General features: G+C 54.1%; 53 protein-coding genes (2 of these 53 cut by a window edge). 33 read left to right on the forward strand and 20 right to left on the reverse strand.

The features are described 5' to 3' along the window. Positions 1-514 carry the 3' end of a PucR family transcriptional regulator gene (locus AC01ZF_RS04305; RefSeq protein ID WP_424674479.1) on the forward strand. It extends 1043 nt beyond the left edge of the window, so 514 of the gene's 1557 nt are visible here — the last part of the coding sequence; the start codon falls outside the window, past its left edge; it ends in the stop codon at positions 512-514. A 65-nt stretch (positions 515-579) separates the two neighbouring features. Here the strand turns inward: AC01ZF_RS04305 and AC01ZF_RS04310 are convergent, their stop codons facing one another. Beyond that, on the reverse strand, positions 580-1989 hold the full coding sequence (locus AC01ZF_RS04310) for an LCP family protein (RefSeq protein WP_428111256.1): 1410 nt from the start codon (positions 1987-1989) through the stop codon (positions 580-582). A 190-nt stretch (positions 1990-2179) separates the two neighbouring features. Here AC01ZF_RS04310 and gnd point away from each other — a divergent pair, with 190 nt between their 5' ends. The 4 genes from gnd to AC01ZF_RS04330 all read left to right on the forward strand — a co-directional run bounded on the left by gnd (position 2180) and on the right by AC01ZF_RS04330 (position 6345). Next, positions 2180-3082 carry a phosphogluconate dehydrogenase (NAD(+)-dependent, decarboxylating) gene (gene gnd / locus AC01ZF_RS04315; RefSeq protein WP_428111254.1) on the forward strand — a complete coding sequence of 301 codons (903 nt, stop codon included), beginning with the start codon at positions 2180-2182 and terminating at the stop codon, positions 3080-3082. Between the two features lie 24 nt (positions 3083-3106). Then, positions 3107-4627 carry a glucose-6-phosphate dehydrogenase gene (gene zwf, locus AC01ZF_RS04320; protein ID WP_424674476.1) on the forward strand — a complete coding sequence of 507 codons (1521 nt, stop codon included), beginning with the start codon at positions 3107-3109 and terminating at the stop codon, positions 4625-4627. A gap of 155 nt (positions 4628-4782) precedes the next feature. Further along, complete coding sequence (locus AC01ZF_RS04325; protein ID WP_424674475.1) at positions 4783-5916, forward strand: glucose-6-phosphate dehydrogenase assembly protein OpcA; 1134 nt, start codon at positions 4783-4785, stop codon at positions 5914-5916. A gap of 60 nt (positions 5917-5976) precedes the next feature. Beyond that, positions 5977-6345, forward strand: coding sequence for a hypothetical protein (locus AC01ZF_RS04330; protein WP_424674474.1), 369 nt, complete (start codon positions 5977-5979; stop codon positions 6343-6345). A gap of 121 nt (positions 6346-6466) precedes the next feature. Here the strand turns inward: AC01ZF_RS04330 and secA are convergent, their stop codons facing one another. From secA to AC01ZF_RS04345, 3 genes are all read right to left on the reverse strand, one after another. Beyond that, positions 6467-9445, reverse strand: a complete 2979-nt coding sequence (secA, locus tag AC01ZF_RS04335; RefSeq protein WP_424674473.1) for a preprotein translocase subunit SecA — start codon at positions 9443-9445, stop codon at positions 6467-6469. A gap of 89 nt (positions 9446-9534) precedes the next feature. Then, a complete protein-coding gene (locus AC01ZF_RS04340; RefSeq protein ID WP_424674472.1) occupies positions 9535-11757 on the reverse strand; it encodes an HD domain-containing phosphohydrolase in 2223 nt (740 codons plus the stop codon). Beyond that, on the reverse strand, positions 11723-12787 hold the full coding sequence (locus AC01ZF_RS04345) for a sensor histidine kinase (RefSeq protein ID WP_424674471.1): 1065 nt from the start codon (positions 12785-12787) through the stop codon (positions 11723-11725). Before AC01ZF_RS04345 ends, AC01ZF_RS04340 begins: the two co-directional genes overlap by 35 nt. 168 nt (positions 12788-12955) lie before the next feature. Here AC01ZF_RS04345 and AC01ZF_RS04350 point away from each other — a divergent pair, with 168 nt between their 5' ends. Next, positions 12956-13570, forward strand: a complete 615-nt coding sequence (locus AC01ZF_RS04350) for a sialidase family protein (protein WP_424674470.1) — start codon at positions 12956-12958, stop codon at positions 13568-13570. Here the strand turns inward: AC01ZF_RS04350 and AC01ZF_RS04355 are convergent, their stop codons facing one another. Both AC01ZF_RS04355 and AC01ZF_RS04360 read right to left on the reverse strand, forming a co-directional pair. Beyond that, entirely contained in the window at positions 13571-15199 is a 1629-nt protein-coding gene (locus AC01ZF_RS04355) for an McrB family protein (protein WP_428111250.1), read from the reverse strand. Beyond that, on the reverse strand, positions 15199-15864 hold the full coding sequence (locus tag AC01ZF_RS04360; protein WP_424674468.1) for a hypothetical protein: 666 nt from the start codon (positions 15862-15864) through the stop codon (positions 15199-15201). Before AC01ZF_RS04360 ends, AC01ZF_RS04355 begins: the two co-directional genes overlap by 1 nt. A 320-nt stretch (positions 15865-16184) precedes the next feature. Between AC01ZF_RS04360 and dnaX the strand changes: the two genes are divergently transcribed. The 4 genes from dnaX (at position 16185) to AC01ZF_RS04380 (ending at position 19749) form a co-directional block, all read left to right on the forward strand. Continuing rightward, a complete protein-coding gene (dnaX, locus tag AC01ZF_RS04365; RefSeq protein WP_428111248.1) occupies positions 16185-18026 on the forward strand; it encodes a DNA polymerase III subunit gamma/tau in 1842 nt (613 codons plus the stop codon). Positions 18027-18201: 175 nt separating this feature from the next. Continuing rightward, positions 18202-18504 (forward strand): YbaB/EbfC family nucleoid-associated protein, encoded by a 303-nt coding sequence (locus AC01ZF_RS04370; RefSeq protein ID WP_015941905.1) that lies wholly within the window; start codon positions 18202-18204, stop codon positions 18502-18504. Between the two features lie 18 nt (positions 18505-18522). Next, positions 18523-19140, forward strand: a complete 618-nt coding sequence (recR, locus tag AC01ZF_RS04375) for a recombination mediator RecR (RefSeq protein WP_424674466.1) — start codon at positions 18523-18525, stop codon at positions 19138-19140. Positions 19141-19377: 237 nt separating this feature from the next. Continuing rightward, entirely contained in the window at positions 19378-19749 is a 372-nt protein-coding gene (locus tag AC01ZF_RS04380; RefSeq protein ID WP_424674465.1) for a hypothetical protein, read from the forward strand. Here the strand turns inward: AC01ZF_RS04380 and AC01ZF_RS04385 are convergent. The 4 genes from AC01ZF_RS04385 to AC01ZF_RS04400 form a co-directional block, all read right to left on the reverse strand. Then, entirely contained in the window at positions 19744-20172 is a 429-nt protein-coding gene (locus AC01ZF_RS04385; RefSeq protein ID WP_424674464.1) for a DUF3037 domain-containing protein, read from the reverse strand. The two genes, AC01ZF_RS04380 and AC01ZF_RS04385, sit on opposite strands and share 6 nt — an antisense overlap. Beyond that, the gene (locus AC01ZF_RS04390; RefSeq protein ID WP_424674463.1) at positions 20153-20929 is read right to left on the reverse strand and encodes a HipA family kinase; all 777 of its coding nucleotides are present in this window, start codon (positions 20927-20929) and stop codon (positions 20153-20155) included. The genes AC01ZF_RS04385 and AC01ZF_RS04390 overlap by 20 nt, the downstream gene beginning before the upstream one ends. After that, a complete protein-coding gene (locus AC01ZF_RS04395) occupies positions 20929-22680 on the reverse strand; it encodes an alpha-amylase family glycosyl hydrolase (RefSeq protein ID WP_476575141.1) in 1752 nt (583 codons plus the stop codon). The genes AC01ZF_RS04390 and AC01ZF_RS04395 overlap by 1 nt, the downstream gene beginning before the upstream one ends. 127 nt (positions 22681-22807) lie before the next feature. Continuing rightward, a complete protein-coding gene (locus AC01ZF_RS04400) occupies positions 22808-23482 on the reverse strand; it encodes a uracil-DNA glycosylase (RefSeq protein WP_424674461.1) in 675 nt (224 codons plus the stop codon). Between the two features lie 102 nt (positions 23483-23584). Here AC01ZF_RS04400 and AC01ZF_RS04405 point away from each other — a divergent pair, with 102 nt between their 5' ends. The 8 genes from AC01ZF_RS04405 (at position 23585) to AC01ZF_RS04440 (ending at position 32807) form a co-directional block, all read left to right on the forward strand. Further along, complete coding sequence (locus AC01ZF_RS04405) at positions 23585-24469, forward strand: alpha/beta fold hydrolase (protein ID WP_424674460.1); 885 nt, start codon at positions 23585-23587, stop codon at positions 24467-24469. Between the two features lie 157 nt (positions 24470-24626). Continuing rightward, entirely contained in the window at positions 24627-25682 is a 1056-nt protein-coding gene (locus tag AC01ZF_RS04410) for an SAF domain-containing protein (RefSeq protein ID WP_476575142.1), read from the forward strand. 105 nt (positions 25683-25787) lie between these two features. Continuing rightward, the gene (locus AC01ZF_RS04415; protein ID WP_424674458.1) at positions 25788-27038 is read left to right on the forward strand and encodes a CpaE/TadZ family protein; all 1251 of its coding nucleotides are present in this window, start codon (positions 25788-25790) and stop codon (positions 27036-27038) included. 50 nt (positions 27039-27088) lie between these two features. Next, entirely contained in the window at positions 27089-28480 is a 1392-nt protein-coding gene (locus AC01ZF_RS04420; protein ID WP_424674457.1) for a TadA family conjugal transfer-associated ATPase, read from the forward strand. Between the two features lie 43 nt (positions 28481-28523). Next, positions 28524-29522 carry a type II secretion system F family protein gene (locus tag AC01ZF_RS04425; RefSeq protein WP_424674456.1) on the forward strand — a complete coding sequence of 333 codons (999 nt, stop codon included), beginning with the start codon at positions 28524-28526 and terminating at the stop codon, positions 29520-29522. 9 nt (positions 29523-29531) lie between these two features. Next, complete coding sequence (locus AC01ZF_RS04430) at positions 29532-30467, forward strand: type II secretion system F family protein (RefSeq protein WP_424674455.1); 936 nt, start codon at positions 29532-29534, stop codon at positions 30465-30467. 2 nt (positions 30468-30469) lie between these two features. Beyond that, positions 30470-30826 carry a DUF192 domain-containing protein gene (locus AC01ZF_RS04435; RefSeq protein WP_424674454.1) on the forward strand — a complete coding sequence of 119 codons (357 nt, stop codon included), beginning with the start codon at positions 30470-30472 and terminating at the stop codon, positions 30824-30826. 16 nt (positions 30827-30842) lie between these two features. Next, complete coding sequence (locus AC01ZF_RS04440; RefSeq protein ID WP_424674453.1) at positions 30843-32807, forward strand: glycosyltransferase family 39 protein; 1965 nt, start codon at positions 30843-30845, stop codon at positions 32805-32807. 15 nt (positions 32808-32822) lie between these two features. On the opposite strand, the gene AC01ZF_RS04445 is transcribed toward AC01ZF_RS04440, so the two are convergent. The 4 genes from AC01ZF_RS04445 to AC01ZF_RS04460 all read right to left on the reverse strand — a co-directional run bounded on the left by AC01ZF_RS04445 (position 32823) and on the right by AC01ZF_RS04460 (position 35527). Then, positions 32823-33005, reverse strand: a complete 183-nt coding sequence (locus tag AC01ZF_RS04445; RefSeq protein ID WP_476575143.1) for a hypothetical protein — start codon at positions 33003-33005, stop codon at positions 32823-32825. Continuing rightward, a complete protein-coding gene (locus AC01ZF_RS04450) occupies positions 33005-33583 on the reverse strand; it encodes a stage II sporulation protein M (protein WP_476575144.1) in 579 nt (192 codons plus the stop codon). Before AC01ZF_RS04450 ends, AC01ZF_RS04445 begins: the two co-directional genes overlap by 1 nt. 184 nt (positions 33584-33767) lie before the next feature. Then, on the reverse strand, positions 33768-34574 hold the full coding sequence (locus tag AC01ZF_RS04455; RefSeq protein ID WP_428131936.1) for an isopentenyl phosphate kinase: 807 nt from the start codon (positions 34572-34574) through the stop codon (positions 33768-33770). A 5-nt stretch (positions 34575-34579) separates the two neighbouring features. Beyond that, complete coding sequence (locus tag AC01ZF_RS04460; RefSeq protein WP_476575145.1) at positions 34580-35527, reverse strand: decaprenyl-phosphate phosphoribosyltransferase; 948 nt, start codon at positions 35525-35527, stop codon at positions 34580-34582. A 162-nt stretch (positions 35528-35689) separates the two neighbouring features. Here AC01ZF_RS04460 and rdgB point away from each other — a divergent pair, with 162 nt between their 5' ends. From rdgB to AC01ZF_RS04480, 4 genes are all read left to right on the forward strand, one after another. Then, the gene (gene rdgB, locus AC01ZF_RS04465; protein WP_476575146.1) at positions 35690-36295 is read left to right on the forward strand and encodes an RdgB/HAM1 family non-canonical purine NTP pyrophosphatase; all 606 of its coding nucleotides are present in this window, start codon (positions 35690-35692) and stop codon (positions 36293-36295) included. Between the two features lie 69 nt (positions 36296-36364). After that, entirely contained in the window at positions 36365-37285 is a 921-nt protein-coding gene (locus AC01ZF_RS04470) for a branched-chain amino acid transaminase (protein ID WP_424674447.1), read from the forward strand. Positions 37286-37533: 248 nt separating this feature from the next. Then, positions 37534-38175: an ABC transporter ATP-binding protein gene (locus AC01ZF_RS04475; RefSeq protein ID WP_476575147.1), complete on the forward strand. Its 642-nt coding sequence runs from the start codon at positions 37534-37536 to the stop codon at positions 38173-38175. 131 nt (positions 38176-38306) lie between these two features. Further along, a complete protein-coding gene (locus AC01ZF_RS04480) occupies positions 38307-38504 on the forward strand; it encodes a hypothetical protein (protein WP_424674445.1) in 198 nt (65 codons plus the stop codon). An 80-nt stretch (positions 38505-38584) separates the two neighbouring features. On the opposite strand, the gene pknB is transcribed toward AC01ZF_RS04480, so the two are convergent. After that, positions 38585-40387, reverse strand: coding sequence for a Stk1 family PASTA domain-containing Ser/Thr kinase (pknB, locus tag AC01ZF_RS04485; protein WP_424674444.1), 1803 nt, complete (start codon positions 40385-40387; stop codon positions 38585-38587). A gap of 32 nt (positions 40388-40419) precedes the next feature. Next, positions 40420-40926, reverse strand: a complete 507-nt coding sequence (locus AC01ZF_RS04490) for a ribonuclease H-like domain-containing protein (protein WP_424674443.1) — start codon at positions 40924-40926, stop codon at positions 40420-40422. 189 nt (positions 40927-41115) lie between these two features. Between AC01ZF_RS04490 and AC01ZF_RS04495 the strand changes: the two genes are divergently transcribed. Continuing rightward, positions 41116-42075, forward strand: a complete 960-nt coding sequence (locus tag AC01ZF_RS04495; RefSeq protein ID WP_424674442.1) for a nucleoside hydrolase — start codon at positions 41116-41118, stop codon at positions 42073-42075. Positions 42076-42087: 12 nt separating this feature from the next. On the opposite strand, the gene murJ is transcribed toward AC01ZF_RS04495, so the two are convergent. The 3 genes from murJ to AC01ZF_RS04510 form a co-directional block, all read right to left on the reverse strand. Beyond that, positions 42088-43641: a murein biosynthesis integral membrane protein MurJ gene (gene murJ, locus AC01ZF_RS04500; protein WP_476575148.1), complete on the reverse strand. Its 1554-nt coding sequence runs from the start codon at positions 43639-43641 to the stop codon at positions 42088-42090. 5 nt (positions 43642-43646) lie between these two features. Then, complete coding sequence (locus AC01ZF_RS04505; RefSeq protein ID WP_428111229.1) at positions 43647-44759, reverse strand: LCP family protein; 1113 nt, start codon at positions 44757-44759, stop codon at positions 43647-43649. Positions 44760-44999: 240 nt separating this feature from the next. Next, positions 45000-45803, reverse strand: coding sequence for a biotin--[acetyl-CoA-carboxylase] ligase (locus AC01ZF_RS04510; RefSeq protein ID WP_424674439.1), 804 nt, complete (start codon positions 45801-45803; stop codon positions 45000-45002). Between the two features lie 149 nt (positions 45804-45952). On the opposite strand from AC01ZF_RS04510, the gene AC01ZF_RS04515 reads away from it, so the two are divergent. The 5 genes from AC01ZF_RS04515 (at position 45953) to AC01ZF_RS04535 (ending at position 51303) form a co-directional block, all read left to right on the forward strand. After that, positions 45953-46087, forward strand: a complete 135-nt coding sequence (locus AC01ZF_RS04515) for a hypothetical protein (RefSeq protein WP_015941933.1) — start codon at positions 45953-45955, stop codon at positions 46085-46087. Positions 46088-46231: 144 nt separating this feature from the next. Next, positions 46232-48574 carry a hypothetical protein gene (locus tag AC01ZF_RS04520; protein WP_424674438.1) on the forward strand — a complete coding sequence of 781 codons (2343 nt, stop codon included), beginning with the start codon at positions 46232-46234 and terminating at the stop codon, positions 48572-48574. Beyond that, the gene (locus tag AC01ZF_RS04525; protein WP_424674437.1) at positions 48571-49530 is read left to right on the forward strand and encodes an ABC transporter ATP-binding protein; all 960 of its coding nucleotides are present in this window, start codon (positions 48571-48573) and stop codon (positions 49528-49530) included. Before AC01ZF_RS04520 ends, AC01ZF_RS04525 begins: the two co-directional genes overlap by 4 nt. A gap of 10 nt (positions 49531-49540) precedes the next feature. Beyond that, entirely contained in the window at positions 49541-50602 is a 1062-nt protein-coding gene (locus AC01ZF_RS04530; RefSeq protein WP_424674436.1) for an ABC transporter permease, read from the forward strand. 551 nt (positions 50603-51153) lie between these two features. After that, complete coding sequence (locus AC01ZF_RS04535) at positions 51154-51303, forward strand: hypothetical protein (protein WP_424674435.1); 150 nt, start codon at positions 51154-51156, stop codon at positions 51301-51303. A gap of 222 nt (positions 51304-51525) precedes the next feature. Here the strand turns inward: AC01ZF_RS04535 and lexA are convergent, their stop codons facing one another. Continuing rightward, positions 51526-52176 carry a transcriptional repressor LexA gene (lexA, locus tag AC01ZF_RS04540; protein ID WP_424674434.1) on the reverse strand — a complete coding sequence of 217 codons (651 nt, stop codon included), beginning with the start codon at positions 52174-52176 and terminating at the stop codon, positions 51526-51528. A 182-nt stretch (positions 52177-52358) separates the two neighbouring features. Here lexA and AC01ZF_RS04545 point away from each other — a divergent pair, with 182 nt between their 5' ends. From AC01ZF_RS04545 to AC01ZF_RS04565, 5 genes are all read left to right on the forward strand, one after another. Further along, positions 52359-53774 carry a FecR family protein gene (locus tag AC01ZF_RS04545; protein ID WP_476575149.1) on the forward strand — a complete coding sequence of 472 codons (1416 nt, stop codon included), beginning with the start codon at positions 52359-52361 and terminating at the stop codon, positions 53772-53774. A gap of 8 nt (positions 53775-53782) precedes the next feature. Further along, positions 53783-54208 (forward strand): holo-ACP synthase, encoded by a 426-nt coding sequence (acpS, locus tag AC01ZF_RS04550; protein ID WP_424674432.1) that lies wholly within the window; start codon positions 53783-53785, stop codon positions 54206-54208. Positions 54209-54338: 130 nt separating this feature from the next. Then, positions 54339-55979, forward strand: a complete 1641-nt coding sequence (locus AC01ZF_RS04555; protein ID WP_476575150.1) for an NAD(P)H-hydrate dehydratase — start codon at positions 54339-54341, stop codon at positions 55977-55979. 24 nt (positions 55980-56003) lie between these two features. Then, complete coding sequence (locus AC01ZF_RS04560) at positions 56004-57308, forward strand: pyrimidine-nucleoside phosphorylase (RefSeq protein ID WP_476575151.1); 1305 nt, start codon at positions 56004-56006, stop codon at positions 57306-57308. A gap of 64 nt (positions 57309-57372) precedes the next feature. Then, a protein-coding gene (locus AC01ZF_RS04565; RefSeq protein WP_424674429.1) for an FmdB family zinc ribbon protein crosses the window boundary here: on the forward strand, positions 57373-57671 show its 5' portion. 85 nt of this gene lie beyond the right edge of the window; the window shows 299 of its 384 coding nt (coding positions 1-299); its start codon is at positions 57373-57375; the stop codon falls past the right edge of the window.

Consider the following 57671-nt stretch of genomic DNA (forward strand, 5'->3'; position numbering starts at 1 on the left):
TATCGCCCGAACGCGCGAGTTGGCCGAGCAGTTACGCGAACGACTGTTGCCAGATCACCCCAATCTGGTGATAGCGATGGGTACGCCGGTAGCGCATTTGTCTGAATGGCGACGTTCGCTCGAAGAGGCTGAGCAAGCGTTGAGTCTTGGACGCCAGCTTTTTGGCAATGATCGCGTGTTGGCTTTTGCCGATCTTGGTGTGTATCGCTTGTTAATCCGTTTGCGTGAGACGCCTGAACTGTGGTCGTTTTATCGTGAGACGTTGGCTAGCCTTGCGGAGTACGATGCACGCCAGCACGCCGATCTGATCAAGACTCTCGAAGCCTATTTTAACCATCTCGGTAATCTGCGGGCAACTTCTGAGGCGTTATACATTCACCGGAATACACTTCTTTATCGTCTTGAACGGATCAAAGAAATTAGCGGGATGGATCTCGATAATGCTGAAGAGTATTTTGCCTTATGGTTGGCGATCCGTGTCCATCGTATCCTGGCGACCCTAGACGATGGATAATGGACGCACAGGTCGTATCATTTGCGACGGTGCCTGTGTGTCTGCGGAATCGTCAGCCACAATCATTACGGGGCGCGGTCTTTCCCTACGATCACCACAATCTCAGCCTCGCTCACGATCCCCGGCGGTGCATCATTCACCAGATCGGCGTTAAGTACTTGGGCAAGGCGACGGGCGGTAAAGGGGGCATCACCGACCTGATAGACGATAGTTCGTGGGTAGTCTCCTGGTGGCGCATCGGCCGGCATGAGGACGGTAAACCCGTGCGCCTGTAGCTCGTCACTCGTCCACCGTGCTAGCCCCTTCACACCGACACCGTTGAAAACTTGGACTCGTGCCTGTTCGCTCGCTTCTCCCGGTGGGGTTAACCACCGGTCGACGAGTGTAGCTATGTCATTGGAATCCCAAATCAGGTTAGTGCCGTTCGTAGTGACACCCACCTTGCTCGGTTCAATCCGATAACGCCCGATCAGGGCCGGATCGAGGGTCATGGCGATATGCCCTAGCGCCAGTAGCGTATCAATATTCGACAACGGCAAGGTTGTGATGATGGCCGGTGTTGTGCCGTTGCCGGTCACAGCTTGCAGGACTCGTGGCAAGAGGAGGACACGCTCGACCCAGTTGCGTTGGCGAATCTCTTGCATAATTGCCTGCACAACCTGTTGCTGACGTTCGGTGCGACCAAAATCGCTATCGGCGTGGCGGGTACGAGCGTACATCAGCGCACGAGCACCGTCCATTCGTTGTAGGCCGGGTTCAAATTCAACCCGCATCATGCCGTAATCGGGTGTGGGGTAGGCATCGTCAACGATCCGTCGGGGGACATCAATGGTTATCCCGCCAAGCGCATCGATCAGGGCGGCGAAGCCATCGAAGTCGATCTGAACAATGTAATCAACCCGCATGCCGCGCTGATCGAGGTTGAGGAAGGAACTAACCGTCTCGGCGGCGAGGGCCATACCCCCCTGCTCCGGTGTAACTCCCTCACCGTACAGGTCGACGGCATGCCGATAACCGTAGGCATACGCAGCATTGATCTTGCTCGGTCCTCGCTCAGGGAGATCGATTTGGGTATCGCGTGGGATCGAAAGCAAATTGATCCAACCTTTCCTCCCGTCTAATCGTACTAACATCAACGTGTCACTACGTACCCCGTCTTCAGGACGGTCACGACGGATGTCTACCCCGACTACCAGAATGTTTGCTCCCAATAGCGGTGAGGCCGATGCCGACCCGCGTGGATCGGCGACGACAATCTGCCGAGCCAATTGGTGGATCTGCCAGTATCCGATGCCTACTACGGCCACCATCAGTATCGCCAGACCGAGAATAATTCGACCAAATAACCGGTACCAGCTTGGGGGAAGTGTGCTCGGTGGTGATGAACGACGGTGTTGTTTGGGATCAGGTGTACGCCGCATAACTACCGTTGTATCGGTGTAAGGTGAGTGGCCTGAAGGTGGTTGATTCGGCATAGATATACTCCATAGCCAGGTGAATGTTGGAACGCTAGCACGTGTCAATAGACAGATCGTCTGCGTAATGGGTGAGGAGTAGCGAGCAACGATGCTCGTTCATCCGAAACTTCCATTCTCAGACCGGAGTATAATGCCTGTGTCTGAATTGTCAATCGTCTAATAATTTGGAGTTGTCAAGGAGTAGATCATGGAAGTTGGACTGATCGGTCTTGGTCGCATGGGCGCCAATATGGCGATTCGGCTACGCCGTGGCGGTCATAGGGTGATTGTCTATAACCGTACAGTGGCGAAAGCCCATGAGTTGGCGACCGAGCACGATCTGATCGCTGCCGATAGTTTGGCCGATCTGGTTGCGATGCTGACCCCACCGCGCGTCGTTTGGCTCATGTTGCCGGCAGGTGCAGCCACCGACGAACATCTTGCAGCACTTATCCCGCTATTGACGCCGGGTGATATTGTCATTGATGGCGCAAACAATAACTACAAAGCGAGTATTGCGCATGCGGAGCAATTGACGGCGCATGGGTTGCGATTTCTCGATGCCGGCGTGAGTGGTGGCATCTGGGGGTTGCACGTCGGCTATTGTTTGATGATCGGCGGTGACGAAGAGACGTTCCGCTTCGTTGAGCCACTATTGCAGACGCTGGCCCCACCGGATGGTTATCTGTTGTGTGGGCCGCACGGTGCCGGTCATTTCGTCAAAATGATTCACAACGGTATCGAATACGGCATGATGCAGGCCTATGCCGAGGGGTTTGAGATTCTGCGTCAATCGCGTTACAATTTCGATCTCGCCAAGATTAGCCATCTCTGGAATCAGGGCAGTGTCGTGCGATCATGGCTGCTCGAGTTGGCCGAGCGGGCCTTTACTGCCGATGCCGATCTGAGCGGTATCCGCGGTTATGTTGAAGATAGTGGTGAGGGACGGTGGACGGTTCAAGAGAGTATTGATCTCGATGTCCCGGCTCCGATCATTACCCTGTCGCTGCAAATGCGCTTCCGGTCGCGTCAGGAAGATAGCTTTAGTGCGAAGGTGCTCGCAGCGTTACGCCAGCAATTCGGTGGTCATGCGGTGAAGAAAGTGGAATAGGGCTTGAACACAGGGTTTACCATCGTGACAACGTTAGCACAACAGAATCCACTGCGCACCGGATTGCGCATCGCTCGTACTCCCGAGCCATGTACTATGGTCATTTTCGGTGCCAGTGGTGATCTTACCAGTCGCAAACTCGTGCCGGCTCTCTACAACTTGGCCCGTGAACGTCGCTTGCCCGGCGGCTTTTCGGTTGTCGGTTTTGCCCGTCGAGACTGGACTGATGAATATTTTCGCGATTTGTTGCGTCAAGCAGTGAATGCCAATTCACGTTCAGGTGAGGTTGATCCAGAGTTATGGGCAAGCTTTGCCCAGGGTATCCAGTATCATCGCGGTACCTTTGACGACCCCACTGCGTATGATCGTCTGGCCGAACGTTTAGCAGCAATTGACGCTGAACGCGGGACGGCTGGGAATCGAGTCTTTTATCTTGCAACGCCGCCCGAAGCGTATCCAACTATCATAGCCCAGTTAGGCGCACATGGTCTTGCCCATTCCCATGGATGGACACGCATTATCATCGAAAAGCCGTTTGGTCACGATTTAGCGAGCGCACAGGCCCTCAATGCCGAGGTATTATCGGTCTTTCAGGAGGATCAGGTGTATCGGATCGATCATTATCTCGGCAAGGAGACGGTCCAAAACATCTTGATTTTTCGCTTTGCGAACGGTATCTTCGAGCCGATCTGGAATCGGAGTCATATCGATCATGTGCAGATTACCGTCGCCGAGACGATTGGGGTGGAGGATCGTGGCGGGTATTACGATACATCCGGCGCGTTGCGCGATATGATCCAAAACCACTTGATGCAACTGCTCTGTCTGGTGGCGATGGAACCGCCGGCAATTTACGATGCCGATGCCGTGCGCGATGAGAAGGTGAAAGTGCTACGCGCGGTACGCCCGTTGTCGGTGAATGATACGGTGCGCGGCCAATATGGGCCGGGGAGTGCGAACGGTATTCCGGTACGTGGGTATCGTGAAGAAAAGGGGGTATCGCCAACGTCCCAAACCGAGACCTACGTCGCACTCAAGCTGTTTATCGATAATTGGCGTTGGGCAGGTGTCCCGTTCTATCTTCGCAGTGGCAAACGTCTCCCGCGACGCGTCAGCGAGATCGCTATTCAGTTTAAAGCTGCACCGACGATGATCTTCGCCGATACTCCCCTGAACGATCTCGATCCCAATGTTTTGGCAATACGCATCCAGCCCGATGAGGGAATATCGCTGAAGTTTAGCTCGAAGACTCCCGGTCAGCCACAGATCCGTCCGGTCACGATGGATTTTCGCTATGGGGTCTCGTTCGGTGTTACCTCACCGGATGCCTACGAACGGTTGTTACTCGATTGTATGCTCGGTGACAGTACACTCTTCACCCGTCGCGACGAAGTCGAGGCCAGTTGGTCATTGTTAACTCCGATCTTACAAGCATGGGCCGAAGGGCCACCGCCACCGTTTCCCAATTACGAAGCCGGTAGTTGGGGGCCGGCCGCAGCCGATGATTTTATTGCCCGTGATGGTCGATCATGGCGACGATTATAAAGGTGTGTTGTTTTTCAATTCACCAACCTGATAGCCGATGCGTGCAGTGGGATGTGTTCCCCGGCGATGGTGCTTTTGCGGGCGAGGCACCGGTCTGACAATCGCAGGGCAACATCTATGCTGATATTCATCGCCCATGTCAAGACGGAGTAGGTATGAGCGAAGCAACGGTTGATATTCACGCCATCGAGCGTGAGCTACATCAGATGTGGCAAGAGCAGGCGAATCATCCCAATGCGGGTGGACAGGCAGTGATTCGAGCGCTTACGCTCAACCTGATCGTGCGTGCATATAATGACGAATGGGCTGAGCAAGCGCTGGCTGTAGCGCCGGTGCTTACGGCTCAGCATCCTAATCGCATGGTGATCGTCATCGATCGGCCCGGGGACAAGATCGAGTTGCAGGCAAGTGTGCAAGCACTTTGTACGCTCGCCAATGCGGGTCGGACACAAGTGTGTGGCGAACAGGTAACGATTAGCGCACAAGGTGCCCCCGCCGGTCAGTTAGCCAGTCTTGTTCTTCCCTTACTCTTACCCGATCTCCCGGTTGTGTTATGGGCACCAGGCCCACAACCGTTTACCCAGCCGTTGGTCCAACGCCTCTACCGCTTATGTGACCGTGTTATCGTCGACTCGACAACGTTTGCTGATCCGGTGCGTGAACTCGGCGCACTAGCGGCTTTTGAGCAGACGACCAACGGGTCGCCGGCGATAAGTGATCTCGGCTGGACTCGACTGACCCCGTGGCGTGAGTTAACTGCCCAGTTTTTCGATACGCGACCCTTTTTGCCGCATTTGCATCGGATTGACGAAATTGTGATCGAATATGCTGCCAACACCACCATTAATCCGGTGGGCGCACTGCTCTTTGTGGGCTGGCTGGCCAGTTGCCTGAAATGGATACCACTCGAAGATGCGGTTGGGATGGAAGGTGAGGTCATTCGGCTCTATCTACGCCGTCCAGCAGTTGGCGTCGGGCCGTCAGCGATCCGGTTGGTCAATGTTGAAATTCGTCCGGTGCCGCACGGTGGCGAAGGTTTCGTGCGTTTGTCAATGCGAGCTGTCGACAACCAGCAAGCCTCTTTCGTTGTCGAGTTGATTGACGATGAAGGTCACGCCTGCACACGAGCCACGATTGTCGGGACAGCCCCGATCGAACGTACAGTATCCATCGAACGACCAACGCTCGCCGATCTGCTCGCTACCGAGCTGCGCCTGCTCAGTCGTGACCGAACGTTTGCGGCAGCGCTCCACCTTGCCGGCGGGTTGGCCCAGCGTTTTACCTTGTAGTGAGCCAATATCCGCTATAATCGGGCGATGGGTAGTTGTGGTCAATAGGGATGGATGTAGATGTTTCCATTTGCCGAACTCTTTTTAAGTCCGCTAGGCGTAGGCATCATCATTCTGATGCTCCTCATCGAGTGGCAGGCAATGGTGCAAATCAAATGGCAGCCATTGTTCCGTTCATTAGGTGATGTTGTGGTTGCTAGCGCGGTCTCATCCGTCGTCATCGTGTTGTTAAGCCGCTTGCTATTAACTCTAGAAAATCCGTTGTTTGTCATCGTAGCTGCATTTGCGGTAGCCGTTATTGTCGAGGGATTTGTATTGATGTTGATCCGCAAGCGCAAAGCTGCTGCTAGTTATATGGCGGCTTTAATTGCCAATGCAGTCTCGTTTATTTTCTTGCTGATCTTTTATCTGTCGTTTTTGGCGATATAACAGCGATTTCGCTAAGAACGTGGTTTTTGAGGTACGGTAGGTTCACGTTTGCGACGGTACACCTACCGGATAACGGAGATGCGGCAGTCATACTGCCGCATTCCTGAGAGAGCTATACTTCTTATCGTTTCTTCCCTCGCGGGACAGCCTGAGGTTGTCGTCCACGAGGTGTCTTGGTGCTTGCATCCGGCAACGTCCCATTATCAATCGCTGCCCTGATCTTCGCCGCCTCTTCAGCGATAGCCGGCTTCACCGGTTGCGGCTCTTCCTTCGGTGTCGTCGTCGGTGTCTTATTCATAAAGGCGGCTAGCTCATGCTCCCGACCTAAATGGCAATGCTTGAACTTCTTGCCACTCCCGCACGGACACGGATCATTCCGCCCGATCTGCTGTACAGTGCGTCGTTGCGGCTTGCGCGTTTGTTCAACCTCACTGCTCCCACCGGCAATTTGTGCGGTTGCCAAACGACGTGCCTGCTCTTCAGCAATTTGGCGCAGATACGCTTCATACTGGAACGAAGCCGGAATAATGTTGTAGACAATGTCGTGCGCTATGTTCGCCTTCAATTCGTCGAACATGCGGAACGATTCGCGCTTGAATTCGACCAGTGGGTCTTTTTGCGCATACGCTTGCAACAAGATATTTTGGCGCAACTCATCCATCGCCGTCAGATAATCGACCCACTGGCGATCGATGGCTCCCAACATCACCCGTCGCTCGACGGTGCGCATCACCTCCGGCCCGATAGCCTTCTCCCGTTCGGCATACGTGGTCTCAAGGTGGTCGAGTAAGAACTGTTCGATCTCCTCCTTCGTTTTGCCTTTCAACGTCTCAGCCGTGACGGTTGCCGGCAGGGTGGGGTCAATCCGGCGGTACACGCGCAACAGCTCGGTCAGTCCGAACTCATCAACCCCATCGCTGAGATGTTCATCGATCTGGCGCTGAATCTCTTCGGCCATCAGATCAAGTACCCGTTCCCGCATATCGGCTTCGTCAAGGATCGCCTTGCGGTCGGCGTAGATGATCTGACGCTGCTTGTTCATCACATCGTCAAACTCGACGGTGTGCTTACGGATATCGAAGTTGTAGCCCTCGACGCGCGTCTGCGCACTCTCAATCGTGCGGTCGAGCAAGCCGGCTTGCAGGGGTATATCCGATTCCACAAACCGCTCCATCAAGCCCTTAATTCGCTCAACCGGCCCAAATCGGCGCAGCAGTTCATCTTCGAGGGAGAGGAAGAACCGTGACGAGCCGGGATCACCTTGGCGACCGGCACGCCCGCGCAACTGGTTGTCAATCCGGCGTGCTTCGTGACGCTCGGTGCCGATCACGTGCAATCCGCCCAACTGACGCACCTCCTCGCCTTCCGCCTCCGTCAACGCTTTAGCCTTTTTCCACGCTGCTCGCTTCTGCTCAGGTGTAGCCGTTTCCAGCGTCAGACCCTCTTTGCGCAAGAACTCTTCGACCAGACCATCGGGGTTACCGCCGAGTAAAATGTCGGTACCACGACCGGCCATGTTGGTAGCAACCGTCACCGCCCCCTTGCGTCCAGCCTGTGCGACAATCGCTGCCTCACGCTCGTGGTGCTTCGCATTGAGCACATTGTGCGGAATACCGGCTTGCTTTAGCATAGCGCTTAGTCGTTCTGATGTCTCGACTGAAGTGGTGCCGATCAACACCGGTCGCCCGATCTCGTGCATCTCTTGCACTTCACGCAACACAGCACGGAACTTCGCCTCTTCGGTAGCGTAAATCTGGTCGGGCAGATCCTTACGGATCATCGGCTTGTGGGTTGGGATGACCACCACGTCGAGATTGTAGATTTTGGCGAACTCTTCACGTTCGGTATACGCAGTACCGGTCATACCGGCCAGTTTCTTATACATACGGAAGTAGTTCTGAAACGTGATAGTAGCGAGGGTGACATTCTCGTTCTTGATTGGCACCCCTTCCTTTGCCTCAATGGCCTGATGCAAGCCGTCGCTCCAGCGCCGCCCTGGCATGGCCCGGCCGGTGAACTCATCGATGATCACCACTTCACCATTCGGCGTCACCATGTAATCGCGGTCCCGCTGGTAGATGAACTGCGCTTTGAGTGCATTCTCGACATAATGAGTCTTTTCGTAGTGTTCAGGATCGAATAGACTCTCGCCGGCAGGGATATTGAGCAGTTTTTCAAGCTTCTCAATCCCTTTTTCGCTAAGATAGATGCTCTTGGTCCGCTCATCGACGAAGAAATCACCGTCTGGCTCTAATCCTTCTTCCTTCACCTGTTTGGCCGTCACCGATGAGCGTCGCAATTGGCGCACCAGCTTTGCCATTTGCCGGTACAGGTCTGACGACTTCTGCGCGGGGCCGGAGATAATCAGCGGTGTGCGCGCTTCGTCAATCAAGATGTTGTCTACCTCGTCAACGATGGCGTAATGTAGCTCACGCTGAACAAGTTGCGACTTATCGTAGGCCATATTGTCGCGCAAATAGTCGAAGCCGAATTCGTTATTGGTGCCGTAGGTGATGTCGGCCAAATAGGCTTCGCGGCGGGTGCAAGGCCGCCAGTGGACGAGTCGTTGATCTTCCGGGTTGGCGTTGGGGTCGATATAATCAGGATCGTATAACGCACTCTGATCGTGGGCGATAAACCCAACCGACAAACCGAGAAAGTGATAGATCGGCCCCATCCACCCGGCGCCGACTTTAGCCAGATAGTCGTTGACCGTCACCAGATGCACGCCTTTGCCTTCCAGTGCATTCAAGTAAAGCGGCAGTGTTGCCACCAGCGTCTTTCCTTCGCCGGTCTTCATCTCGGCAATTTTGCCTTGGTGGAGCACAATACCACCGATCAACTGTACGTCGTAATGACGTAGACCTATGGTACGCGCGGCAGCTTCACGCACCGTCGCAAAGGCTTCGGGCAAAATATCATCGAGCGTCTCACCATCGGCAAGACGCTGGCGAAATTCATCGGTCTTGGCGCGTAATTCGGCATCGCTCAGCTTGGCGAATTCTGGGCCAAGCCGGTTGATCTCTTCCACTATTGGCTGTAGCCGGCGTATTTCTTTCTCGTTGCTATCGCCGAGCAAACGCCGGAAAAAATTCAACATACGAACTCCTTATATCCTGCGCTGTTGCACAGTGGATTGTTAGTCTTTGGTAAGAACGCTGAGCCTGCGCCATCATAACGAACAGACGCTCACTCCATTATAGCATTGCTCTCTATTTCGGCGATGACCTGCTCGAAGACTGCGACTACTTGCGGATCAAAGTGTCGTCCGGCTTGTTCACGGATATACGCCAATGCCCGTTCGCGTGACCAGGCTGCTCGGTAAGGGCGGTCACTGGTCAGTGCGTCGTACACGTCTACGACAGCAAAAATACGGGCTGCTAATGGAATCTCTTCGCCACGTAGTCCGCGTGGATAGCCGGTGCCATCCCATTTTTCATGATGGCACCATGGAATATCGAGTGCCGGAGCGAGAAATTCTATCGGACGGAGTAATTCCACCGCAAGCGTAGGGTGGGTGCGCATAATCGCCCACTCTTCATCGTTGAGCGGGCCGGCTTTGAGGAGAATTGCATCGGGAATCCCCATTTTGCCGATGTCATGCAGGAGGGCGCCCCTTCGGATATGAATCAGCTCTTCATCACGAAACCCCATCCGGGCTGCGATCCGAACCGTTAGCTCGGTCACACGGCGGGAATGACCTTCCGTTTCCCGATCACGTAGATCGAGTGCGCGTGACCAGCCCTCAATCGTTGCGTCGTAGGCGGCTCGTAGTTCGGCATTGGCCGTGCGCAGTTGCTCGAATAGGTCGGTACGATGCAGGACATTGGCCGCAAGTTCAGCGATGTCATTGAGGAGTTCGTGTTCCGCTTTGCTGAGCGGGGTATCCCGTGCCAGTAAGAGAACCCCTACCTGTCGGTTAGCAGTATTGAGTGAGATGCCGATAACCGTATGGTCGTGGATATGCTGCAGCGCAGTCACATCCACCCATCCGGTGCCAATCAGCGTCTCGCTTAGCACCGCCAGTATCTCTGGTTGATGCGAAAGCACCTCAAGCCATCCTCGTGTGCAATCTACAAGAAATCGTGCGTTATCCGTCCGCAAGAGGGCTACACTACTCGCCTGAAACACCTCCTGCACCTGTTCGAGCAAGATCGGCGTCAATTCGGCCCACGATTGTGCTGAACGAATGGCCGCCCCGATATTTGCCAGTATGGTCCGTCGTTGTTCACGCGCCACCTGCTCGGTAATGTCTTGCTTGATCGCAATGAAGCGATTGATCGCACCGGTTTCATCGGTGAATGGCGTGATCGTCATCTCTTCGTAGTAGAGACTGCCATCTTTACGCCGATTGATCAACCGGCCTCGCCATGGCTGACCACCGAGAAGGTGTGACCAGAGGGCAGCATAAAAGGTTTGATCGTGCTTACCTGAACGAAGGAGACGGGTTGATTGGCCGATGGCTTCAGCGGCAGTGTAGCCGGTCAGGGTGGTGAAGGCCGGATTTACCCACTCGATAATCCCATCGCGATTGGTGATGACAATAGCGTTGGCCGCGCTGTTAAGTGCCTGTGCCTGTAAGCGTAGCCGGTTGTTTTGTTGATGAAGTTGATCTCGATAATACGCATGTTCAATTGTAATCGACACTTGGCTAAGAAACGATTCGTGTTTGATAATGTAGTCACTTACGCCAAGCCGTAACGCTTGCAACGGAAACTCTGCGTTGCTCGGTTGGGCCATTACAATGATCGGTTGGGTGAGCCGACGAAACTGAGTCAGTTCTTTCACCAGATCGAGCATTGCCAGGCGGGGTTTGTCACAATCGATGACAATCACATCACCAACCGATTCCCGGTGGTCGATTAGGTTGAGGAAGTTGATCCCACCACGGACCGGGATACAGTGAATATGCGGTGCAGTACGTTGCAAAAAACGGATCGTTTTGTCACCATCGGTGGTGTCAATCTCGATGTACGAGACGGTAATGGGCTGATTGCGGCGGGCTTGTTGTGAGTGAAAACGCCGACAAGCTTGATCAATAATTGGTCCGATCCGGTCGAGGTAATCACCACGTTTAATGACATAATCATCAGCACCGGCTTTCAAGGCGCTGATGACCATCTGCTCGCCGCCACCTCCGGTAAGAATAATCACTGCCATCGGTAAATTACAGGCTCGAATATGTGACAACAGATCAAGCCCATCACCGTCCCGTAAATGGAGATCGAGAATGACAGCATCATACCCGGGTGCAATCGCTGATAGACTGTTGAGATAAGTATAGGCTGCGTGATATGAATGAAGATGGGTAATCGAGATTGCCGGTTCGTAGCTCTGCATCGCTCGCCGAAAGAGATCGGCATCGAAGAGATTATCTTCAATCAACAGCAAGCGGTATGGGTGTGCTGCCATGGGGTATCTCCAAGTAGAAGGTTGCCCCGGCGCCGGGTGTACTCTCGGCCCACACATAGCCGCCCATCCGTTCGATAGCTTTACGCACGATTGCCAAGCCAACCCCAGAGCCGGGATATGATTCTTGTGGATGTAAACGTTGAAAAATAGCAAATATGCGATCGTAATCACGTATATCGAACCCAATACCGTTATCTTTCACCCACAGTCGTACTCTATGGTCCTGTACTTCGGAGCCGATTGCCAGTCGTGGTTGAGGTACGTGCGCGCTAAACTTCAGGGCGTTATCGATCAGGTTGCGCAATGCGAGGCGCAGCCCGATCATGTCGGCGCGGATCGTCAGGCAGCGCAGATCGCGCTCGATAATCACATTGCGTTCCGCAATTTGATCGGCGTAGGTTTCGAGAATCTCTTCGAGCAGATTGATGAGATCGATCTCGGTATATTCAAGCGATTTGCGCTCAATGTGGGTGTAGGTCAGCAAATCGTCAATGAGCTGATACATCTGTGTAACCGCAGTGCGAATGTTATGCAGGCACTGCTGTCCGTCGGCATCGAGGCGCTGAATGTGGAAGCGTAACAAGATTTGGCTGTAACCGTCAATCGTGCGCAGCGGTGCTTTGAGATCGTGTGATACAGCAGAAGTAAACTCTTCTAACTCTTGATTGATGTGACTCAATTCAGCATTGGCCGCTTGCAGCGGAGCCGTCCGTTCGGCAATGCGTCGTTCGAGCGAGTCGTTCAGCTCTTGTAGCTCGCTGTTTGCCGCCCGGAGTGCTTCATTGATCTGTTGTTGCTGGCTAAGCGTCCGCCATCGTTCGTATCCGAGCCAGCCTGCCATGACCAAGACGAAGAGCCAGCCTTTTACCGTTTGCCAGCTTGTCAGTTGTTCAGTATCACTCACGATCAGTGTGAGCAACCGATCAGAAAACGCAACCCATGCTCCGGCTAGAATGATATACCAACTCGTCAATCGTAAAGCACTGATCAACGGATTGCTGATCGCCTCGTGTGGTGTTACGGATGACATAGTGCTGTCCCAAGAGGTAGGACGTAAATGGGAATGAAGACATCGGACGGGAATGTAGGTGCAGAGTTTTCAGTATATCATAGCATACGGGTGTATTCGATGCTATGCTACAATTCATAGGCATTTGCACAGCTTGCGCCGGTTTGACGGCATTGCAGAGGAGGCGGCATGGCGAAGGCTGGTGTTCTCTATGTTGGGACTGATAGTGGTTTGTATATTTTGAGTGATCCGGGTGGATTAGGACGTTGGCGCTTGTTGCCCAATGTGGCGTTTCCTACTGAGCCGGTGTTTGGCTTGGTTGCTGCCGATTCGCGAAGTCTGGTGATCGCGACGAAACAAGCATTTTGGCGCAGTGATGATGGTGGGCAGCAGTGGCGTGAAGCTGATAGTGAGGATCAAGCATTGTTCAATTTTCTGGCCGGTGACCGGTTGCCGGTCGCAACGGTGCAAGGGATGGGGGTGTGGCGCGAGCATCACGTACCACTTGCCGGAGTTAATCTGCTTGCCGTTCTGTCAGGGAAGCAAGAGGTGTTGCTCGCGTCAGTCGATGAGGGTTCCCGTCTCCTCCGCAGTGACGATGGTGGCAAGTCGTGGCACCCTGTCACTACGGAGTGGCAGGGTGCTCTCAGTGCCTTAGCCCCCAGCAGCTACCATATCGATGTGGTATGGGCTGGGACCGATAGCGGTCAGATTTGGCGCAGTGATGACCGGGGGCGAACGTGGCAATATGTAAGCACAGTGCCGGCGGCAGTACGCTGTATGGCGGCAGTACGGGTGGCCTAGTTAATAGCCGTAGAAGTCGGTGTATCCTTCGCGGTCAAGGCGTGCCAACATCTGTTCGAGCCGTTCGGCGCTGCGCGGTAAGCGGCCACTACAGAGGGTAAGTAAGCTGCGCAGCGCTTGGCGGAACCGTGGTGTGTCATCACCACGGACACGAGGCAGTAATCGTTGCATAAGCTGCATATCGAGCGCTTCCAATGCACTCATTCCACTTGCTTGCTCGATGAAGCGCAACGTCTCACCGAGCGCTCGGTATCCCGCCGGCTTGCCGGCTGCACTCAGATGCATTTGGAACTCGGTGAGTAGGTGCCATACCTGTTCGTCAATACGCTGCCCATACATCGTGCGTAACGCTGGCAGATCGACCTGTTTTAACTCGATCAGATTGGCCCTGTCGAGCACTTTGTCGCTCAGCGCAAAGGTGCTTTCATCAACATTAACCGTGCCGATCAGCCGTACATTGATTGGTAAACGGAATGGATTACGCACGGTGCCACCGCCGGCGAGTGGTGTTTCGGCGAGCGGAGTACCCAGATCGATCAGTCCGTCGGCCGTTTCCATTGCCGACAAGATTGGGGCAAGGTAATATTCAGGTCGGGCCAGATTCATCTCATCGAGACAGACAATGTACGTTTGACCGGGATCGCCTGCGGCTGCAAGCAGGTGACGCAAAAATGGTGTTGGTTGGTATAGCCCGGTCAACGAATTGTAATACCCTAGCAGATCACGGGCGCTATGCCAGTCAGGTTGTACGGCTACCAGCAGATAGATTGGATTCGCTTGACCCTCTCCAACCCCGATCAATGCGTCGGCATACAGGCGGGTCAGCCACGTCTTACCACTACCGCTGGGCCCGGCCAGAATGACCAACGGCCGGGCTTGTACGGCGAGGTGAAAAGCGTATAGCGTTTGATCGTCGATCACCATCCCGCGTCGCCGAATAGTAGCTGCGATCTGCTCGAACAGCGGTGCTCCCGCTACATACACTGCCGGTGTTTCGCGGAGCGTATTGGTTGCTACCAGATCAAGCTCTGCTAGTTCCATCAACACTTCATTGAGCGGCAAGAGCGCACAAAGATCATCAATCAACCGTTCAGCCGATGGCAAATTCTCCCACGGATAGACAAATCCGGCCCACAGATACTGTGCCTGGCGTTGTGTCAAATAATGATCGATCCAGCGCATCCCCGGCAGTGGTGGCCGGCGACTCGTAAAGCGGGCCTGTCCCTCGGTGCCGATCCGGTCAATGAGCGGCTCCCACGAAGGACGGGCATCGCGCCAGAGTTGGGCTAATTGTGGCCGGCGGGTGCCCCAGAGTTGCAGGCCGGCTGCAACCGTGCGTTCTGCCCCACTTACCGTCAGCATAACCCCGGCGCCGCGCGGTGGCCGGTCAAATGCAAACCAGTAATCTTCAATCGGGTCACGCCGACCGCGCCCACGGTCAATTGCGCGACGTGTCTTAAAACTCAGCTCGTACAGTGGCCATTGGCGAGCCAACAATTTTGCTGCGCGCTCGGTAACTCGATTGGCGAGCGCCACCATTTCTGGATGGAGCAGGCGTTGCACCGCTTGCCAGCGTGGTCCAACGCCGGGTTCGAGCAAGGCTTGCAGGGCGGGTAACGAGAACGGCATCAGGCTGTGGGTGGTCGCAAATAGAATTGCGGATCAAAGCCGCGATCATTGTCTATTTTAGCGGCTTGAAATACATTGGCTAACTGTGGCAACATCTCACGAAGTTCGTTGCACAGCGTATCAATGGTCTCGGTTACCGAATCGACATTCAATTGCTCAACCGGGAAGAGGCGAGTCGCTGTCAGGTGTGCGAGGATCGATGCCTGACGACCCTGAGCACGCAGTACACCACTAATCTCAAGATTGTCTTCGACATTCGGTTGATCGATAAAGAGATCAAAGACTCTTGCTGCTAAGAGTTCGATATCCGCTGCTTGCCGTTCTTCGTCGCTCAGCGGGAGAAAGTAGGTTACTTCTAGCAACAGTGTGCTCAGCGGCTGGACTGATGGCATCTGTTCATTGACGATCTTATGAATGATGTCGATAATCGGTTGACCGTGCAGTGAAGCGACCGTCAGTTCAGCCGGCCAATTCACCGTGATCATCGCTCGGAGCGGCGGCTGCATCCACACCCCATTCGTATCCAAATTGGGCGGTAAACACGTAATGCGTAGGTTACGTCCAAGACTGTGAACGTCGAGCAGTTCCTGGGTGTGCGCAATTGGAAGGTCTTGTTCTTCAAGACTCTCAATGAGTAGTGAGATAAGTTGCTCGTAAGTGAGCATAAGCTATCCTCTGGCACAGTCTGGCGATACTGATACCTCGATTATACCATTATCGCTCTCACTACGGTGTGTTTTGGCCGCCTTGAGCTAACGAATTTGGCTACACCTCATTCAGCCGCCAAACCAACATGATGCGTTGAAGAGGTTTGCAGAGAAGTGTCGCATCTTGCCCATGTCAGTCATGTGCGTCGAGCATGTCGGCTTGTCCTGAGTTGTTGTATCGATCGGCGAGATACAAGTTCCCACTCCAACCCCAACTACAGCGCCCGTTGCTCTCTGGTATAATACCCTTTGCTGTTTGAACAATACCTGAAAGCACGATGGCAGTTCAATCACTCTACCGCAAATGGCGTTCCCAGACCTTTGCCGAGCTGGTAGGGCAAGAGCATGTGGTGCAGACACTGCGCAATGCAATTGCCGAAGACCGGGTCGGTCATGCCTATCTGTTCACCGGTCCGCGCGGTGTTGGGAAGACGACAATGGCGCGGTTGTTGGCGAAGGCGGTGAACTGTCTCCATCCCGATCCCGCGGCTCGTCCGTGCGGTACCTGCGAGATGTGTACCGCTATCGCTGATGGTCGTGCCGTTGATGTGATTGAAATGGATGCTGCCTCGCATACCAGTGTTGAGGACGCACGTGAGATTATCGAGCGGGTGCAGTTTCGCCCCAGCGTTGCTCGCATGAAGGTCTATATTATTGACGAGACCCACATGCTCTCGACGGCAGCGTTTAATGCCCTGCTCAAGACATTGGAAGAGCCGCCCGATCACGCCCTGTTTATTCTCGCGACGACCGAAGTGCATAAGGTGCCGGCGACAATTTTGTCGCGATGTCAACGATTTACCTTCGTGCGTCATAGTGTAACCTCGATGGCAGCCCACGTGCGCCGGATTGCTGCTGCCGAGGGTATTGTGCTCGCCGAAGGGGCGCCGGAAGCGATTGCCCGTGCTGCGACCGGGAGTATGCGCGATGCACTCGGTATTCTCGAACAGTTAGCCTCGTTCGTTGAAGGGCCGATCACGCTTCAGCATGTGCAAAGCTTGCTCGGTATGACCGCTGCTGCTGAGGTTGATGCGCTGATTGAGGCCCTGCTTTCCGCCGATCTGACCGCTGCGCTGCGTGCGGTGAATGCTGTGGCGAATCAGGGCGCCGATCTGCGCCAGTTCGCCCGCGATGTGGTAGAACGGCTGCGTGCCGTGATGTTGCTCAAAGCGACCGGCGACCGCACGCTGCTCGATCTTGGTGATGATGAGGTGGCGCAGTTGATGCAATGGGCACAGCGGGCCGAAATGGCGGCATTGGTGCAGTGGGTGAAACTGTTTAGCGGCCTCGATTATCAGTTACGTACCACTCCCTATGGTCATCTCCCGCTCGAAGTGGCGGTCGTCGAGGCGTTAGTAGCTCCAGCCCCCGTCGTCCAATCGGTCACGCCGCATCCACACGCAGTCCGTCCCCAACCGAGTCCGTCGGTGCCTGCTTCGCCCACCACTTCGTCGGCACGCCCAACCACCGATCAGAGCCTGGCGTTTGCGGTCGCCCCCGCACTCGCGCAACCATCGGCGCCGGTCAAACCGAGCCGCGCAACGCCTCCGCCGTCCACCGAGCCGCCAACCTCCTCTCCACTGCCCGCAACACCGCCGGTCGCGCCGCCAACCACCACCGAATCAGAAGTGGCGCCCACTGCCGATCCGCCGCCCCCGCCGCCGGCAGTATGGGCGGCAGTACAGCAGAGTCGCCCACCGGTTGATTATCCCGCGGCTCGTGCTGCCGATGCCGATCTGTCGCTCCTCGAACGCCTCGAAGCAACGTGGGAAGACTTCAAGCGCGATGTGCGCCCGCGTAGTCCTACCGTACAGGCTCTGCTCAACAGTGCGCGACCCTACGATGTCGAGGGGAATACCATCGTTTTGCTCGTCACTTCGACCTTCCATAAAGAGCGGCTAGAAGATCCGAAAAATCGCGCCATTATCGAAGAAGTTCTGCGTCGTCGGTTTGGTAAAGCGTATGCAGTGCGCTGTACGATCGAAGAGAAGTCGACTGAGCCGACCGATCTGCGCGGTAAAATTCGTGAAGCCCGCAAAGATGAATTAGTGCGCGCTGCCCTCAATATTTTCGATGCCCATATTGTCGGTATTGAGCCACTGGAGCAAGAACCGGAATAATTGCTGTACAATCTATCGGCAATATGGTACCCTGTGTAAAAGAAGTATATCGTGATATGGTGCTATTCAGCGAAAACGCAGATGGTGATAGTCCTGTGACAACGCGACATGATAACTGTCACCTTCCAAACCCGAACCTAAACCTCTTTATCCGTGTGTGAAAGGAGAAACCTCGATGAATCAACGCCAACTTATGCAGATGGCTCAGCAAATGCAACGCCAGATGCAGAAGGTGCAGGAAGAACTGGCCGCAACTATTGTCGAAGGGACGGCTGGTGGCGGCGCGATTGTCGTGAAAATGAACGGCCATCGTGAAGTGCAGTCGATCACTATTTCGCCTGAAGTGGTCGATCCTAACGATGTTGATATGTTGCAAGATCTTCTGCTGGTCGCGATCAATGATGCGTCGCGCAAGGCTCAGCAATTGGCCGAAGAGCGCATGCAACCACTGACCGGCGGTCTGAAAGGTCTTTTCTAAGTTCGTTATGGGGAAAGTATGACCGTTCACCCAGAGCATCATCTGATCGCCGCTCCGGTAGCCCGCTTGATCGAGGAGTTTGCCAAGCTGCCCGGTATTGGCCCGAAAACAGCCTCTCGCCTTACGTTTTATCTGCTGCGCGCCGAACCAAAGCAAGCCCAAGCGCTTGCCCAGGCAATCCTCGATGTCAAAGCGCAGGTGGGTTATTGCCGACGCTGTTTCAATATTACGGTCGATGAGCTGTGCCCAATCTGCCGCGACCCCTCACGCGATCAGACCAAAATCTGCGTGGTTGAAGAGCCACTCGATGTACTCGCTATTGAACGTACTGGCGCCTATCGTGGTCTCTACCACGTGTTACACGGTCATATCGCTCCCCTCGAAGGTATCTACCGCGAGGATCTGAAAATCGATGAACTAATTGCTCGTGTGCGCAGTGAACCGGTGAATGAAGTCATCCTCGCTACGAATCCCAATACTGAAGGGGAAGCAACGGCGTTCCTGTTGCTCCGCGATTTAGCACCGCTTGGGGTCCGAGTAACGCGCCCGGCCCGTGGTTTGCCAACCGGTGGTGATTTAGAGTGGGCCGATCCTGAAACCCTCGGCTCAGCATTAGAGGGCAGACGGGAATTGTGAGAATATCGTGCGTGAGGTTGGGTGCAGGGTAATTCTGCCCCTTCCTCTGCGTATAGTCACTCTTTCCTTCTCCCCTGTCGTGAGGAGTAGCCGGGTATGAGGGGGATCATCCCCCACAAGTGAGCAGTACGTTCATCGCTATACTTAGCCCCTTCTCCCCATTGGCGAGGAGAAAGTCCAGGGATAAGGGGCTTCTTCCCTGCGTAAGTGCTTGACCATGCCTTGACAACGTAATCTATGAACGTCACCACGATCCTCAACGAAACTATCACCGGTGTCAAAGGCGCCCAATTTGCCGGGATTGTCGGCACTGATGGTCTCGGTGTCGCAATGGTGTACCATCCTGCTGCTGCCGAACTCGACCTTGACATCGAACTGGCCGAACTCGAACTCGCCGAACTGGCCTCGCGTGCTACTGCCGCTGCTGCACGCATTGGGGCCGGTTTCGTCCGTGATCTGGTCATTGAAACCGATGTCTTGCTTATGTTGGCAATCCAGATCATGCCCGGCTACTACGGTGTCCTCGGTGTCCTTAGCGAAATGGCTAATGTGGGAAAAGCACGCTTTGCCCTCCAAGCAATGGTCGAACGGCTACGAACTGAGCTATAAGCCCATTGCGGGCGTTTGTTGGTCGGCAATGACCCCGCCCGACATCGGCACCATCTGCCGAAAGATGTGGGTGAGCATTGTTGGGGCGTGTTCGCATAACCCGCAGTGTACCGCCGATGGTTGGATCATCGTGCTACGGGTAGCCGTCAGCCAGCGGAAGCGCTCATAAATCGGCAGTTCGCCAAGTGGGCCGGCTGCCGCACCGCCGGCACATATCAACTCAAAAGCCGTCAATTGCTCTCGTATTGGGCCAAGATCGAGGTCGGGCCAGAGTGCATGAATCCGTGCTTCATCGAGATGAAATTGAATACCAAGAAACCCCTGTTGCCGACAAAGCAAAACGACACCGATATTGATCTGCTCACCGCGCTCAACCCGCGGGACCAACCGCAAGAGGGCGTACTCAAAGGCGCTCGCGGGCATCGATAGCCTCCTGTACGAATGCACGCGGCGCTGCTAGCCGCAGACGAAGATACTCGATATACGCTTCCCGATGGGCTTCGAGCGATGGGAACCTTGGATCAACGAGCCATTCGTCCGGGACAAGCTCTACAATTTCCCTAAGTAATTCCGGGGTGATCCGATGTGTCAACTCGGTATCAGCCGCTGCCAAATCGTTTGCCGCCGGCAACAGCACATGATCGCGGATCTGGTTGAACGGCGCGCGGGCGCGTTGTTGATAGTCGTGCCACGTATAATGCATATAGAGCGCTGCGCCATGATCGATTAAAAAGAGCTGCCGGTGCCACCAAAGCATATTCGTGTTGCGCGGTGTCCGATCGACGTTGGTGATAAACGCATCAAACCAGACGATCATCGAAGCCAGCTTGGGATCGAGTTTGCGGGTCGTCGTTGGTTCAAACGCTAACGCGCCGGGCAAAAAATCTACCGCTAGATTCAAACCGGCGCTGGCCATTACCAAATCTTGTATCTCGCCGTCAGGCTCATTACGCCCAAGGGCTGGATCAACCTCGATCAGGACGAGTTCGGGTGCCGGTAACCCTACAGCGCGGGCGAGTTCACCACAGATCAACTCGGCTACCAGCACTTTAGGCCCTTGTCCCGCCCCACGAAACTTTACCACATACAGGCCATCGTCATCGGCTTCAACAATCGCCGGCAACGAACCGCCTTCGCGTAACGGTTCTACGTAACGGGTTGCAGTGACTCGCCGTAACATCAGCGCTCCAATTTCAAGATGTATCCCGTCTGAGCGGGAATCTCGCTAAACGGTTGATAGTCAATAATTGCTCCATCACTGATGGTCAACGGTGCCGGTGTGGTCGGTGGTGTTCCGTACAATGGTCTCAGCCGGTACGTTCCTGTCGGTAGATCACTTCCACTCACCGTAAGCGTGAACGGTTCGGTTGATGTGACATCGAAATTAATGATCACAAGAACAAGATCATCGCCGCTGCGCCGAATATATGCCGCTACATCATCACCGTTCGCTTGCAACGGTATCAAATCGCCGTGCGCCAATGCCGGTGTGTTGATGTGCAAGTGTATCAACTGCCGGTAGGCGTTGAGTAATGAATCTGGATCTTCGTCTTGCAGCATAACATTCTTGACCGGATAATCGGGTTGTGGCAGTTGCCACGGAAAGCCGCTGGTGAAGCTGCCAAACTCCTCTTTCGTCCATTGCATCGGTGTGCGAATGCGCTCATCGGGTTTGACACCAACCATCCCGATCTCTTCACCATAGTAGATGAAGGGTAATCCCGGTATTGTCAGCAACGCGAGCGCTGCCAGTTTGGCCTTGGCAATATCATCTCCCAGAATCGACATCACTCGATTTTGGTCGTGATTGGTCAAAAACGGTGCCCAACGTTGGTAGGGGAGTTGGGTATAGGCATCTTGAACTGCTCGCATAAAGAGCTTGCTTAGCCCGGTATTGGCCGCTCCGACGATCTGTTTGGCGACCTCAAACTCGAAATAGTAGTCGAGCTGGTCAGGGTAATAGGGCGCTAGTGTGCGCGGGTTACCGTTAAATACTTCACCGACGGTGAATGTTCCCGGTAGCTCGCGTTCAAGAAAACGACGGAAATTGCGCAGCCATTCAAATGTCTCGGCAGTATCTTCTTGCAGGGTGTAGTATTCGATCAGATGCTTGATCGCATCGAGTCGAAAGCCGGCCACGCCCATCTCTTCCACCCAGAAGCGGGCAATGTTGTAAGCTTCTGCAGTGACCTCAGGATTACGATAGTTGAGATCGGGCATCCCGCTCCAAAAAACACCATAGTAGTACTCATCACGGAACGGTGATTTGTGCCAGACGACGTTATTGCCGAACGGGCCGCGATAGCCGGGATCGATTGCCGACCAAAGATACCAATCGCGATAGGGAGAGGTGGGGTCGCGTAACGCTGCTTGGAACCAAGGGTGTTGCGTACTGGTGTGGTTTAACACCAGGTCGATAATAATCTTGATCCCACGCTTATCGGCTTCGGCGACCAATCGCTTAAAATCATCGTTGGTACCGTAGTCTCGTTCGACCGTGTAGTAATCAATCGTATCGTAGCCATGATAACTGGCTGCTTCGGCAACTGGCATCAGCCAAATGCAGTTGATCCCAAGATCGGTGGTGGTCGTTGGATCGCCGTCGTTCAGATAATCGAGCTTGGCGATAATCCCGTTAAGATCGCCATTCCCATCACCGTCACTATCGTAAAACGAACGCACGAAGATCTCGTAGCAGACGGCACTATTCCACCAACCGGTTGCAAGCGGAAACGGGGTTGCCGTCGGGCCGGGCGTGATCCGGGGTGGTAGCGTTGGCAAGCGCGGATCACGGGTTGGTGTCGGCGGACGGGTATTGGTTGGGGTGGCAGTCGTGGGAGGAGACGCAACGGGACTAGGGACTGTAGCGGTCGGTAGCCCACACGCTGCCAAGAGGATTGCAGTCAATAAGAAGAGAGATATTCGGTGCATACAAAACCGTTTTACTGTCAATCATTTTGTCTGTCTGCATTATATCAGAAACGGTGTCTTTGCGTCGCTTGGCGTCGTTGCGATAAGTCACTTTGCTCCTTAGCGTTGCGTGGCGTCTTTGCGTATTTCAGCGCCTTTGTGTTCCTCTACTACGCAACCCCTCGGTAAACCGGCGGGCGCCACCTTGTGCGGGATGGCGAACAGCATCATGCGCGATGCCGAGTTTCGTCAATGCTTGACTTGCGATCCGGCCCATCGCCACGACCGGACAACCGGCAAAGAGCGCGCAAACTTGAGCTAAGAAGGGTAACCCAAGCGCTAACTCATCGTGCCGCGGGGTGCGATTGCTGTGTGGATTACCGGGTTGGTGTGGATGCAACGGGAACGCATTCCAACCAACTGCAAACAGGTTCAGTGCTGCGAGTTCACGATAGACGATGGTTGCCGTCTGTTCACGCGAGATTCGCCCATCATTGGTAGCCAGCCGGAATCCGCGTGCCACGCCAAATTGACCAAGTGGCTCAATCCCGTCGAGCAGAATCTGTTCGCTGGTAAACGGGACTCCGGTACGGCGTGCCCCTTTGTATCCCGGCGCTTCACCGATTAACAAGAGATCGGGTCCTCGCTCTAGCGCTAACGCTAAGGCAAGGGCCAAATTGGCCCGTCTCGTCGCATTACCGCGTTCTTCTTCGCTACTGGTGGCCTCCCAAGCGTACATATTCACCGTATTGACCGGTGCTGGTAACGCAGCCAATGCTTCGATAATGGTTCTAATACTTGTCTCCGTTGCGTACAGCGCCATAATTGTGACTTAGCAAAATTATCAACTTCAAGCATTGTGCAGACAACACTCTGTAACTGTTTGGGATTATAGTGGATTCAGCGAATAATATGGAGGTGGGTCATGTCAACGTCACCGACAATTTGGGAGATAGAAAGTCCGGTAGGGCCGATTGCGTTTCGTGTATCTGGGCAAGGGCGACCCCTGATCTTAGTGCATGGGTGGGGAGGTTCAAGCCGGTACTGGCTAGCAGCGCCGGCATTTTTGCCCAACCGACGGCTCATTGCGATCGATCTGCCCGGATGTGGAGCATCACCGGCACCGCTTGAACCGGTAACACTCGATTCGTATGTTAAAGCCATCGTAGCAGTCGCCGATGAGCTAGGTCTCGATCGCTTTGCCCTTGCCGGGCATTCGTTGGGTGCAGCGGTAGCGCTTGCAGTTGCCGGTCAGGTTGGCGAGCGGGTGGAACGACTAATCTTGGTCAGCTTTGGTTTTGGCGCCAATGTCTACGAAGATAGTCTGGTGACGGTGGCCGGTGCCCAGTGGCAAGTAGCTGCTGCATATTGGCGTCCGTGGTTGGTATGGTGGCGTCCATGGTGGAGCGTCACTCAGCAGTGGCGCGAGGCATGGTGGACGTTACCACCGACACCGGAATTGCTCGCTCGCCCGATGGTCCATCGCCCACTCGACCGATCACTGCTAGCACAGGGAATTGCCGATTTGGTAGCCATGGATCCCTTAGTGGCGATTGAATCGGCGGCGATTATGGGCCATCCCCAGCTCAAGCGTGCTGTTCGCCGTCCTTTACCACCAATGTTGTTGATTAGTGGTCAGCATGATCCGGTTTTTCCGCCGATCAATGTACGGGCCTTCAACCGATATGTCCCTGAGGCGCAGGTTGTCTTACTTCCCAATTGTGGTCATGTACCAATGGTTGAAGAATCGGCTACGTGCTATCACACAATTGCACGCTTCCTCGATGGAGAAAACGATTATTCGTCGTAACTTTTAAACCATAGATAAACCATAGAATTGAGCGTAATGACTCATTGCCGCATGATAAAGAGCAACATTTCTGTCACCTCTTGCCTGTGTATGCTATAATGGGCAAGGTAATGCGCGGAGTCGACCGACTTCGCTCTGAACAGGAAGGTTGCCTTCTATGCGGCGTGGCGCGTTACTGTTTCTACTCATCGGACTCATCATCATCATCGGTGGATTTGCGGCTTTCTTGTTGCTACGTGGTGGTGCGACACGACCTAATGCCGGAACTGAGCCGAATGTACCTCCACCGCCAACAGTAATCCCATTGGTGAAAGTCGTACAAGCGGCTGTCGACATTGAAGCAAATACCTTGCTGAATGATCCGACCCTGCTCGAAGTCGTTGAGGTACCGATTACCGAATTCGATGAGCAAAACGAGTTTAGCAACATCAGTGATGTGCTCGGCAAGCTGCTGATCAATCCGGTGGTCGCCGGTCAACCCATTACGCGCAACAATATACGTGACGCCGGCCTTGCTCAGCGTCTACCCACGGCTGCACCCAATCAGCCGCGTGTGAAAGCCTACCCGCTTGTGGTCAACAGTCTCTCCGGGGTTGCTGATCAGATTGCAATAAATGACTTTGTTGATGTAGTGGCGACCTTCTCGGTCGAGCGCCAGATTATTCGGCCTGTATCTGCCCAAGTTATTACCGCGAATGATGTTGATCAACCCGTCCGTGAGTATCAATACGGTGAGACCCAGAACTTATTGACTACCAAGACCATTATTCAGCGTGCCCAAGTGTTACAGATCGTGCGGCCGGCAGCACCGGTACAAGAGGGTGAAGCGGCGCAGGGGCAAGGTGCCGCCGGTGCCTCCAATTTGCAATCGTCATCAAGCTTGCCGCAAGTTGATGCTTCTGGTCAACCGATTACCGGGCCGCAGCTAGAAAATGCAACACCGCCGAGTACCTTGACGGAAGGGATTTGGATCGTTGTGTTGGCGCTGAACGATCAGCAGATCGAGCTGCTGGAGTTTGCGTTGCAATCAAATGCACGGATTGTGTTGGCATTGCGCAGCAGTGACGATGTGGCAATTGAGCAGACGACCGGTGTGACCATTGATTTACTGGTGCGTGAGTTTGGGTTGCCATTGCCACGCCCGTTGCCACCACGGGTGTATGGTGAAGCTGAGGTTTTCGTTCCTGAACCAACGCCAACTCCGCGGCCATGAACTATTCCAGAAGTGCTGGCTATAGGGTACAATTAGATAAGGTAGCAATGTTCGGTACTTGCGTCCGTTGCCAAGCAGACATATCATCATCCGAGGAGCCACCGCATGAGTGAGGGTGAAAAGATTCGAGTCATGATCGTCGATGATATTGTTGATACACGCGATCAGCTCGAAAAGTTGCTCTTCTTTGAAAAAGATATTGAGGTTGTCGCCAAGGCGAGCAACGGACGCGAAGCGATAGCTTTTGCCCGTCAATATCGCCCACAAGTTATCTTGATGGATATCAATATGCCCGATATGGATGGGATCGCAGCCACCGAAGCGATTCTTACCCAAGATCCGGGTATCCAAGTTATTATCATGAGCGTGCAGGGCGAGACCGATTATATCCGACGGGCGATGTTGGCTGGCGCTCGCGAGTTCCTGATTAAGCCGATCAGTGCCGATGATCTCTATCGCTCGATCCGTCATGTTGCCCGCTTGGCAGCAATGCGTCCGGTTGTGCCGGTGGCCGGCGGGGCAGTAGCCGGCGCGGTTGGTGCTGCTCAACCATCGGCCGATGGTCAGATCTTTGCCGTCTTTAGTCCTAAGGGTGGGGTTGGCGTTTCCTCAATCGCTGCCAATCTGGCCGTGGCTATCCGTCAGCAAACCAATAAAAAGGTTGCACTGGTCGATGGTAATGTTATCTTCGGTGATCTGAGCGTGCTGCTCAATCTCCGCGCCGATAAAACGATTATCGACGTTGCGTCGCGGATTGAGAACCTCGATCGCGATTTACTCAACGATGTAATGGCGACTCACCCAACCCAGGTGAAGGTGCTCTTGGCCCCCCCTGATCCGCAACGTGGTGAACTGGTCACAGCCGATCATATTCGGGCGATTCTTGAAATGTTACGGCAGGAGTACGACTATGTCGTGGTTGATACGCCGGCTTCATTCCAAGATCGCTCACTTGCCGCGCTTGATTTGGCTCAGCGTGTGATTACCCTTATGACCCTTGAGATGCATTGCATCCGCAATGTCAAGCTGTTTCTCGAAGTTGCCGATCTGCTTGGCTACCCGAACGATAAGGTCATGCTGGTGCTCAATAAAGCTACGAATCGCACCGGTATCCGCGCTGAAGAAGTAGAAAAGCATCTCCAGCGGAAACTCGCTCTGCAAATCGGTGATGCTCCTCACGAGATGACACTGGCGATCAATCAGGGTACACCGATTGTTATGGCAAAGCCTAATCATCAGGTGGCAAAAGATATTATGAATTTGGCCCGCGAGTTGGTGGTAAAGACCGACAAAGAGGCGGTTGCTGCGAGTAGTCCGAAGCCGAAGCTGTTCGGTCAGTGGTTACCACGACGTTAATGAAATCTTAGCTTCGTACAGTTACTTGCGCTTGTCAGGAGGTGATCGCGATGTCGTTATTGAAACGAATTGGTGGTGCAACTCCTCCGTCGGTAGAACCGACGGTGTCGCGGTCGCCGGTGCGCCCTGAAACCGGACGTATAGCGCCGGTTGGTGTGCCGAATACGGAAGACACCTTCCGGGAGTTACGTGCTCGTGTGCAGGATCGTCTCATCAACGAGCTAAACTCGCAAGTTGATTTGAATAATCAGGCGAAAGTGCGTAAGCAGGTTGAAGAAATCTTTAACTCGATTCTCGATAGCGAAAGTATTGTGCTCTCGCGGGCTGAGCGCCAACGCCTCTTCGAGAGCATTACCGCCGATATTATCGGTTTGGGACCGCTCGAGCCGTTGCTGGCTGACGAAGAGATTAGTGAGATTATGGTCAACGGCCCCAAGCAGGTCTATATTGAAAAGAAGGGTAAGTTGATCAAGACCGATGTGACGTTTGCCGATGATGATCATGTGATGCGGATTATCGACCGCATTGTGGCTCCGTTGGGCCGCCGGGTTGATGAATCATCGCCGATGGTTGATGCCCGCCTCAAAGACGGTTCGCGGGTGAATGTGGTAATCCGTCCGTTGGCGCTGAATGGACCGACAATTACTATCCGCAAGTTCCGCAAAGACAAACTCACCGTACAAGATTTGGTGCGCTTTGGCTCGATGTCGCAAGATATGGCTGATTTTCTTGCCGCTTGTGTGAAAGCGCGCCTCAATATTGTGGTTGCCGGCGGTACCGGTTCCGGTAAGACCACACTGCTGAACGTCCTGTCGTCATTCATTCCAGAAGATGAGCGGATTATTACCGTCGAAAATGCGGCGGAATTGCAACTTCGCCAAGAACACGTGGTGACCCTCGAATCGCGTCCGCCAAACGTGGAAGGTAAGGGCGAAGTCACGATCCGTGATCTAGTCATCAACTGTCTGCGGATGCGCCCCGAGCGGATTATTGTCGGTGAGTGTCGCGGCGGTGAGACCCTCGACATGTTGCAGGCGATGAACACCGGTCACGATGGCTCGATGACGACGATTCACGCGAACACACCACGTGATGCAGTGAGTCGTATCGAGACCATGTGCTTGATGGCCGGTATGGATCTCCCCGCACGTGCTATTCGCGAGCAGATCGCGTCGGCCATTCATGTGTTCGTCCAACAATCGCGCCTGAAAGATGGTTCACGTAAAGTGACCCAGATTACCGAAGTCGCCGGTATGGAAGGTGATGTGGTTGTTCTCCAAGATATTTTCGTCTTTGAGCAGACGGGTATTGATGAGAAAGGCAAGATTGTTGGTCATCTGCGACCAACCGGTGTTCGGCCGCGCTTCCTCGAAAAGTTTGAAGCGCTTAATATCTTCTTGCCGCCAACTATCTTTGGGTCGTCAGAACGATTTAGCTTCTGATCTGCTCACTGCTTACCGGCGCTAGAAGGAGGCGTTGATCAGTATGGATGCTTTGCTCTCACCCGAAATGATGCCGGTTGCACTCACTGTGTTGGGCTTGTTGCTCCTTGTACTGGTCGGAGCAGTGGTGATGCTGATGCGCCCATCGGCTACCGTCGATGTGTCACAGCGCCTTGAGACGTTTGCCGGCGGTAAGGTGCAAGAGCGCTCGAATGAACCAATTGCGCGACAGGCAATCGAACGGATCGACGCAGTGGTCGCCAGGAGTAAGCAGGGGAGTTCAATCAAGAATGAGTTGTCCCGTGCTGCTCTGAAGTTAACAGTGGCCGAGTTCTTCGGCTTGAAACTTGGCGCTGCCCTCCTGGGTGGGGTGTTCGGAGCATTTTTGGGACGGGCGAGTCCTTATGCTGCGCTCGCTTTAGGTCTGTTGTGTGCTATCATTTTCGCATTTCTCCCTGATATATACGTGAAAGTGCGTGCTGCACAGCGCGTGAAAGCATTCAATAATCAGTTGGGTGATGTGATAACGATGATGGCTAACGCCTTGCGTGGCGGCTATAGCTTTTTGCAAACGCTCGATATGGTTGCCCGCGAAGCACCGGACCCCGCTTCCACCGAGTTTCGTCGGGTTGTGCAAGAAGTTGGACTTGGTCGTTCAACCGAGGAAGCTTTGCAGAATTTGCTCCGACGGGTGCCGTCTGATGATCTTGATCTCCTCGTTACTGCGGTTAGTATCCAAATGGAAGTGGGTGGTAATCTGGCACAAGTACTCGATACCATCGGTCATACCATTCGTGAGCGCGTGCGAATCAAAGGTGAAATTTCAACGCTGACTGCCCAAGGTCGTATTTCATCGTGGATTATTACTGGTCTTCCAATCGGTCTAGCTGCGTTTATTACTGTTGTTAATCCTGAATATATGGCTCCTCTTTTTACATTTGGGCTGCCACCCCAAGCGTGGTGTTGCATGCCGGTAACGTCGCTGTTTATGATCGCATTAGGCTATTTTGCTATTCAGAAGATTATCGATATCGAAGTGTGAGGTGCAGCGATGATGGATATCTTAGTTCTCACCGGTGTTTTAGTGATAGGAGCTGCACTGATTATCATCGCCGTTAGGCAGATGAATCAGTCGCGTGCAATTAGTGAGCGTCTCGATCAATATACCGATGTTTCATTGTCGCTCGAAGAGTTGGAATTGCAGCAGCCGTTCCGCGAGCGTGTGCTTGTTCCAATGTTTCGCGCGTTGTTGAGTTATTTAGGTCGCTTTGGACTCAAGCAAAATCAGGAGCGCTTGCGGGCGAATCTGCAAATGGCCGGTAATCCCGGTAATATTTCACCCAATATGTTCATTGGGTTACGAATGGCGCTGGCTATTACGTTGGCGTTTGTCATCAGTCTCCTGGTGATAGGTCGCTTGCCGTTTATCCAGGCTCTGGCCGGTGTGGCAATTGTATTTATGATCGGCTATATTCTGCCTGGTATCTGGCTTGATCGTAAGATTAAAGAGCGCAAGAAGAATATTCTTAAAGCGCTCCCTGATGCGCTTGATCTGCTCTGTATTAGTGTTGAAGCAGGTCTCGCGTTCGATTTAGCACTGCAACGTGTGGCCCAAAAGTGGGACAACGAATTGTCGCACGAGTTTCAGCGTGTGCTGCAAGATATCCGGCTTGGCCGTACTCGCCGTGAGGCATTACGCGATATGGCAGTCCGTACCGGTGTCGAAGATGTGCAGACGTTCGTTTCAGCAGTGATCCAGGCCGATCAGTTGGGTGTCTCGATGTCAAAGATCTTGCGCATTCAGTCCGATCAATTGCGTACTCGCCGCCGCCAACGCGCTGAAGAGGCTGCCCAAAAGGCACCGGTTAAGATGTTGATTCCGATGGTCTTCTTGATCTTCCCGGCGCTGTTTGTTGTCATTCTCGGCCCCGCAGTGCCTCGGATTATGTCGGCATTGGGGGTGATGAATAGTGGCATGGGTAATTGAGTGTGAAGGTTCGAGTTGTAAACCAGACTCGGCGCGCTGTCCTCGCGTCGCACTGCGAGGTGGCGCGTACCTTTTTTTCTCGTGGCCGCGGTTTGTTGGGTCGCACCTCATTACCGGAAGGCGGCGGTCTGTTGATCGAGCCTTGTAACAGTATTCATATGCTGTTTATGCAGTTCCCGATTGATGCGATCTTTGTTGACTGTCATGGCAATGTGGTGGCACTGTATCCATCATTACCACCATGGCGCCTCTACGCCGGTCATCGCCACGCACGGTATGTGCTCGAACTTCCGGTTGGTGTGATCGCGACAACCCAGACGGCGCTCGGTGATCAGATCGTTATTCAGCCGACAACATAATAAGCGTTGTTTGAAGATGAGACAGCATCGTGTTGATTGGATTTGGCTGACGCCGGTGCTCGGCGTCGCTTTTGTTGTGTTGTATCTGACAACCCTCACCGGTGTCCATACGTATGATGCGCTTTCGTACATTCTCGATGTTGACCGTAAGCCGTGGCCGGAATTGTTCCATCCTCATCATCTCCTCTACGGTCCGTTAGGAGCTACAATCCGAGCCGTTGCCATTGGTTTGGGATGGCAGGGTAGCGCCGAATTGTGGCTGCAAGCTACCAACGCGCTGGTCGGTGTTGTCGGTGTGGTTGCAGTGTTCGTCCTCTGTCGTGTCGTGACTGGTACGACGGTACCGGCGCTGGTGGCAGCACTAAGCGTTGGCTCGAGCTATGCCTATTGGTACTACGCTGTCGAGGTTGAGGTCTATACGCTTGCTACTGTGGCCCTGATCGTTGCGTTGATCTTGTTGGTCCAATTGGTACGGACACCGCGCTGGCAGACGGCATGCTGGTTGGGGCTGATCAACGGGATTGCCGTATTGGCTCATCAAACTAACGTCTTGTTGGTCGTACCGGTACTGTTAACCATTGGATTAACGGTTTCCGATCTTCGTACCCGCTTGCGCTTTGCAATCGCTTATCTGCTCCCATTGGGACTTCTAGTTGGTGGGGCGTACCTTTGGGTCGCCTTTGGCGTGAGTGGGATGCGCCGTTGGCAAGATGTGTGGTTGTGGTTGACAGGCTATGCCCGCACCGGTTTCTGGGGAGGGGCGATTGATGCGTCTAAGCTGGCCGGCTTTGCTAAGGGCTGGCGTGAAACGCTGGCGATGAATGGTGGCGGTTGGGTGGGGTTGATTGCCCTCACCGTGTTACTAACCGGTTGGCGAGGAATTGCTCGGCTGCCCTTCCCGTTACTGGTTGGTGTCGTGAGTTGGTTAGTGGTGTATGGCCTGTTTTTTCTCTGGTGGGAACCGGACAATATCGAGTTTTGGATTGCTAGTTTACCACCGCTGGCAGTGCTGTTGAGTGCAGCATTGTCCGTTGATCATCCGCTTGAGCGGCTGCACACCGGTGGAGCCGGGGTGATCGGTTTACTGATCGCAGTCGTGCTCTTGAGCCTGAATCTGCCGGCAATTAAAGAGCGTGGAGATCCGACACGCGACCTCCAGCGTAGAATTGCGGCATCTTTGGTTGATGCCAGTAATCCCGGCGATCTGCTGATTGTTCCCGATGGAGTGCTCGAACTGTATTTACCGCACTACTGGCAGCGTGATACCGTTTACAGTCTGAATCAAGCAATGACTGCTGGCGGCGGTAATTGGTCTGTTGCTTGCCAACTTATTCGCCGACGGATCGACACAGCCTTAATGAGTGGCTACGCAGTGTTCATTGCCGATGACGCGCGACTGCCCTTGCCGGCGCCACCCGACCAGCCGCCTACCCCTGCCGAGCGGTTCGGTTTGGCTGCCGAAACGGTATCAGCTTGTTACACGCCGTTCGAGACAATGTTGCGTCCGTTGGGATTGGCCGATGATCTTCCTACCTATCGGATGATCCCAAGTGCAACGGCGCTCGCTGTCGGTGAGGGCTGGGATTTTCGTAATGGACGTTGGGGATGGCATGCAACCGGAGTTACGACTGAAACGATAATTACAACCGGTTGGCAGATGACACCGGCCATCGATCCAGCTTTGCTCAGCCCACCGGTGTCGTTCACGCTTGACCGAGTGACAGCACTAGAGGTTCGCATCGCCACCACGACGACGGCTCGTGATGCCCAGCTCTTCTTACTCGATCCGGCAGGTCAGACGAGTGAAGAACTCTCGGTGCATTTTACGCTTGATCGTGGGTCGGAAATGGCAACGTATCGGATTGATTTGACAGGATTAGCAGAACGGCTCGATCGGGTCGGTGGTTTACGCTTCGATCCGGTAGGTATTGGCGATGGTGGAACACTTATCGTTACGTCAATTCGGCTGATCTGGCGCTGAAGGGGGTGAACCGTCTCAAACTTCATGCCCGCTTAGGAATAAATACGTATAAAGTAACCCACCTGAACCAAGGGAAAGGATAAGTTTGAGCAAAAACGGCAGATCGGTTGGTGAGATAAATGCTTCGATCAGCCCTGCCGTAACTAATATCACGGCACAGCTGATCACGAGAATAATGGCGCGGCGCCTGGCGATCATCAGCGCATTCCGCCGGCTGAGTGTTCCCGTCCCGGACGTAAGATAGCCCACGCAAGTTGCAAACCGGCGCCACCGGCGATAAAAATGGCACTGAGTTCGAGCGCAAGATGGCCGATGACAAAACTCCACAAATTATCGGCGAAGGCGAAGCGTTGAGCAATCCCGGCAACAGTACCCAACAACAAGCCGTTTGTCAACAGAATATAGAAGGTGTAGATACCAAAGGTTATCCCACCGGCAAACGCGCGGATAGCAACATTCGTCATGATCTCGGCTGAAGCAGCAGCAGGCCCTTCGTTAATCCGTAACCACCACTCTTCACCGTTTTGAATCTGGGAGACAATACCGTCGATTCCGGGAACAAACGATTCACCCAAGGTCGGATCGCGAAATGCGGCGATAAACGCAATGATTGCCGGTAACAGAAAGACCAAGGCTGCGGTGAGCGTCATCAGCCAAGTTGCGCGAAACGTGCGCGGTAAGGTCGTGCGAAAGAACGTAAAAATCCGGTTTGGCTCGTTGAAACTGTAGCGATAGATAGTACCGTGGGCGCGGGCAACGAGCTGGTTGAGATACACAGTCTGTGGATGATCAGGGAAGTCGCGGCGTGCAATCGCTCGGTACAGACTTGGCGGTACAACTCACCCAATTCGCGTAGTTCCTCCGCCGGTAATTGGACAATGCTTTGATGCGCTTGATCAAGTAGCGCTTCAAGTCGCGCCCACGCGCTGCTGCGTTGCCGAATCTGACGGTCAGGTGTAATCATTGCTTGATGAGCGTACCGTTTGTTAACGGTTGGCCGAGCAGCGCTGCCGTCAGGAGTGACGGGTCTGGCCCAATCAGACGCACTTCAAGATCGGGAAGGGTCTCGACCAACTGCCACATCAATTCGAGTTTACTCCGCATCCCGCCGGTGACATCCGCAGCACGCGAGGCGCCGGCGCCGTGTAACACCTGTGCGATATTGGTGTGGTCGATCAGCGGGATTGGTTGGGCTGTCGGATCACGATGTGGATCGGCGGTATAGACTGCTGCTTCGCCGACGAGAATGATCCGTCGTGGGCGAATCGGGCTATGAAGGGCGAGAAAACGTAATAGTGCCTCGGTTGAGATAATCGCGGTGCCTTGCACGGTATCAAAGGCGACATCACCGTGGATCACGGGTACCAAGCGACGTTGCAATGCGGCACTAATAGGTCCGATCTCCCAGTGGGTAATTTGGCCGTGGGCACTGCTCAGGGAGGCCGATGGTTGCAAACAGACAGCCGGTACACCGGCTGTCAGCAGTGCATCAACCACAATCCGGTTGAGACGCAGGGCAGCGGCAGCAGTCAGCGCGAACCCGGTATGGTCAGCATCAATCGGTGTACCAAGATGGACACCATAGCGCGCGGCGTAGTGATGACCAAACGAACCGCTCCCGTGACCGAGCACGATGGCTAGGGTTGGATCGGCAGCGCGTGCTGCGGCAACTGCACCGGCCAATGCCTCGATTACAGCGAGATCGGCTGATTCACGACCGGTTTTATCGGTAATAACCGAACCACCGAATTTGACGAAGGTATACACAGCGTTTACGACGGAAAGATGATCAATACCCCTAATACGGTTATACCCCACAACACGATACTCAACGCTAACGGACGATCTTGCAACACCAGATCTTCGGGGGTGCCACCGCCGTCGCGCTGATAGATCAAATACAGGTAGCGAAAGATCGCATAGACCACGAATGGGATGGTGATCATGAGCATCGGAAACGGCTCTTTTGGGGCAACGGGTGCCGAAAAGGCTGTCATACTGTACGCCATCACGATGCTCGCTGTAACGATTGCCTGCATCTGATCGAGCAACGGGATCGAATACTCGTCAAGAATGCGCCGATGATTGCCGGCCCCATCTTCGAGTAACTTTAATTCGTGACGACGTTTACCAATACCGAGAAACAGGGCAAGTAGCCCCATACAAACGATCAGCCACGGGGTGATGATAATATCGATAACCGCAGCACCGGCAATCGCTCGTAAAATAAATCCGGCGGCAATAATTAAGATATCGAAAATGACGATATTTTTCAGCCAGAAACTATAAAGAAAACCCTGCACAATCACATAGATGCCTAGTATAAGAGCAAAATCGAGATCATTGTCAAGCCAGACGGCAAAGGGAAAGACGGTAATAATCAAAACAATGGCAGTTATCGTGGCGAGTGTCGGACTAAGTAGGCCGGCGGCGAGCGGACGGTAACGCTTTTTCGGATGAGCGCGATCTTTTTCGATATCGACAAGATCGTTAATCAGATAAATCGCGCTCGCCGCCATACAAAACGCGATGAACGCACCGATAACTCGCAAGAGCTGTATCGGTTCGGTATACCACAGTCGTTCTTCCGAAAAGGCAATTGCGGCGAAGACAAAGATATTCTTGATCCACTGCCGTGGACGCATTGTCCGCAACAGCGCGCGGAGTGACTGGATACTCAGTGGGGTGGTGCGTTCAATTGATTGAGAAAAATCTTTCATTTCTACCCTATGTGACATCGCTGCGATGCGCATTTGTCTTAATTGTACCACGAGTAATTAACCGCTCGTGCAGGTGTCAGTGTTTGCTCAACTTCTCTCATTCGTGTACAATGGCGCATAGACTATTGTCAACTGTACAATCGGGTAATTAATCTTTGCATCATGCGTGAATTGTTAATCGCTACCCACAATCCGGGAAAACTACGCGAGTTTGCTGCGATCTTTGCCGATCTCAACTTGCGGCTCTACTCCTTGAACGATATCGGTATTACTACTGTGATTGAGGAGACCGGGCAGACATTTGCTGAGAATGCACGGCTGAAAGCCGAGGGTTACCGAGCGTTAAGTGGCTTACCGACACTCGCTGATGATAGCGGACTAGAGGTAGCGGCACTAGGTGGTGCGCCGGGTGTCCATTCAGCCCGTTACGGTGGAGTAACAGGTGCAGCGCAGTTGCAGTATCTGCTCGATCAAATGCGCGATATACCGTGGCACCAGCGCATAGCACGTTTCGTCTGTGTGATCGCTATCGCTCATCCCGATCATCCCACCGAGTTGGTCGAAGGTGTTCTCCCCGGAGTTATCGAATTCACTCCTCGGGGTAGTGGTGGGTTTGGATATGACCCTCTCTTTTACATTCTCGATGAAGATGCAACTTTAGCAGAGCTGAGTATCGAACGAAAAAATCAGATTAGTCATCGTGCTCAAGCGGCCCGCGCCGCACGTGAGATATTGGCTCGTTGGCAAAGTATGACCATCAACCCGTAGGAACGCCTGGTTGTGTGTTCCCTGGATTGGACACCCGGTTGTGCATGCTCGCAATAAAGGAGATGATCAATGCCGATCCAAAAAATGGATTACATCTGGTTCAACGGTGAGCTGGTGGAATGGGATAAAGCAACCGTTCACGTTATGGCGCATGTCATCCATTACGGCACCAGCTTTTTTGAGGGTATTCGCTGTTATGAGACGCCGCAGGGACCGGCCATTTTCCGTCTTACCCCTCATATGCAGCGGCTGATCGATTCGGCCAAGATCTATCGCACTACTATCCCCTATACGCTCGACCAGTTGGTTGCAGCAGTAAAGGAAACGGTACGCGCTAATCGTTTACGTTCTGGCTACATCCGGCCCGTCGTCTTCCGGGGTTATGGCGAGATTGGTGTAAATCCGCTGAACAATCCGGTTGAGGTTGCCATCGCTACGATTGAATGGGGAAAATATCTCGGTGCTGAAGCAATGGAACAGGGGGTCGATGTCTGCATTTCATCATGGAACCGCTTTGCCCCAAATACGATGCCGGCCTTAGCGAAGGCGGGTGGCAATTACATGAACTCACAGCTGATCAAAATGGAAGCGTTGACGAACGGTTACGCTGAGGGTATTGCCCTTGATGCTGATGGTCATGTGAGCGAGGGTAGTGGTGAGAATCTGTTTCTGGTGCGTAACGGTATCGTTTATACCCCACCGCTCACCTCTTCCATCCTGAGCGGTATCACCCGCGATACGGTGATGACCCTCTTGCGCGATCTGGGAATCGAAGTGCGTGAACAGATACTGCCACGCGAGATGCTCTATCTGGCCGACGAACTCTTCTTCACCGGGACAGCAGCCGAGATCACACCGATCCGTTCGGTTGATCGCATCCCAATCGGTATAGGCCGGCGTGGGCCGATTACTGCCGCAGTCCAGGCAGCCTTCTTTGGAATTGTTCAGGGTGAGCAGCCTGATCGCTACGGATGGCTGGAATACGCCTGACCGGATCATCGTTGAGTCGGTGCGTGTTCTATTCTAACCCGTCTGACTGATGCCAAGAGCGAGTTGCGCAACACTGATGCACCTCCTCTTGGCGTCAGTGTTGTGTGGCTGGAGACCATTGCCAGTTCTAGACAACATGCCGTATAATACAAATATATCTGTGCAAATGGTTTCTATATATAATGCAAATGCTTGACAAAACTGTCATCCGGTGTGATCGGGTTACGAAAACCTATACCGAGGGCGATGTGCAGCGCACGGTACTGCACGACATCACGATCACGGTCACTGCCGGTGAGTTCGTTGTGCTGCTCGGCAAGAGTGGTAGTGGGAAGAGCACCCTGCTGAATCTGGTGAGCGGGATCGATACCCCCACATCGGGGACGATCTGGGTAGCCGGTCAGCGGCTCGATCAGCTTAGTGAACGTGAACGAACGCTGTTTCGCCGTCATTCCATCGGGTTCGTGTTTCAATTCTACAACCTTGCCCCCACGCTGACTGCACTGGAAAATGTTCTGTTACCGCTGGAGTTGAACGGTCAACGCGGTGCGGCAGCGCGGTCAACAGCTTTAGCTATGCTCGATGCAGTTGGATTGGCAAATCGCGCTCATACCTACCCTGACCGTTTGAGCGGTGGTGAACAGCAGCGGGTGGCAATCGCTCGGGCGCTCGTCCATAATCCCGATCTCGTGTTAGCCGACGAACCGACCGGCAATCTGGATAGCGACACGGGTGCGCACGTGCTCGATCTGCTCGACCGGCTTACTCGCCAAGTGGGGAAAACACTCGTGATGGTGACCCACAGTCGCGAGATGATCGGGGTTGCCGATCGGGTGTTGCAATTACGCAATGGTCGAATCTTTGAAGATGCTTCATTGCCGACACGATGAGTAGCTTGTTAGCTGTAAACGATGAGATATTCAGCCGATCGCAAGGCGTATTGGTTACTGTAGCCTTGTTACCGGCATCTATATGATGAAGAGGTACAGTCAATTTTGAAATATAAGGAGGTACGTAACGAATGATCCATACCAACCACCATACAACCCCCAAAGCTCCACGCTGGATCAAGACCGAAGCAGGTTTGTGGGCGTGGGCTACGAATGAAGAGTGGCGCCGCTTCGCCGATCGGGCGCTGAGCGTGAGTGAACGTCAGCGATTGTTGGAAGAAGCTGAGCGGCTCCGTTCTCAGACGATGACTATTGCCGACCACGCTTAGTAGCGGGAATCGGTGCAATATAATTGCGGGTGGTACGATTGCCACCCGCATCATAGTTTAAGCAAAACATACGCTCATTCTTATTCCTCTGCTCTCACCCCTAGGACGATCCGACTACCGCGCGGAATGTAATCACCGTTGTTGAGACCAACATAACTATTCCCGGCTTCGCGTGCGGCGCTCACAACTTGATTCGGCGCATAGCGGTCAAAATCGGGAATACGATCACGTCCTTGCACATCAATAAATACGAGGATGACCCCCGGCGTATTGGCTAAAATGGCTTCTGCCTCTGCACGGCTGCGACCGATGACATCGGGAAAGCGCACGACATCGCCTAAGCTGACGTAGATCGTTACTCGATCACCCTGCGGAATACGCAGCGTAGCACTCGGTGATTGCCTGATGACGAAATCGGTATCAATCGTTGGATGTGGTTCCTTGACAATCTCCACGGCAAAGCCGGCGGCTTGCAATTGGTTAGCGGCAATATCTTCGCGGGTTCCGGTCACATTCGGTACTTCCACTAGCAATGGCCCTAAACTAACGGTGTACGATACCGGGCTGTTGACTTCGACAATGGTGCCGGGGGGTATGGTTTGCGTAATGACAATTCCCTGCGGTACATCGCGATTGTGTTCGCTGCTTGGCGCAGGGAGAAGCCGATTTTGCTGTAACCGTTCACGTGCTTCACCGTCACTTAGCCCCACGAGTTCTGGCACAGTTGTTGTCGTAACAAGGGTAGGTGTGGGGTCACTGTTCGTGCTTTGACCACCAGGCGATAGAGTTGTTGAGGGACGTATTGGGTTGTTTACAAACAGATTGTTAAAAACCCCGGTGCTGATCAGGAAAACGACGGCCAGTATTCCAACGAGCATCAACATGCCGACGAAAAATGCACCGCATCCCAAACCTTCTTGCCGAGAATTGCGTACCGCAGCTTGACGAGGGCTGGGAATAGCCGTCGGACGACTGGCGGTAATTTGCGCCGAACGCGGTGGGTTGGGATTGGGTGGGCGAGCCGGTGATGGTTCGAGTTGCGGACTGACAACGGTGACTTGGGTGACCAGTTGTTCGTAGTTATGCAATTCCTCGGCCAGCTCCAGAGCCGTGCGTTGGCGTTGGGTCGGATCTTTGGCGAGTGCCCGCAGAATAATCGCTTCGAGTGCCGCCGGGATGCGTGGATTATAACGCCGCGGTGGTGGGGGAGGCTCGCTGATGTGCTTCATCACCACAGCAACCGGGTTATCACCGGTGAACGGTAGCCGGCCGGTAAGCATTTCGTACAGCACGATGCCAACCGCATAAATGTCCGATTGTGGAGTTGCCGGGCGTCCTTGGGCTTGCTCAGGTGCAATGTAGTCGGCCGTACCCAACGTAATCCCGGTTTCGGTCATTGCCGTCGATAAATGACTTTTAGCGACGCCGAAATCGGTGATCCGTACTTGCCCGTCATCAGTGACGATAATATTTTGTGGCTTAATATCGCGGTGAATCAGACCGGCACGGTGGGCAGCGTGCAAGCCACGTGCGATCTGTTCGCCGATGCGAACGGCGCGTGGAACAGCAAACGGTGCTTCCCGGTTGATCAACTGCTTCAGCGTAACGCCGGCAACGTATTCCATCACAATATAATGTCGATCACCGTCCTGACCGACATCGTAGATGTCCACTAAATTGGGATGGCTGACCATTGCCGCAGCGTGGGCTTCATGCCGAAACCGGGCCAAGAAATCTGGATCGGTCATTAGGTGCGGGTGTGGGATTTTAATCGCAACTGGGCGTTGGAGGCGGAGATCACGGCCCAAGTAGACCCGAGCCATTCCACCTTCACCCAGCAGTTGTTCGATTTGATAGCGACCGTCAAGGAGTTGTGGTTGCATGGTTACATCATCATCAGATCAAAGTATTATGTTCATTCGATGATCACTTTCCGAGCCGGATTAGCCGTCGGAAGCGGGAGTGCATCGAGGTGAGCTTCAAGCACTGCCAAGTTGACCACATCATCACGATTGTACGTAAGAAGTGTTTGCAATGCAGTGTGATCACCGTACTGCTCATACCGTGCCCAGAGCTGAGGTGCATCGCGCCCACTAAGACCGGCAGATGCGCGTGTAATGCCGAGGCGATCTTCAACTCCTTTTAGCCCGCCGTGTAGCCCTCGCCGACGGCATTCGTATAATAGATCACGATGGTCAAATTCTGCTTTCAAATCGATATTCAATTGACGTTTGATCGTCGGTAAATCAAAGCTGCTGCCGTTAAATGTGACAATTGTTGAGATGCCTTCAAGCGCATCGTACAGTGTAAGATCGTAGATTCCACCGTTGATCAATTGGATCGTACCGCGATCATGTCGGTAAATCCCGATGACGCTGATCGTGCCGCTATATGTAGTTTCAATGTCGAGATAGGCACGCATGCTAGCTCCTCTGCCTGAGGCTTTCTGGCTTCATTATGGCATGTTACCGGCGAGGCGTCAATTGCACGTTGCAACTGCCTTGCAGAAAATTATTTAGAAATTCTAAATAATCTATCTAAGTTCCCTGACAAAATATGCTATAGTGATCAACGTTTGCAAGGTATGATTTGTTTCATGTGAGGCAATCGTATGAGTTCCACTGTACGCCGGATCATCCTCGATACTGACCCCGGGATTGATGACGCGCTCGCGATCTTGCTTGCCCTCGCATCCCCCGAAATCGAACTCATCGGTCTCAGTGTGGTTCACGGCAACTGCACGCTGGCCGAGGCCGTTGCCAATGGGTTGGCCGTACTGGAATTGGGCGGCGGCCACCATGTGCCGCTCTTTGCCGGTTGTGACCGGCCATTGTTGCGCCCGCTGACCACCGCTCACGACACGCACGGTCAGCGTGGGCTTGGCTATGCCCACTTGCCGGCAGCCACCATCCAGCCGGCGTCTGGGCACGCGGTGGATTTTATTATCGACACTGTCTTGGCGGCACCCAGTGATGTAACCCTCGTGGCGGTGGGACCACTCACCAACGTTGCGCTGGCGCTCCGGAAAGAGCCGCGTCTGGCCGGTGCGCTACGCGAGATTGTGATGATGGGTGGTGCCTTACGTGCCGATGGTAATGTGACGCCGCGGGCCGAGTTCAACGTTTTCGCCGACCCCCATGCGGCGCAGATCGTCTTTTCGGCAGAGGTTCCCTTGATAATTATGCCTTGGGATGTTACCCGGCTTGTGCGGTTGCACGAAAACGAAGTGCAGCGGTTGGCGGCTGCTGGTAAGCCCATCGGCCAATTTATTGCCGACGCGACTCGCTTCTACATCGAGTTTCACCGGCGGTATTTTGGGTACGACGGCTGTGCCATCAACGATCCGGCAGCGTTGGCGCTCGTGTTCTACCCTGATTTAGCAACGTATGCTGATGTGTTTGTCACGGTTGAGACATGTAGCCCATTAACGATGGGGTTTACCGTCGCGGATTTTATGCTGAGCGATGGCCGTCGTCCGAATGCACGTGCGGTGGTGGCCTTTGATACGCCACGCTTCCTCTCCTTGTTCACTGAGCGAATGCAAGCCCTTGAGCGACGGTTGTACGGGTAATGTAGCCTTACTTTACACCCGCCGTAAACGCATTCGGATCACGTTTGCTAAAAAGGTCGCCGCTTCGAGGCGTAAAGCGATAGCGAGTAAGGTGTAGAGGACGACACCGATACTTCCGGCCACTACCACCTGCACGAGCGGTGACCAACTACTCCCGAAGGCTACGATACCGCTAACCGCTAAGGTCATTAGCGTACTTGCCAACAATCCTTTCAGCGTTGCCTCGCCGAGGCGTAATCCGTTCAGTGGTAGCGAACGTTGCAAAAGCCAAGCAGTGATGATCGCATGACCGATCCATTGCGCTGAATTCCCCAAGACCAAGCCCAAAAAGCCTAGTGACGTCCATTCAGCCAATGGAATGGCCACGGCGACATAACCCAGAACGGCTGCACCCTGAATCAAGTTGGGTGTCAGCGTATTCTTGCGTGCATAAAAAGCAAACAGCAGTATTTGGTCGATGGCTGCTGCCGGTAAGCCGGGTAGATAGTAGAGCAGCGCCAATGCCGTAATCGCAGTATCCTCAGTGCTAAACGCACCGCGCTCGAAGAGGGTAGCCGTGATCGGTAAACTTAGCGCCGCCAAACCGGTTGTTGCCGGTAAAATGAGCAAGAGCACTATTTTGAGGCCCATCGCCAGGGTTGATCGGAATGCCGCTTCATCACCAATAGCACTTTGGCGGGAGAGGGTTGGTAATACAGCAAATGCTACTGCCGAGGCGACGAGACCTAATGGGAACTGGATCAGTGTCGTCGCAAAGCGCATTGTCGATAGGGCAGCCGGAAAACCGGAGGCCAGCCAACGGTCGATGGTGACACCAATCAGCGAGAAGCCGATTCCCAATGTGACAGGGGCGTAGAGACGCAAGATACGGCGTACCGCCGGATGGCTTATATCAAACCGGGGGCGGAATTGGGCATCACGCAATCCCGGTAACTGAATGGCCAGTTGGGCGCAGGCACCGAGCAGTGTTCCAGCGGCAAGGCTCTTGATGCCAATGTAGGGAGCAAAAACGATGATTCCTACGATCATGCCGGCGTTAAAAGCAGCAGCGACAAAAGCCGGTAATAAGAAGCGACGTTGTGCGTGTAAAACAGCCGTAACAACGCCGGAAATACCCATCAGCGTGACAGCCGGCACGAGCCAGCCGACAAGTGCAATCGCTTCGGCTTGCAACGCAGATTCGGCAGGACGTGAAAGCAAGGTGATGGCGAGTGGTGCTTGCCAGGCCAGCAGCGCGCTGGCAATGGTCAGCATAGTAAAGGCCAACGTGACCACTGTCGAGACAACGTACCAGAATTCAGTGCGGTCACGTTCGGCATACTCACTGAAGACCGGCACCAATGCTGCACTTACTGCACCACTAATCAGTAGCTCGTACAGTGCGTTGGGGAGTGTCCACGCGAGTGTAAACGCATCGACAGCCAATCCACGGCTAAAGTATGCGGCAATGATCGGTTCACGAATCAGCCCCAGCACACGGCTGGCGATATTTCCCAGACTAATGAGTAGTGCTGCCAGTGCGATGCTACGAAAGATACTACCGGTGGAGGAAGAAGTTTCTGTCACAGATACTACTCTCCGCCCGCCGTTGAGACAGCCTCACCGGTAAACTGAGCAACAATCCGCTTAAGCGCCTGTGGTTGGACACGGAACGTTGCCCCACCACCAAGCTCAACAATCGACGATGAGTCAATGGCATAGCGCAAGATATTCGCTTCGCTGACGGTGCGGGCAAAACTGACGAGTTCGAGCATCGTGCGTCGGTTGAGGTCGGTAAGGACATAACCGCGTAACGCCCCGGTATAATCGTCGATGCTGGTCACCTGTTGCAAGAGTCCGCGGTCACGGATCCGCTGAAAGATTGCCATTAATACCTGTTGCTGGCGTTGGTTACGACCAAAATCGCTGTCGGCGTGGCGTGTCCGGGCGTAGATCAGTGCGCGCTCACTATCCATCCATTGACGACCGGCATCAAATGACACCTCAATTGTGCCGTAATCTTCGGTGGGGTAAGCCGGGTCGTAAATCGGTCGTGGTACATCAATTTCAATACCACCGATGATATCAATGATCTTTTTGAACCCATCAAAGTTGATCAAGATAAAATTATCGACTGGAATACCGAGGAGTTTGCTAACCGTCGATTTTGCAAGCGCTGCACCTCCTCCCGGCCCAAAGCGATGTTCACCAATCGCGTAAGCGGCATTAATCCGCCCTTCGCCACCGGTTGGATAACTAACCCACAGATCGCGCGGAATCGAAAGCATACTTACTCGACCGGTATCGCGCGTGATATGCACCAAAACGATGGCGTCGGTACGAGTAGGTCCGGTATCATCCGGTCGTGCATCAGTGCCCAACAACAGAATATTGAGTTCAGGCCGACTGAGCTGCAGAGCTTCTGCCGTAGCGGTGGCCGATGGCGGATCGATCTGGGTAGTTGGGAGTGTCGTTGGCTGGGTGCTCGGAGGAGGTGGGGGACCATATAGTTCTTCTGGTGACGTGATTGGTTGTGCAGTCGGGAGCACAACCTCAGTTGGCAATGCCACTGGTGTAACAATCATTGCATCGATGTCGGCCAGCGCCTGACTCCATTCAAAGCCAATGCGTAGCAACGTGGCTACGACAATAACGCTTATGACGGTAGCGGCGCCGATCAGAATGCGCCTATGCAATGCTAACATATCCTCCTGCTCCGCAATCAGGTACCGTTCACTTCGGTGAACTGACGCAACATTGTGATCGGAGGTTGTATTGTTGCCGTCCACCTTGATCAGACGAGGATCGAAACGGTATCTGAACTGTCATCTTTTACACCGAGTGTTACTATACCATATCGAGCGAACCTCGTGAACTCTTGTCACAATGATGTGCGACTGAAAAATGACTGATGTGTGCAAATGAAGTCAGATAATTACGTTGATCTAACTTACCAATCCGACATCACCACTTTCAACCCGGTGGATGATCCCGTGCGGCGCACGGACGATCAGCGTACCTTGCCGATCAACATCGATAGCTTCACCGTGAATCACACTATAGCCAGTGTTGATAGTTACATTCTGCCCAAGCGTAAGCAGATGGTTACGCCATGTCGACCATAGGCTATCACCATCACCGGCGTACAGTCTTTGCATCCAGAAATCGTAACGGCGCAAAAGAGCTTGTAAAAAACGTAGACGGTCAACGTTGGGAGCGCCGGCTAGGGTCAGCGCGGTTGTCGGATAAAGCGTTGTCTGCGGATCAGGCGCGGCGCTGATATTAATTCCGCAACCGATGATTGCCCAGACCAATTGGCCTTCATCCCAGCCACCTTCAAGCAAGATACCGGCCGTCTTGGCCCAGCCGGCCGACGTGTTGACCAATACATCGTTTGGCCATTTTAAGCCGACAGTAAGCGATGTTTCGGCTTCAATCGTTTCGAGCAACGCTACTGCTGCGAGCCAGATCAAGGCCGTTGGGGTACTCGTGGCAGCGGCCGGTGGTTGTAAACCGAGTGAGAAGAGTAATGCACTGCCCGGTGGTGCGACCCAGCGCCGGCCAAGTCGGCCGCGACCGGCCGTCTGTTCTTCGGCGACGACTAAGACCGGCAACGCATTTGGTGGAAGGGTGGCAATGGCAGTGCGGGCCAGATCCATTGTCGAACCGACTTGGTCATAACAGTAAATGGTTACCGGTACAGTAGTACTCGGTGGTAACCCAGCCCGGATTGCATTGGGATCGAGCATGATGCATCCTCGGTACACAAAATGAAAAGTCACTAAAAATCCATCAAATGGTATGGACTCGGTAACAATTTTTCGTTATACTACTCACTACTGAAACTATGCACTTGCTCAGCGGGTGCTGACCTCTTCGCAGCGGAAAGGATTTGCGTATGATGACACTCATTCTACTGGCGGCAATGATCGTCATTGCCGGTGGAGTATGGCTATCGCTGCGTCAGGTGCAGCCCGAAGCGATACGGGTTCGGGTCCGCGATCGTGTTCAGCCGCGCCGTTGGTACCGCTAAGCACTGCTTATTGTACCGCAGCTTGTTCCTCCGCGCCTCCCTGTTGCGGGTAGGCGCGGTTGTGTTGTAACGGAACTTTTTGTCTGCCGGTACCGTCTTTCTCTAGAGTAGCCGCCTGACAGGTGATGGGAAAGGCATAATCGTATGGGTGTAAAGCAGGCGTGGCGTTGGCTAATGGTTCTCGTCGTGCTCACAATAGCGGTTGTCGGACAGTTTGCACCGGTAGCTGCTCAGAACACCGACGTGAGGCTAACGGTACGACCGGCATTTCAAGGATTCTTCCACCCCGGAACTTGGTTACCGGTCGAAGTTGAAGTAGCAAATGAGGGTGTCGATCGAACAGCAGAGATTGTCATCGGCCCGACCGGTGGCCCTTTTTTTAGTACTATCCTTGATCTTCCCGGTGGTAGCCGGAAAGGCGTTACGGTTTACGTCTATCTCTATAATCAACCATCTCGGATTCAGGCACAGTTGTTGGTCAACGGTACCGAAGTAGCAACTGCTACGGCTCAGGTCCAATCGGTACGCGAAGGGTTATTGATCGGAGTAGTTGGTACGCAGCAGCCGCGTTTACCGGCCCAGTTGGAAGATGGGACCCGAATTACGACGGTGCCGTTAACACCGAGTGATATCCCGGCTGATGGTCTTGGCCTGTCACCGTTCGATGCTTTGATCGTTACCGATGTTGCGTCAGATGAATTGCAATCTGATCAGCGTGAGGCAGTGCGAGCATGGGTGTTACGCGGTGGTACCCTGTTGATCAACGGTGATTCCGGTTTGGCCCATACCCTCGCCATCTTATCCGATGATCTCATTCCAGTAACGCTCGACGGTTTCTTGTCTCCCTTGGCCGATCTACCCTTGCGGCCACTGCGCCTAATACCGCGTACCTTTACGGTCGATCAACCATTTATGGTACCGTTGCCAAAATTACCCAACGGATTGGCATGGGGGCGTTGGTATGGCGATGGTCAGAGCATTGTGCTCGGCTTCGATCTTGCGACACCGGAATTGGTGAACTGGTCGGGATGGCATGCGTTGTGGCAAGTGCTCTTGCCATCTTCACCATTTGTCCCACCCAATTTGGCATCTATTACCAAGCTCTATCCTACCTTTCTCGAAGAGAATCTGGCGAATGCTTTGATGAGCTTGCCGGCATTCGATCTTCCATCACTCAATCTGATCGTTATCTTACTTGGTTGTTATGTAGTGGTGGTCGGTCCGGTAACGTATCTAGTGCTGCGCCGGCTTGATCGACTTGCCCTGGGGTGGATAGTCGTTCCGGTGGTAACACTCATGTTTGCGGTGATTGCCTATGGTATTGGTTACAATCTGCGTGGCGGTGACGTGATTATTAGTCAACTGTCGCTGATCAATACCTATGCTGCACCGATAGGACGTGAACGAAGCTTTGTAGGTGTCTTTTCTCCTGATCGGTCAACTTATCGTTTGCGTTCAACAGATGATGATGTGCTGATACGCCCCATTCAGGTCCAAGGGCCGTGGAGTTCAGAAGTACCGGCGAATGGTCGTTACCTGCAAGGAGTTTCTGATACAGTAGTAGAGGATCTTGAGATACCGCAATGGTCGTTGCGGGCCGTTGCAATTGATCGAGTCGTTCCTATCGATGTGCTCGAGGCACAGCTCATTGTCAATGGTGATGAGGTACAGGGGACGGTAGTCAACCGGGGAGAGCGAACTCTTGAGGATGTGGTTGTTGTGTACGGTGATCTCATCAGTCGTCTCGGTTCGCTTGCCCCTGGTGAGCGGTGGGTTAGTCGGCTTGAGCGTCCGGCCCACGCCTACGATGGCATCTCACTCAGCTACTTAATCTACGGTGAGCAGTTTGATGCGATGGCACGACTGGCGCGACCGATGCCAACAGATTTGCAATTGAAGAGTCGCGTGTTGGATGCGCTGTACGGGTATGGCACGGCGATCCGCGGCAAGCAACCGCTCGTATTTGGATGGTACACGATGCCAGAAACCATGATCACGCCGGTGGATCGTCGTGCTACAAGGCAGCAAATCGTGTTGCTGCATAGTTTGGCTCGCCTGCGTTTGGAAGACGGAGAAGAGGTGGTCCTGACCAATGGAGGCTTTGCAGCAACGTTTGAACGTATCACCAACGCAAGTAGTCCGTGCTATTCGGGTAATGTTCTCGGTGCTGCTCCTAACGTAGAGCCGGTCGTGTTACGGTTTACGTTACCCCGTGATCTGATCGGTCTCCGGCCAGATAGTATAACGATTAACGTGCGTGCGGATATGTTTTGGAGTGGGCAAATCGAGGTGTACGATTGGGTTGATGGTGTTTGGGTGCTGTTACCTACCGAGGCGGTCTTTCAGATGAGTAGTGTTGAGGTTCCGCAACCGGAACGGGTATTAGGCGGCCATGGTGTCTTACGGGTGAGGATGCAGAGTCGCGATCAAACGCAGGGAGTTAGCTGTATCTACCTCGATCCGACTGTGCAAGGACGACTACCATGACATTAGCAATCGAGACGATTGATCTCACCCACCGCTACAAGAAATTCATCGCGCTTGATCGGCTCAGCGTGCAGGTCGAACGGGGCTGTATTTACGGATTTATCGGGCCTAACGGGGCGGGCAAAACAACAACACTGCGCATTGTCGCCGGTTTGCTGCAACCGACGAAGGGTGAGGTGCGCTTACTGGGTGAACGGCTGACAACACGCACGGCGCAGCGTCTGGTTGGCTACATGCCCGATTTCTTCGGCGTCTACGATGATCTCCGGGTGTGGGAGTATCTCGACTTTTTTGCTCGCTGTTATGGGTTGCACGGATCACGTCTGCGCCAGGTTGTTAACGAACTACTCGATTTAGTCGATCTGAGCGAAAAGCGTCATGCGTTTGTGCAGACCCTGTCACGTGGTATGCAGCAACGGCTCTGTTTGGCCCATGCGTTGGTGCATGATCCACCTATCCTTCTGCTCGACGAACCGGCGAGCGGTTTAGATCCGCGAGCGCGGGTAGAGTTGCGTGAATTGTTGCGTACCCTGCGCGAGATGGGGAAGACCATCATGCTCAGCTCACATATTCTCAGTGAGCTAGCCGAAGTGTGTGACGCAATCGGGATTATCGATCATGGGCGAATGGTGTTCAGTGGCCCACTTGCCGAAGTACAACAACAACTTGCAACCGGCTCGCGGGCGCGCATCCGTGTGGCACGTACCGATAGCGTTGGGTTGGCCCTGACACTCCTCCAACGTCAGTCGTCGGTACGCACTGTGAGCGCTGCACCTGCCGATCCGCGAAGTTTAACCGTCGAGTTTAGCGAACCACTGAGTGAAATCCAATGTGCAGTGCTGCTCACCGAGTTGATCGGCGCAGGCGTAGCAGTCAGTGAGTTTAGCGCGCGGAGCGAGAATCTCGAAGAACTCTTCCTGCGGTTGACAACGCAAACGGCTGAGATGAAGGTATAGGAGAATACGTATGGCGACATCTATTCGTCGGCCATTGCTTAATCCGATCTTGGTGCGTGAGGCCCGCACGCGGATGCGCGGGTTTCGGCCGTACCTGATTTTGACCATCTTCTTGTTGCTGCTCATCATGACTGCGTTGGGTATCTATCAATACATGATCTTGCAGGCACGAAATGGTACCGTAGTGTTAAGTTCACATATCGGTCAAGCTTTGTTTCGTGGGCTGGCCTTTACCGAGATGCTCTTCATCGTTCTCGTTGCGCCGATTTTAACCAGTGGAGCAATTAGTAGTGAGCGCGAGCGTTTGACCTACGATATGCTGCTAGCCACACCGTTACAGCCGGGGCAGATGCTCTCTGGGAAGTTAGTCGGTGCGTTAAGTTACCTCTTGCTTTTGATTGTAGCATCGATCCCAGTCTTTAGTACGGTGTTGATGTTTGGTGGGGTCGATCTACGCACACTGGTATGGATTATCGTGCTATTAAGTAGTGCTGCACTCTTCTTTGGCACTATCGGCTTATGCTGTTCGGCATTATTTAAGCGCACGGCATCGGCCACGATTGCAAGCTATGCGGTTGTGGTCCTGTTATGTGGAGTTCCGTTGCTGATTGCGACGATTTGGCCACAATTTAGTAATCCGATGGGGCAAAGCCCACCGCCATGGTTGCTGTATCTCAACCCACTCAGTGCGATTGTGGCAGTAACGACAGTTGTTCCGATCATCAACCAGCCTGATATTCCATTTTTTAGCGTCAGCGATCCGTTTATGGTCGTACCGTTTCTGTCGCAATTTAGTGTTGGCGTTGTGCGCCATACAAATACAGGGCCGGTATTGATGCCGGTCTATCGGGCGACATTGTTAGGGTACTGGTTAGGGACATTTATGCTGCTCTGGCTGAGTTCGCATTTGGCACTCCCGGCACGACGTTGGCGACCGCGTTGGAGCGATTTAGGGTTTGTAGCGGTGGTAGGTGCGATTGCACTTTTAATGTGGGTGAGAATTGAATGGTGGTGGATTATACCACCGCCTGATCTATGGTTGGTACCAGACCAACCGGTACCGTTGCCGTAAGGTAGGTTGTTAGGAGGTGATTGAGCTTAAGGGTTATGACGCTGTTGTCGTGTTCACCGACAATGAGGTCGCCGTAAGGTAGGTTGTTAGGAGGTGATTGAGCTACCCCTTGACATCACTCTACGTTGAGTGACGGTGAGGTTTGCAGCATACCCACGTACCACTCGTCGTTTGGTGAGGGAAGCGGTGTTTCGCAGCGGCGGGGCAGGTACTCTTGCTTGGCGAGGGGCGAGATGGGTCGCAGCGGGGTATGTACCGCTCGTCGCTTGGTGAGGAACGCGGTTTGCGGAGTGAAGCTTCTTTGTCGTGATAGGGTCACGGCGTACCGTGACCGTTGCGCAAACCATGCCCAAACCTATTTCACCGACGGGGTGCTGGGGACCGGCATGACGCGGTTCCGCAGCAGGGCAAGCTCCCCAGGTGCGACTGCGTGAACGCACGGTAGTGTGTGCCGGGCGCTCCAGCTTCCTTCGTGCATCTACTAGCTGGTCGGCGCGTGAGCCTCGTGCATCCACAGCAACGCTGGTTGTGGTCGCTCGCGCAGGAGGTGGATGCAGAGTCACGTTACCGGTTGGCCGTTGTTCAGCGGGAACCGGGAGGTTGCTGCACCAGCCCATCCGCTATGCGGTGTTGGATGCGATACCGTGCTGGTCGATCCACGCGATCCGTTGTTTGGCGATGGTCTCGGTTCACGCGGGTAGATAATGCCACGGTAAAGTACAATATTGTCAACAGATGGCAACCCTATTGTTCATGTACGTTGTTCGCTGCCGCTCGTCGAACGCCTTATCCTGGTTTGTAAGTCAATGATACAACTACCGAAGCAGTTTAATCTGCTTACCGGATCCGCACGGCTCATTTGACGTGCCGACTATCAGACGTCGCCACACCGTACTGTGGGCACACGCCGGGTATGAACCAGACTATAATAAACTGCGCAGCACGCCGATCACACGGCCCTGAATCTGCACATTATCGGGCGCGGTATAGATTGGTGGCATCGTCGCATTAGCGGGTTGAAGACGAATCCGATCGTCTTCGCGATAGAACTTCTTTAGCGTCACTGCGTTTTCGTCAATCAGGCGAGCAGCAACCATCTGGCCATTCTCAGCGGTCTCTTGCCAGCGCAGCAAGACAATATCACCGTCGTCGATTAAGGCATCGATCATCGATTGGCCGCGTACCTTCATTGCATACACACCGTTGAGTCGGTTCGGTGGGATAACATCAGCCGGAATAACGATCTGCTCGGCACTGTTCAGATCGATCTCTTCGGGATCGGGTAATGGTGAACCGGCAGTAATAGTGCCGAGCAAAGGTACACGGCCAATGGCCTGGTCAAGACGAGCCGGTGTGAGGCCCGGCAAGCTGATGCCGCGTGAAATCTTGTCGTTTCGGATAATTTTTCCGAGGCGCTCAAGCACGTTAAGGTTATACGAAACGACCGAGGTTGACGAGATGTGCAGATCGTGTTGGATGTCTCGGATGGATGGCGAAATGCCACGCTCGCGGATAAAATCGACAATGTATTGGTAAATCTCCGCTTGTCGATCAGACATCTCACGTCTTCGCATGGCCGCTATCCTTTCAGTAGGCCGCGGCCCTAGCGGACTGCGGCAGACAAAACTAGAACTTATGAGCAATTATAACTTCCGAACACTTGTTTTGTCAAGTACGGATGTTCAAGTATATGCCGATGGCGCTGCCTATTGCAGTTTTGCTGAGTTGTTAGTCGCTTCGAGTATAATAACAAGGTATGGGAACACCAACAGTAATTTCGCATGATCGCATAACCGCTCAACGTCGCACGTTGCGAATTGCGTGGCTAACCCTGTTTGTTTTTTTTGCACTGTTCCTTGCTATTGTCACGATGGTCGTTCTGAGCCTCAGACAATGGTATCTGACGGTTACCGATGTCCATCGGGCAGTGTTAATTGTGCGAAGTTCTAATGAGAGTATTGTCTGGCAACCGGTCGGACGCACGATCTTTCAGGGGACGCGCGATCAGCAAGAGTTAGGTGAAGGCGACGTTTTGCGTGCATTACCGAATGTCGGATACGGCCAGGTCGCTTCGTTACGTTTGTTTGAGGGTAGCCAGCTCGATCTCTGGGCCGGGGCTGAGTTGCGCTTAGTCGAACTCCGTACTACGCGCTGGCATAGTGGAACGTTACAGATTATCCTCGAACAGACAGGTGGCTACATCCGGTACGACTTGCGCGGTGATCAGCCGTTTCAAACGGTACGATTTACCGTGCTCGTTGGTGATACGCGCGTCGAGTTGTTGCCCGGTGGTAGTTACAGCATCGGGATGTTTCCGCCCGAACGGCGGGTTATTCGGGTTGACGACCGTCCGGCATTGGTAGCCGATGTCGCGGTGCGGGCCGGTAGTGCAACAGTGATCGGCGTGGTCGGTCAGGCGGTACGGCTAACTGCCGGTCAGCGGATCGAGATTGATCCGGCCGATTTGCCCGGTCTTCCGGTGCCGGCACGGTGGGAATTGATCCGCGATGGTGGCTTCTCCCGCTTTTCAGAGGTAGAGTATAACAATACGACGCGCACCGATGACCCAACACTGACACGCGCAACGACGTGGCAGGTGTCGGGAACCCCGAGCTTGCCATTGTCCGAACGAGGCTTCTTTCGGCTTGCACCGATTTGTCGACCACCGAACGAGACGCTCGTTTGTCGCCCCGAAGATTGGCGTACTGCGGCATGGTTCTACCGTGTCGGTGGGCAGATAAACGGCTTTGTTACCAGTATTCGGCAAAACTTAGGCGTACAGGGAACCGGGGTAGATGTGTCTGAATTCCGGTCGCTCGTCTTTTCGTTGTGGGCGCGGGTCGATTATCAGTCGCTCACGGCAGCCGGTGATCGAGGGACCGAGTGTCCGGTTATGATTCGGATTGTAGCCCGTCGGACCAGCCCAACCGATCCTGATGAAGAACGGGTAGTGTGTATCTACACGGCGGTTAGTGATGATGCGTTACGGGTACGGGCTGATGGTGTTTTCTACGTGCGGATTGAGCCGTCGAAGTGGACTCAATTTCGGGTAGATTTGCGCGATCCGGGTTGGTTGCCCGATTATCGGTATCTGCGCAGTGTTGAAATCTATGCCAACGGGCATGACTATGACTCGCGGGTCGCAGAAGTCTCGCTGATCGGAACGCAGTAGGCCGTGTGATGTTGTACCACGGAGTTGATCTGGTTGAAGTGAGACGGATCCGGCAGGCGGTGACACGCTATGGACAGCGTTTTTTGGCCCGTGTCTATACCGCTGCCGAACGAGCCGATTGTGAGATTGCCCCTCAGGTGATGCGCTATGAGGCGTTGGCAGCACGGTGGGCTGCCAAAGAGGCGTGCGCCAAGGCGTTGGGGATCGGGTTGCGGGGTTTGGGGGCATTTGCCGTGGATCATCGGCCGCGTGCCGGCTTACATGATATTGAGGTAGTGCGTGATGCCGCCGGTCGTCCTACATTGCATTTGATCGGGGTAGCCGCGCAGACGGCCAACGCCTTGCAGATCCGTGCGTTGGCAGTAAGTTTGTCTCATACCGATGAGTTGGCAATAGCGAGTGTTGTGGCTTGGGCGGATCGTAGTGGGGTGTAACCGTATTTGTTGTTTATCCCACTATTGGGGAATTGTCATCTACGCCAGACCTACTATAACAATAAGTACGATGGACAAACCGGAGAGCTGTTAACCAAGAGCAATATCAGCTTTCGTTTGGGAGCAGCGAATGGAAACGGATTTGCCATTTGTCGTGACCGCAGCACAAATGCGAGCGGCTGAAGAGGCAGCAGTAGCTCGTGGCGACGATTGGGCAGTGTTGATGGAACGAGCCGGTGCCGGGGTGGCGACTGCGGCATTGCACCATTTTGCACCGTTAGTCGGTCGTGATGTGTTGGTGTTGGTTGGGCCTGGTAACAACGGTGGTGATGCGTTAGTTGCAGCGCGTCATTTGGCCGATGCCGGTGCGCAGGTCATACTCTATTGCTGGCGACGTACAAAAGTCGATGCAAATTTGTCGGCGTGTCGCGCACGTCAGCCGTGTGAAGTACACGCGGCCGATGATACCGATGGCAAGCTGCTGAGCGCCGCATTGCAGACGGCGGTCTTGGTCATCGATGGACTGCTGGGGACCGGCGCGCGCCCACCACAAGCCGATCTGGCGGCAATTATTACTATGGTGAATGAGGTGCGTTCCCGACGCACCGATCTGCGCGTCCTGTCAATCGATATACCAAGCGGGGTTGCTGCCGATGATGGTCGGGTTGCGACTGTAGCGATTAAGGCCGATCTGACGGTCGCAACCGGTCTGCTCAAACGCGGGGTATTGCTCTGGCCGGGCCGTGGCTATGCTGGGACACTCGTCGTTGCACCGATTGGGTTGGGGGCGTTAGATGGAGCATTGACTATGAGTACACGATTAACCGGTGCACAGGCTCGTTCGCTGTTGCCGGCACGCCCGGCTGATGCGCACAAAGGAGTGTTTGGCAAGGTACTGGTCCTGGCCGGTTCGATAAACTATCCCGGCGCAGCGGTGTTAGCTTGTGCGGGTGCTCAGCGGGTTGGGGCCGGCTTAGTCACCTTGGCAACCGGGCGGAATGTGTTGGCGCTAGCTTCGTTACCACCGGAAGTAACCTTGTTACCGGTAGCCGAAGGTGATTGGGGAGCGATTGGGCCGGCAGCGATTGAAGAACTAGCCGATGATTTACCGCGCTATCAAGCTCTCTTAATTGGGCCGGGGCTGGGGCAAGCTGAAGCAACCCGTTCACTGGTGCTGCGCCTATTTGGATTAGATCAGGTACGTAGCCGCACGCGGGTTGGGTTTGTGGCGGTAGGTGAGACCGAAGATCATACACCGCCCCACACGGTAGAATTGCCGCCTACCGTCATTGATGCCGATGGCCTCAATTTGTTGGCGAGTGCTCATGGCTGGTTCGAGCGCTTACCGCTGGAACGGTGTGTACTGACCCCGCATCCTGGTGAGATGCGTCGGTTGCTCGGTGTGGAGGAATTGCCGCCGGATGTCGTAGCCGTAGCTGCGGAGGCGGCCCAGCGCTGGCGGCAGACGGTGGTGTTGAAAGGGGCAACAACGGTGATCGCCGCACCCGATGGGCGTACTGTGATTCACGACGGTGCTAATCCGGCGTTGGCGACTGCCGGTTCGGGTGATGTGTTGGCCGGTGCAATTGCCGGTCTGATCGCCCAAGGATGTGGACTATTTGATGCAGCAGTGTTGGGTGTCTATCTGCATGGTGCTGCCGGTGCAAAGGCCCGGTTGATGTTGGGTGATGCCGGTGTTGTGGCTGGCGATCTACTCCCGCTCTTACCGCAAGCGATCCGTGATTTGCGTGCAAACGCAAGCACCGGGTAAGCACGGTGGAAAGGAATGATCATTATGCGGATGGTTGAGATTATTGCCGCGAAACGTGATGGTCGCGCATTGACTACGGCGGAAATTGAGTGGCTCGTGCAAGGATACGCTGCCGGCGAGATTCCCGATTATCAGATGGCGGCCTTGGCAATGGCGATAGTATTGCGCGGCATGGATGATCGCGAAACCGCCGATTTGACGATGGCAATGGCTCGTAGCGGCGACATGCTCGATTTACACGATGTCGCACCGCTAACGGTTGATAAGCATTCAACCGGTGGGGTCGGTGATAAAACAACGCTCGTGTTGGTGCCGATGGTGGCGGCGGTCGGGTTGCCGGTGGCGAAGATGAGCGGTCGCGGGCTTGGCTTTAGTGGCGGTACTATTGATAAGCTGGAAAGTATTCCCGGGTTTCGCGCCAACCTGAGCGCTGAAGAGTTTCGCCGCGCCGTCCGCGAGCTAGGTTTGGTCGTTGCTGCGCAAAGTGGTGATCTGGCACCGGCCGATAAAAAGCTGTATGCGTTGCGTGATGTGACTGCAACCGTTGAGTCTATTCCTCTGATCGCGGCAAGTGTGATGAGCAAAAAGCTGGCTGCCGGGGCCGATTGTATTGTACTTGACGTAAAGTATGGGCGTGGCGCCTTTATGCATACTCTCGACGATGCGCGGCAATTGGCACGCACAATGGTCGCGATTGGGCGACACGCCGGCCGGAAGGTGACGGCCGTGATCAGCAGTATGCAGCAGCCGCTCGGTTTCGCCGTCGGTAATGCGCTGGAAGTGCGGGAAGCAGTGGCGGCATTGCGTGGCTCAGGTCCCTCCGATTTGGTGGAGTTGTGTCTCGTACTTGGCAGTGAATTGGTGTGCATGGCCGGTTTGCGGGATGACACTGATACAGCGCGTGCCTTGTTGGTCGAAGCGTTGAACAATGGTGCAGCATGGGAAAAGTTCCGGGCGATGGTCGCCAATCAGGGTGGTGATGTGACAACGCTTGACCATCCTGATCGATTGCCAAATGCACCGGTTCACGTTGATCTGGCAGCACCGCGCGCTGGATTTGTCACTGCAATTGATGGTCAAACATTGGGGTTAGTCGTGAATGCATTAGGTGGTGGTCGGGCGCAGAAGGAAGATACGATTGACCACTCAGTCGGACTAGTTTTGCGGGCAAAGGTCGGAGCGAGCGTTGCCGTCGGTGAGCCATTGGTGACCATCCATGCAGCTCGTCAGAGTGATGTAGACGCAGTTGCCGAACGGCTTGTCAGTGCCTATACTATTCATGACACGCCACCACCACCGTTACCACTCGTCGAGGAGATTATCCGGTGAAGTGCGTGATTGTTGGTGAGCATCTGCTGATCGCAACCACACACTGAGTCGTGCGAGGTTACCCATGCCGATCTATGAATACATATGCCCGGCTTGTAATGGGCAGTTTCAAAAATTAGTACACGGGTTTAGCGATCCGGCCGGTTTGGCCTGCCCGCGTTGTGGGAATACCGAGGTTCGCCGGGCGATTTCGCGTTTTGCGACGCTCAAGTCAGAAGATGACCGGATCGAAGCACTGGCCGATCCGGCAAACTTTATGGGGCTTGACGAAAGTGATCCGCGATCGATTGCCCGTTGGGCAAAACGTCTGGGGAAGGAGCTAGGTGAAGATGCCGGTGAAGATTGGGACGAGATGGTCGATCA

This window comes from Chloroflexus sp. (assembly GCF_056331925.1).

Bases quoted from the DNA above. Each gene is read 5' to 3' on its own strand.
- AC01ZF_RS04310 (WP_428111256.1), bottom strand. From the start codon at position 1,989: ATGCCGAATCAACCACCTTCAGGCCACTCACCTTACACCGATACAACG.
- AC01ZF_RS04405 (WP_424674460.1), top strand. From the start codon at position 23,585: ATGTCAACGTCACCGACAATTTGGGAGATAGAAAGTCCGGTAGGGCCG.
- AC01ZF_RS04415 (WP_424674458.1), top strand. From the start codon at position 25,788: ATGAGTGAGGGTGAAAAGATTCGAGTCATGATCGTCGATGATATTGTT.
- AC01ZF_RS04410 (WP_476575142.1), top strand. From the start codon at position 24,627: ATGCGGCGTGGCGCGTTACTGTTTCTACTCATCGGACTCATCATCATC.
- AC01ZF_RS04345 (WP_424674471.1), bottom strand. From the start codon at position 12,787: ATGTCATCCGTAACACCACACGAGGCGATCAGCAATCCGTTGATCAGT.
- AC01ZF_RS04420 (WP_424674457.1), top strand. From the start codon at position 27,089: ATGTCGTTATTGAAACGAATTGGTGGTGCAACTCCTCCGTCGGTAGAA.
- AC01ZF_RS04325 (WP_424674475.1), top strand. From the start codon at position 4,783: ATGAGCGAAGCAACGGTTGATATTCACGCCATCGAGCGTGAGCTACAT.
- AC01ZF_RS04430 (WP_424674455.1), top strand. From the start codon at position 29,532: ATGATGGATATCTTAGTTCTCACCGGTGTTTTAGTGATAGGAGCTGCA.
- AC01ZF_RS04555 (WP_476575150.1), top strand. From the start codon at position 54,339: ATGGAAACGGATTTGCCATTTGTCGTGACCGCAGCACAAATGCGAGCG.
- acpS (WP_424674432.1), top strand. From the start codon at position 53,783: ATGTTGTACCACGGAGTTGATCTGGTTGAAGTGAGACGGATCCGGCAG.
- AC01ZF_RS04390 (WP_424674463.1), bottom strand. From the start codon at position 20,929: ATGTTACGGCGAGTCACTGCAACCCGTTACGTAGAACCGTTACGCGAA.
- AC01ZF_RS04330 (WP_424674474.1), top strand. From the start codon at position 5,977: ATGTTTCCATTTGCCGAACTCTTTTTAAGTCCGCTAGGCGTAGGCATC.
- AC01ZF_RS04525 (WP_424674437.1), top strand. From the start codon at position 48,571: ATGACATTAGCAATCGAGACGATTGATCTCACCCACCGCTACAAGAAA.
- AC01ZF_RS04470 (WP_424674447.1), top strand. From the start codon at position 36,365: ATGCCGATCCAAAAAATGGATTACATCTGGTTCAACGGTGAGCTGGTG.
- AC01ZF_RS04520 (WP_424674438.1), top strand. From the start codon at position 46,232: ATGGGTGTAAAGCAGGCGTGGCGTTGGCTAATGGTTCTCGTCGTGCTC.
- AC01ZF_RS04495 (WP_424674442.1), top strand. From the start codon at position 41,116: ATGAGTTCCACTGTACGCCGGATCATCCTCGATACTGACCCCGGGATT.
- AC01ZF_RS04545 (WP_476575149.1), top strand. From the start codon at position 52,359: ATGGGAACACCAACAGTAATTTCGCATGATCGCATAACCGCTCAACGT.
- AC01ZF_RS04370 (WP_015941905.1), top strand. From the start codon at position 18,202: ATGAATCAACGCCAACTTATGCAGATGGCTCAGCAAATGCAACGCCAG.
- dnaX (WP_428111248.1), top strand. From the start codon at position 16,185: ATGGCAGTTCAATCACTCTACCGCAAATGGCGTTCCCAGACCTTTGCC.
- AC01ZF_RS04355 (WP_428111250.1), bottom strand. From the start codon at position 15,199: ATGCCGTTCTCGTTACCCGCCCTGCAAGCCTTGCTCGAACCCGGCGTT.
- pknB (WP_424674444.1), bottom strand. From the start codon at position 40,387: ATGCAACCACAACTCCTTGACGGTCGCTATCAAATCGAACAACTGCTG.
- AC01ZF_RS04440 (WP_424674453.1), top strand. From the start codon at position 30,843: ATGAGACAGCATCGTGTTGATTGGATTTGGCTGACGCCGGTGCTCGGC.
- AC01ZF_RS04385 (WP_424674464.1), bottom strand. From the start codon at position 20,172: ATGCCCGCGAGCGCCTTTGAGTACGCCCTCTTGCGGTTGGTCCCGCGG.
- AC01ZF_RS04395 (WP_476575141.1), bottom strand. From the start codon at position 22,680: ATGCACCGAATATCTCTCTTCTTATTGACTGCAATCCTCTTGGCAGCG.
- rdgB (WP_476575146.1), top strand. From the start codon at position 35,690: ATGCGTGAATTGTTAATCGCTACCCACAATCCGGGAAAACTACGCGAG.
- AC01ZF_RS04380 (WP_424674465.1), top strand. From the start codon at position 19,378: ATGAACGTCACCACGATCCTCAACGAAACTATCACCGGTGTCAAAGGC.
- AC01ZF_RS04560 (WP_476575151.1), top strand. From the start codon at position 56,004: ATGCGGATGGTTGAGATTATTGCCGCGAAACGTGATGGTCGCGCATTG.
- AC01ZF_RS04535 (WP_424674435.1), top strand. From the start codon at position 51,154: ATGCAGAGTCACGTTACCGGTTGGCCGTTGTTCAGCGGGAACCGGGAG.
- AC01ZF_RS04425 (WP_424674456.1), top strand. From the start codon at position 28,524: ATGGATGCTTTGCTCTCACCCGAAATGATGCCGGTTGCACTCACTGTG.
- AC01ZF_RS04350 (WP_424674470.1), top strand. From the start codon at position 12,956: ATGGCGAAGGCTGGTGTTCTCTATGTTGGGACTGATAGTGGTTTGTAT.
- AC01ZF_RS04490 (WP_424674443.1), bottom strand. From the start codon at position 40,926: ATGCGTGCCTATCTCGACATTGAAACTACATATAGCGGCACGATCAGC.
- AC01ZF_RS04530 (WP_424674436.1), top strand. From the start codon at position 49,541: ATGGCGACATCTATTCGTCGGCCATTGCTTAATCCGATCTTGGTGCGT.
- AC01ZF_RS04340 (WP_424674472.1), bottom strand. From the start codon at position 11,757: ATGGCAGCACACCCATACCGCTTGCTGTTGATTGAAGATAATCTCTTC.
- secA (WP_424674473.1), bottom strand. From the start codon at position 9,445: ATGTTGAATTTTTTCCGGCGTTTGCTCGGCGATAGCAACGAGAAAGAA.
- gnd (WP_428111254.1), top strand. From the start codon at position 2,180: ATGGAAGTTGGACTGATCGGTCTTGGTCGCATGGGCGCCAATATGGCG.
- AC01ZF_RS04510 (WP_424674439.1), bottom strand. From the start codon at position 45,803: ATGCTCGATCCCAATGCAATCCGGGCTGGGTTACCACCGAGTACTACT.
- AC01ZF_RS04505 (WP_428111229.1), bottom strand. From the start codon at position 44,759: ATGTTAGCATTGCATAGGCGCATTCTGATCGGCGCCGCTACCGTCATA.
- recR (WP_424674466.1), top strand. From the start codon at position 18,523: ATGACCGTTCACCCAGAGCATCATCTGATCGCCGCTCCGGTAGCCCGC.
- AC01ZF_RS04460 (WP_476575145.1), bottom strand. From the start codon at position 35,527: ATGAAAGATTTTTCTCAATCAATTGAACGCACCACCCCACTGAGTATC.
- lexA (WP_424674434.1), bottom strand. From the start codon at position 52,176: ATGCGAAGACGTGAGATGTCTGATCGACAAGCGGAGATTTACCAATAC.
- AC01ZF_RS04515 (WP_015941933.1), top strand. From the start codon at position 45,953: ATGATGACACTCATTCTACTGGCGGCAATGATCGTCATTGCCGGTGGA.
- AC01ZF_RS04445 (WP_476575143.1), bottom strand. From the start codon at position 33,005: ATGATCGCCAGGCGCCGCGCCATTATTCTCGTGATCAGCTGTGCCGTG.
- AC01ZF_RS04360 (WP_424674468.1), bottom strand. From the start codon at position 15,864: ATGCTCACTTACGAGCAACTTATCTCACTACTCATTGAGAGTCTTGAA.
- AC01ZF_RS04480 (WP_424674445.1), top strand. From the start codon at position 38,307: ATGATCCATACCAACCACCATACAACCCCCAAAGCTCCACGCTGGATC.
- AC01ZF_RS04400 (WP_424674461.1), bottom strand. From the start codon at position 23,482: ATGGCGCTGTACGCAACGGAGACAAGTATTAGAACCATTATCGAAGCA.